Source organism: Pseudomonas sp. MDT1-17, from assembly GCF_054898105.1.
In genome coordinates this window covers 3,033,735-3,089,653 of record NZ_JBUBVM010000001.1, presented here as the reverse complement: position 1 = coordinate 3,089,653, position 55,919 = coordinate 3,033,735, and the positions used below count along the sequence as shown (strand labels likewise).

At 55.3% G+C, this 55,919-nt stretch carries 54 protein-coding genes and 5 pseudogenes (2 of these 59 cut by a window edge); 23 read left to right on the top strand and 36 right to left on the bottom strand.

Annotation, left to right across the window (positions count from 1 at the left end; genetic code table 11):
* The 3 genes and pseudogenes from ACYZTX_RS14330 to ACYZTX_RS14320 form a co-directional block, all read right to left on the bottom strand.
* A protein-coding gene (locus ACYZTX_RS14330; protein ID WP_462034597.1) for an amidohydrolase family protein crosses the window boundary here: on the bottom strand, positions 1-722 show its 5' portion. It extends 172 nt beyond the left edge of the window; only the first 722 of its 894 coding nucleotides appear in the window; its start codon is at positions 720-722; its stop codon lies off the left edge, out of view.
* A gap of 489 nt (positions 723-1,211) precedes the next feature.
* Positions 1,212-1,475, bottom strand: a pseudogene (locus ACYZTX_RS14325) (transposase); the annotation flags it as partial.
* 34 nt (positions 1,476-1,509) lie between these two features.
* Positions 1,510-2,379, bottom strand: coding sequence for a LysR substrate-binding domain-containing protein (locus tag ACYZTX_RS14320; RefSeq protein ID WP_462034596.1), 870 nt, complete (start codon positions 2,377-2,379; stop codon positions 1,510-1,512).
* A 99-nt stretch (positions 2,380-2,478) separates the two neighbouring features.
* On the opposite strand from ACYZTX_RS14320, the gene ACYZTX_RS14315 reads away from it, so the two are divergent.
* A complete protein-coding gene (locus tag ACYZTX_RS14315; RefSeq protein WP_462034595.1) occupies positions 2,479-3,414 on the top strand; it encodes a DMT family transporter in 936 nt (311 codons plus the stop codon).
* Here the strand turns inward: ACYZTX_RS14315 and ACYZTX_RS14310 are convergent.
* From ACYZTX_RS14310 to ACYZTX_RS14300, 3 genes and pseudogenes are all read right to left on the bottom strand, one after another.
* Positions 3,409-3,564, bottom strand: a complete 156-nt coding sequence (locus ACYZTX_RS14310) for a hypothetical protein (protein WP_462034594.1) — start codon at positions 3,562-3,564, stop codon at positions 3,409-3,411. The two genes, ACYZTX_RS14315 and ACYZTX_RS14310, sit on opposite strands and share 6 nt — an antisense overlap.
* Positions 3,565-3,658: 94 nt before the next feature.
* A complete protein-coding gene (locus ACYZTX_RS14305; RefSeq protein WP_462034593.1) occupies positions 3,659-3,892 on the bottom strand; it encodes a hypothetical protein in 234 nt (77 codons plus the stop codon).
* Between the two features lie 230 nt (positions 3,893-4,122).
* Positions 4,123-4,260: pseudogene (locus tag ACYZTX_RS14300) on the bottom strand (aldehyde dehydrogenase); the annotation flags it as partial.
* A gap of 347 nt (positions 4,261-4,607) precedes the next feature.
* On the opposite strand from ACYZTX_RS14300, the pseudogene ACYZTX_RS14295 reads away from it, so the two are divergent.
* A pseudogene (locus ACYZTX_RS14295) lies at positions 4,608-4,760 on the top strand (arginine deiminase family protein); the annotation flags it as partial.
* A gap of 26 nt (positions 4,761-4,786) precedes the next feature.
* Here ACYZTX_RS14295 and ACYZTX_RS14290 read toward each other — a convergent pair.
* Positions 4,787-5,035, bottom strand: a complete 249-nt coding sequence (locus ACYZTX_RS14290; RefSeq protein WP_462034592.1) for a hypothetical protein — start codon at positions 5,033-5,035, stop codon at positions 4,787-4,789.
* A gap of 256 nt (positions 5,036-5,291) precedes the next feature.
* Here ACYZTX_RS14290 and ACYZTX_RS14285 point away from each other — a divergent pair, with 256 nt between their 5' ends.
* The 4 genes from ACYZTX_RS14285 to ACYZTX_RS14270 are packed head-to-tail and all read left to right on the top strand — an operon-like array spanning position 5,292 to position 9,388.
* Positions 5,292-5,726, top strand: coding sequence for a hypothetical protein (locus ACYZTX_RS14285; protein WP_462034591.1), 435 nt, complete (start codon positions 5,292-5,294; stop codon positions 5,724-5,726).
* Positions 5,723-7,207 carry an ATPase domain-containing protein gene (locus tag ACYZTX_RS14280; RefSeq protein WP_462034590.1) on the top strand — a complete coding sequence of 495 codons (1,485 nt, stop codon included), beginning with the start codon at positions 5,723-5,725 and terminating at the stop codon, positions 7,205-7,207. Before ACYZTX_RS14285 ends, ACYZTX_RS14280 begins: the two co-directional genes overlap by 4 nt.
* A gap of 9 nt (positions 7,208-7,216) precedes the next feature.
* Positions 7,217-8,236, top strand: a complete 1,020-nt coding sequence (locus tag ACYZTX_RS14275; RefSeq protein WP_462034589.1) for a sensor histidine kinase — start codon at positions 7,217-7,219, stop codon at positions 8,234-8,236.
* Positions 8,237-8,251: 15 nt separating this feature from the next.
* Positions 8,252-9,388 (top strand): ATP-binding protein, encoded by a 1,137-nt coding sequence (locus tag ACYZTX_RS14270; protein WP_462034588.1) that lies wholly within the window; start codon positions 8,252-8,254, stop codon positions 9,386-9,388.
* A 134-nt stretch (positions 9,389-9,522) separates the two neighbouring features.
* On the opposite strand, the gene ACYZTX_RS14265 is transcribed toward ACYZTX_RS14270, so the two are convergent.
* Positions 9,523-10,677, bottom strand: a complete 1,155-nt coding sequence (locus tag ACYZTX_RS14265) for a carboxylate-amine ligase (RefSeq protein ID WP_462034587.1) — start codon at positions 10,675-10,677, stop codon at positions 9,523-9,525.
* 237 nt (positions 10,678-10,914) lie between these two features.
* Here ACYZTX_RS14265 and ACYZTX_RS14260 point away from each other — a divergent pair, with 237 nt between their 5' ends.
* Entirely contained in the window at positions 10,915-11,154 is a 240-nt protein-coding gene (locus ACYZTX_RS14260) for a hypothetical protein (protein ID WP_462034586.1), read from the top strand.
* Positions 11,155-11,230: 76 nt separating this feature from the next.
* On the opposite strand, the gene ACYZTX_RS14255 is transcribed toward ACYZTX_RS14260, so the two are convergent.
* The 4 genes from ACYZTX_RS14255 to ACYZTX_RS14240 form a co-directional block, all read right to left on the bottom strand.
* Positions 11,231-12,055, bottom strand: a complete 825-nt coding sequence (locus tag ACYZTX_RS14255) for a DUF3618 domain-containing protein (protein WP_462034585.1) — start codon at positions 12,053-12,055, stop codon at positions 11,231-11,233.
* Positions 12,052-12,483, bottom strand: coding sequence for a phage holin family protein (locus ACYZTX_RS14250; protein WP_462034584.1), 432 nt, complete (start codon positions 12,481-12,483; stop codon positions 12,052-12,054). Before ACYZTX_RS14250 ends, ACYZTX_RS14255 begins: the two co-directional genes overlap by 4 nt.
* Positions 12,483-13,133, bottom strand: coding sequence for a hypothetical protein (locus tag ACYZTX_RS14245; RefSeq protein WP_462034583.1), 651 nt, complete (start codon positions 13,131-13,133; stop codon positions 12,483-12,485). Before ACYZTX_RS14245 ends, ACYZTX_RS14250 begins: the two co-directional genes overlap by 1 nt.
* A gap of 330 nt (positions 13,134-13,463) precedes the next feature.
* Positions 13,464-13,829, bottom strand: coding sequence for a histone-like nucleoid-structuring protein, MvaT/MvaU family (locus tag ACYZTX_RS14240; protein WP_462034582.1), 366 nt, complete (start codon positions 13,827-13,829; stop codon positions 13,464-13,466).
* A 439-nt stretch (positions 13,830-14,268) separates the two neighbouring features.
* Here ACYZTX_RS14240 and ACYZTX_RS14235 point away from each other — a divergent pair, with 439 nt between their 5' ends.
* From ACYZTX_RS14235 to ACYZTX_RS14220, 4 genes are all read left to right on the top strand, one after another.
* On the top strand, positions 14,269-14,670 hold the full coding sequence (locus ACYZTX_RS14235) for a GFA family protein (protein ID WP_462034581.1): 402 nt from the start codon (positions 14,269-14,271) through the stop codon (positions 14,668-14,670).
* 95 nt (positions 14,671-14,765) lie between these two features.
* The gene (locus tag ACYZTX_RS14230; protein WP_462034580.1) at positions 14,766-15,017 is read left to right on the top strand and encodes a hypothetical protein; all 252 of its coding nucleotides are present in this window, start codon (positions 14,766-14,768) and stop codon (positions 15,015-15,017) included.
* A 43-nt stretch (positions 15,018-15,060) separates the two neighbouring features.
* Entirely contained in the window at positions 15,061-15,567 is a 507-nt protein-coding gene (msrA, locus tag ACYZTX_RS14225) for a peptide-methionine (S)-S-oxide reductase MsrA (protein WP_462034579.1), read from the top strand.
* 230 nt (positions 15,568-15,797) lie between these two features.
* Positions 15,798-16,217, top strand: a complete 420-nt coding sequence (locus tag ACYZTX_RS14220; protein ID WP_462034578.1) for an organic hydroperoxide resistance protein — start codon at positions 15,798-15,800, stop codon at positions 16,215-16,217.
* Positions 16,218-16,278: 61 nt separating this feature from the next.
* Here the strand turns inward: ACYZTX_RS14220 and ACYZTX_RS14215 are convergent, their stop codons facing one another.
* The 4 genes from ACYZTX_RS14215 to ACYZTX_RS14200 all read right to left on the bottom strand — a co-directional run bounded on the left by ACYZTX_RS14215 (position 16,279) and on the right by ACYZTX_RS14200 (position 22,178).
* Complete coding sequence (locus ACYZTX_RS14215; RefSeq protein WP_462034577.1) at positions 16,279-17,787, bottom strand: tripartite tricarboxylate transporter permease; 1,509 nt, start codon at positions 17,785-17,787, stop codon at positions 16,279-16,281.
* 463 nt (positions 17,788-18,250) lie between these two features.
* Positions 18,251-19,831: an aldehyde dehydrogenase (NADP(+)) gene (locus ACYZTX_RS14210; RefSeq protein ID WP_462034576.1), complete on the bottom strand. Its 1,581-nt coding sequence runs from the start codon at positions 19,829-19,831 to the stop codon at positions 18,251-18,253.
* 10 nt (positions 19,832-19,841) lie between these two features.
* Positions 19,842-20,834 carry an AraD1 family protein gene (gene araD1, locus ACYZTX_RS14205; RefSeq protein ID WP_462034575.1) on the bottom strand — a complete coding sequence of 331 codons (993 nt, stop codon included), beginning with the start codon at positions 20,832-20,834 and terminating at the stop codon, positions 19,842-19,844.
* 21 nt (positions 20,835-20,855) lie between these two features.
* Positions 20,856-22,178, bottom strand: a complete 1,323-nt coding sequence (locus ACYZTX_RS14200; protein WP_462034574.1) for an MFS transporter — start codon at positions 22,176-22,178, stop codon at positions 20,856-20,858.
* A 193-nt stretch (positions 22,179-22,371) separates the two neighbouring features.
* On the opposite strand from ACYZTX_RS14200, the gene ACYZTX_RS14195 reads away from it, so the two are divergent.
* The gene (locus tag ACYZTX_RS14195; protein WP_462034573.1) at positions 22,372-24,108 is read left to right on the top strand and encodes an IlvD/Edd family dehydratase; all 1,737 of its coding nucleotides are present in this window, start codon (positions 22,372-22,374) and stop codon (positions 24,106-24,108) included.
* Between the two features lie 165 nt (positions 24,109-24,273).
* Here the strand turns inward: ACYZTX_RS14195 and ACYZTX_RS14190 are convergent, their stop codons facing one another.
* On the bottom strand, positions 24,274-24,768 hold the full coding sequence (locus tag ACYZTX_RS14190; RefSeq protein WP_462034572.1) for a tripartite tricarboxylate transporter TctB family protein: 495 nt from the start codon (positions 24,766-24,768) through the stop codon (positions 24,274-24,276).
* Positions 24,765-25,736, bottom strand: coding sequence for a tripartite tricarboxylate transporter substrate binding protein (locus ACYZTX_RS14185; RefSeq protein ID WP_462034571.1), 972 nt, complete (start codon positions 25,734-25,736; stop codon positions 24,765-24,767). Before ACYZTX_RS14185 ends, ACYZTX_RS14190 begins: the two co-directional genes overlap by 4 nt.
* Before the next feature lie 185 nt (positions 25,737-25,921).
* Between ACYZTX_RS14185 and chrA the strand changes: the two genes are divergently transcribed.
* The 3 genes from chrA to ACYZTX_RS14170 all read left to right on the top strand — a co-directional run bounded on the left by chrA (position 25,922) and on the right by ACYZTX_RS14170 (position 28,077).
* Positions 25,922-27,130, top strand: a complete 1,209-nt coding sequence (chrA, locus tag ACYZTX_RS14180) for a chromate efflux transporter (RefSeq protein ID WP_462034570.1) — start codon at positions 25,922-25,924, stop codon at positions 27,128-27,130.
* Positions 27,131-27,214: 84 nt separating this feature from the next.
* Complete coding sequence (locus ACYZTX_RS14175; RefSeq protein WP_462034569.1) at positions 27,215-27,565, top strand: DUF6152 family protein; 351 nt, start codon at positions 27,215-27,217, stop codon at positions 27,563-27,565.
* On the top strand, positions 27,565-28,077 hold the full coding sequence (locus ACYZTX_RS14170; protein WP_462034568.1) for a DUF6644 family protein: 513 nt from the start codon (positions 27,565-27,567) through the stop codon (positions 28,075-28,077). Before ACYZTX_RS14175 ends, ACYZTX_RS14170 begins: the two co-directional genes overlap by 1 nt.
* 3 nt (positions 28,078-28,080) lie before the next feature.
* Here ACYZTX_RS14170 and ACYZTX_RS14165 read toward each other — a convergent pair.
* Positions 28,081-28,968: pseudogene (locus ACYZTX_RS14165) on the bottom strand (extracellular solute-binding protein); the annotation flags it as partial.
* 141 nt (positions 28,969-29,109) lie between these two features.
* Here ACYZTX_RS14165 and ACYZTX_RS14160 point away from each other — a divergent pair.
* The gene (locus ACYZTX_RS14160) at positions 29,110-30,018 is read left to right on the top strand and encodes a LysR substrate-binding domain-containing protein (protein WP_462034567.1); all 909 of its coding nucleotides are present in this window, start codon (positions 29,110-29,112) and stop codon (positions 30,016-30,018) included.
* Here ACYZTX_RS14160 and ACYZTX_RS14155 read toward each other — a convergent pair.
* Positions 30,015-30,236 carry a hypothetical protein gene (locus ACYZTX_RS14155; RefSeq protein WP_462034566.1) on the bottom strand — a complete coding sequence of 74 codons (222 nt, stop codon included), beginning with the start codon at positions 30,234-30,236 and terminating at the stop codon, positions 30,015-30,017. The genes ACYZTX_RS14160 and ACYZTX_RS14155 overlap by 4 nt on opposite strands.
* Before the next feature lie 268 nt (positions 30,237-30,504).
* Here ACYZTX_RS14155 and ACYZTX_RS14150 point away from each other — a divergent pair.
* A pseudogene (locus ACYZTX_RS14150) lies at positions 30,505-30,913 on the top strand (alpha/beta fold hydrolase); the annotation flags it as partial.
* 129 nt (positions 30,914-31,042) lie between these two features.
* Positions 31,043-31,300, top strand: a complete 258-nt coding sequence (locus ACYZTX_RS14145; RefSeq protein ID WP_462034565.1) for a DUF2790 domain-containing protein — start codon at positions 31,043-31,045, stop codon at positions 31,298-31,300.
* 343 nt (positions 31,301-31,643) lie between these two features.
* Here ACYZTX_RS14145 and ACYZTX_RS14140 read toward each other — a convergent pair whose 3' ends face one another.
* Positions 31,644-31,775 (bottom strand): hypothetical protein, encoded by a 132-nt coding sequence (locus tag ACYZTX_RS14140; protein WP_462034564.1) that lies wholly within the window; start codon positions 31,773-31,775, stop codon positions 31,644-31,646.
* A gap of 76 nt (positions 31,776-31,851) precedes the next feature.
* On the opposite strand from ACYZTX_RS14140, the gene ACYZTX_RS14135 reads away from it, so the two are divergent.
* Positions 31,852-33,036, top strand: a complete 1,185-nt coding sequence (locus ACYZTX_RS14135) for an acetyl-CoA C-acyltransferase family protein (RefSeq protein ID WP_462034563.1) — start codon at positions 31,852-31,854, stop codon at positions 33,034-33,036.
* A gap of 487 nt (positions 33,037-33,523) precedes the next feature.
* Positions 33,524-34,948, top strand: coding sequence for an undecaprenyl-phosphate glucose phosphotransferase (locus ACYZTX_RS14130; RefSeq protein ID WP_462034562.1), 1,425 nt, complete (start codon positions 33,524-33,526; stop codon positions 34,946-34,948).
* Positions 34,949-35,006: 58 nt separating this feature from the next.
* Here the strand turns inward: ACYZTX_RS14130 and ACYZTX_RS14125 are convergent, their stop codons facing one another.
* The 13 genes from ACYZTX_RS14125 to ACYZTX_RS14065 all read right to left on the bottom strand — a co-directional run bounded on the left by ACYZTX_RS14125 (position 35,007) and on the right by ACYZTX_RS14065 (position 48,189).
* The gene (locus tag ACYZTX_RS14125; RefSeq protein ID WP_462034561.1) at positions 35,007-36,140 is read right to left on the bottom strand and encodes a glycosyltransferase 61 family protein; all 1,134 of its coding nucleotides are present in this window, start codon (positions 36,138-36,140) and stop codon (positions 35,007-35,009) included.
* A gap of 73 nt (positions 36,141-36,213) precedes the next feature.
* Positions 36,214-37,356, bottom strand: coding sequence for a hypothetical protein (locus tag ACYZTX_RS14120; protein ID WP_462034560.1), 1,143 nt, complete (start codon positions 37,354-37,356; stop codon positions 36,214-36,216).
* A 264-nt stretch (positions 37,357-37,620) separates the two neighbouring features.
* The gene (locus tag ACYZTX_RS14115) at positions 37,621-38,355 is read right to left on the bottom strand and encodes a WecB/TagA/CpsF family glycosyltransferase (protein ID WP_462034559.1); all 735 of its coding nucleotides are present in this window, start codon (positions 38,353-38,355) and stop codon (positions 37,621-37,623) included.
* Complete coding sequence (locus ACYZTX_RS14110) at positions 38,355-39,542, bottom strand: glycosyltransferase family 2 protein (protein ID WP_462034558.1); 1,188 nt, start codon at positions 39,540-39,542, stop codon at positions 38,355-38,357. The genes ACYZTX_RS14115 and ACYZTX_RS14110 overlap by 1 nt, the downstream gene beginning before the upstream one ends.
* Positions 39,539-40,741: a glycosyltransferase gene (locus ACYZTX_RS14105; protein ID WP_462034557.1), complete on the bottom strand. Its 1,203-nt coding sequence runs from the start codon at positions 40,739-40,741 to the stop codon at positions 39,539-39,541. Before ACYZTX_RS14105 ends, ACYZTX_RS14110 begins: the two co-directional genes overlap by 4 nt.
* Positions 40,742-40,816: 75 nt before the next feature.
* Positions 40,817-41,752, bottom strand: coding sequence for a DUF535 family protein (locus ACYZTX_RS14100; RefSeq protein WP_462034556.1), 936 nt, complete (start codon positions 41,750-41,752; stop codon positions 40,817-40,819).
* 7 nt (positions 41,753-41,759) lie between these two features.
* Positions 41,760-42,737, bottom strand: coding sequence for a glycosyltransferase (locus tag ACYZTX_RS14095; protein ID WP_462034555.1), 978 nt, complete (start codon positions 42,735-42,737; stop codon positions 41,760-41,762).
* A 43-nt stretch (positions 42,738-42,780) separates the two neighbouring features.
* Positions 42,781-43,305: a serine O-acetyltransferase gene (locus ACYZTX_RS14090; RefSeq protein ID WP_462034554.1), complete on the bottom strand. Its 525-nt coding sequence runs from the start codon at positions 43,303-43,305 to the stop codon at positions 42,781-42,783.
* An 8-nt stretch (positions 43,306-43,313) separates the two neighbouring features.
* Positions 43,314-44,270 carry a glycosyltransferase family 2 protein gene (locus ACYZTX_RS14085; RefSeq protein WP_462034553.1) on the bottom strand — a complete coding sequence of 319 codons (957 nt, stop codon included), beginning with the start codon at positions 44,268-44,270 and terminating at the stop codon, positions 43,314-43,316.
* Entirely contained in the window at positions 44,263-44,880 is a 618-nt protein-coding gene (locus tag ACYZTX_RS14080) for an acyltransferase (RefSeq protein ID WP_462034552.1), read from the bottom strand. The genes ACYZTX_RS14085 and ACYZTX_RS14080 overlap by 8 nt, the downstream gene beginning before the upstream one ends.
* Positions 44,881-45,013: 133 nt before the next feature.
* On the bottom strand, positions 45,014-46,480 hold the full coding sequence (locus tag ACYZTX_RS14075) for an FAD-dependent oxidoreductase (protein ID WP_462034551.1): 1,467 nt from the start codon (positions 46,478-46,480) through the stop codon (positions 45,014-45,016).
* On the bottom strand, positions 46,477-46,671 hold the full coding sequence (locus tag ACYZTX_RS14070; RefSeq protein ID WP_462034550.1) for a hypothetical protein: 195 nt from the start codon (positions 46,669-46,671) through the stop codon (positions 46,477-46,479). Before ACYZTX_RS14070 ends, ACYZTX_RS14075 begins: the two co-directional genes overlap by 4 nt.
* Before the next feature lie 141 nt (positions 46,672-46,812).
* Positions 46,813-48,189 (bottom strand): oligosaccharide flippase family protein, encoded by a 1,377-nt coding sequence (locus ACYZTX_RS14065; protein ID WP_462034549.1) that lies wholly within the window; start codon positions 48,187-48,189, stop codon positions 46,813-46,815.
* A gap of 95 nt (positions 48,190-48,284) precedes the next feature.
* On the opposite strand from ACYZTX_RS14065, the gene ACYZTX_RS14060 reads away from it, so the two are divergent.
* Complete coding sequence (locus ACYZTX_RS14060; RefSeq protein ID WP_462034548.1) at positions 48,285-49,808, top strand: O-antigen ligase family protein; 1,524 nt, start codon at positions 48,285-48,287, stop codon at positions 49,806-49,808.
* Between the two features lie 5 nt (positions 49,809-49,813).
* Positions 49,814-52,438 carry a glycosyl hydrolase family 5 gene (locus ACYZTX_RS14055; protein ID WP_462034547.1) on the top strand — a complete coding sequence of 875 codons (2,625 nt, stop codon included), beginning with the start codon at positions 49,814-49,816 and terminating at the stop codon, positions 52,436-52,438.
* A 17-nt stretch (positions 52,439-52,455) separates the two neighbouring features.
* Here the strand turns inward: ACYZTX_RS14055 and ACYZTX_RS14050 are convergent, their stop codons facing one another.
* Entirely contained in the window at positions 52,456-54,135 is a 1,680-nt protein-coding gene (locus ACYZTX_RS14050) for a phosphoethanolamine transferase (protein WP_462034546.1), read from the bottom strand.
* A gap of 194 nt (positions 54,136-54,329) precedes the next feature.
* Here ACYZTX_RS14050 and galE point away from each other — a divergent pair, with 194 nt between their 5' ends.
* Positions 54,330-55,307: a UDP-glucose 4-epimerase GalE gene (gene galE, locus ACYZTX_RS14045; protein ID WP_462034545.1), complete on the top strand. Its 978-nt coding sequence runs from the start codon at positions 54,330-54,332 to the stop codon at positions 55,305-55,307.
* A gap of 44 nt (positions 55,308-55,351) precedes the next feature.
* Here the strand turns inward: galE and ACYZTX_RS14040 are convergent, their stop codons facing one another.
* On the bottom strand, positions 55,352-55,919 hold the 3' portion of the coding sequence (locus ACYZTX_RS14040) for a CpsD/CapB family tyrosine-protein kinase (RefSeq protein WP_462037040.1). 164 nt of this gene lie beyond the right edge of the window; only the last 568 of its 732 coding nucleotides appear in the window; its start codon lies off the right edge, out of view; the stop codon is at positions 55,352-55,354.

Sequence of the window (55,919 nt, the reverse complement as noted above, 5' to 3'; positions counted from 1 at the left end):
GCTTCCAGCAGGATCTTGTCTGCGCCGACTGCGCATACAATCTGCGTCACGAAACGAGCTGTTTCCTCGGGATAGACGGAAGTGCGATAGCCAGGGCCTTTGAACCACACGTTGCCTCGTTCTCTCGCTTCAGTGAGTAGCCCGATGTAAGCCGGCTCAGTGATGTCACGCTCGCTGTGACAAGTGCCTAGGTGATCGATAATGACGCGCACATCGCGAGGGATCTGGCGCAATACGCGCAGATTCGTCTCGGCTTCTTTCGCGTAAATGTGCAGATGCTGGTGCGGTTGCAGACGGCCATAAAACGCCGACCACTGCCCATCACTGAACTGCGCATCAGAAATCGTTTCAGGCCTTGCATCGTGCAGAACGATTCGGGCGCCAACCACCTGCGGGTGCGAGAGACGTTCCTGGGTGGCGTAAGCAGGCTCTGCCTTGATCGTCCCCACCAATTTGACGTCCCCATAGCGCAGAGGGTTGGCTGCCTGGAGAATCTTGAGTTCGTCAAATGAAGCAAATACGTTTTCTGAATCGGGCAGGATACTTAAATGAACGTTATTGAGGATCGTCGGAGCAATTCCGGCATCGATCAATGTATCCAGATAAGCAGTCAGCGGATGCGGCTCAGGTAACGTATAGGGCAGCGAACCGGCCACTCGGCGGAGGTCTTGCGAAGTATAAAAATGAACGTGACTGTCTATTCTTTTGATCAACGGCAGCATGATTATTGTTTCCTGCTTTTGTGCGAAAACAATAATCGTCGTCAGTGCTTCGTCGCTCCCGCCAACTCGACGTGTAGTATCAAAATTTCGCCATGCGCGTTTTTGTGAGCAAGGAGGCTTTGGAAATCTCCGCGTGGATTTGCAGGGGCGAAGTAGCCCTTGGGATCCCTCTGTTGCACTGCTGGCCGGATTCTAGCGTGGTGAAAATGAAGCCCGGGGCGGTCGATGGGTAAGCGGTCCGTCAGGCGGATGGCGAAAAATTGATGGGGTTTGGACCGCCTATGGTTGCCTTCCCGGATCCCAACCATTTGGCGACGATTGAGCTTTGCTCCGCCCAAACATCCCCTTGGATATCCATAATTAGTTTCTCCGCTGATCATCGCGGCAGGGTATGGCTTGTACGCCTGACAAACGGTTCAAGTCGTTCGCTTCGCTCACTCGTCTCTCGCGAGGGTTTCAACGTCCGCGCGGGGTCGATTGCGGTCCTTCACGATAGGCAGCAATCGGGAGGCGGCGGCTCGACTGAATGCGGTTCAGATAGCCGTAGATGCAGATCTTCAGGAGGATCGCGGGGTAGTAAACCGGCCGGCCAGTATCTGCCGGTATGACGCCTTCAAAACCCAGATTGATTAGGTCGAGTTCGTCGACAAAAACGTCGACTACCACCGGATTGGTATCGCTGACGTAGTCGTCGAGGCTCTCGGGAAGTAAGGTGTTTTGATCTCGATGTTCACCTTGAATAAAGCGCTTCACGAGGCGATCCTCGATCGCTACTGATTCCGACGCGTTAACGCTCAAAGCCATGGCCGATCAATCCCACCAACACCTCCCCTGCCTCACTCAACTCCCCCGGGGCCAACATCAGTCGTAATTCATGCACGGGTAGTTCAGGAAACCCGTCAGCAACAGTCAGCACGCGCATGCTTTGACGCACTTGGGCACGGTCGACGATGCCGATGGCCAATCCGGCCTCAATGGCGGTTTCCAATGCGGTGACCCCGGCGCTCGTGATGACCGCCCGCCAGCGCCGACCTTGCTGGGTCAGCGCGTCAACAGCCACGCTTCGATACGGGCAACCCTTGCCGTGCAATGCAAGGGGGACCGGTTTGGTGAGGTCCTGTATGTAGTCGAGGGCGGCAACCCAGACGGGTTGGGTGATGCCGAAGGTCTTTACGCAGCGCATGTCCGGCGCAGCAACATCAACCGGCGCCACTAACAGTGCCATATCCAACTGTCCACGCAGAAGGCGGGTGTTCAAGCGGCCACTGGCACCGGTTTCTACCTCCAGTTCAATGTAAGGAAAATCCGCCGTCAAGTGCGGCAGCGTACAACCCAGTACCGCGCCGGCGTACTCCTCGGAAATGCCCAGTCTGACTCGACCACTGGCCTCCGGCACGGTAAAGCTGGCAAGCAGCCGGTCGTGGAGCCGTATCAGTTCGGCGCTTTGCAGCGCAAAGCGACGGCCCAGTGGAGTCAGGCTCACTGCCTGATTATCGCGCTCCAACAAGCGTCCCCCTGCCAATGCTTCCAGGCGACGAACATGCAGACTGACCGCCGATGGGCTTTTGTTCAAAAAGCTTGCAGCAGCCAGAAATTGTCCAAAGCGCACAATCGCATGAAAAGTTCGCAGCAGTTCAATATCAAGCGCTTCGGCCATGGTTTATAAATCCTGCATCAATGGTGCTGATCGTATCGATTGATTGCATCAGCGTATGACTCATACCATCGAATTCAGCCCCCTGTCAGGTGCCATTCGATGAACGTAATACAAACTCGCTTATCACGTTTGATGAGCGGCGCGTTGCTGTTGGCCATGGTCGTCAGCTGGAGCTCTGGTTTCATCGGTTACCGCTATGTCGCCGATCAGGGAAGCGTCTATCTCGCCTCTTTATGGCGCTTCATCCTGGCGGCGGCGGTGTTGCTGCCCTTCGCTTGGACGGGTTTGCGTGAATTGCGCGGCAGTGATGTAGCACATCAAGGACTACTGGGGCTTTTCGCGATTGGCGGTTACATCGGACCGATCGCCGGATCCATTCAACTGGGGGTCGCGCCGGGCACTGCCTCACTCATCGCCAATCTATTGCCACTGACGATTGTGGTATTGGCAGGTACCGTGCCCGGGCAGCGCACGCGCGGCTGGCAGTGGGTGGGCCTGGCGCTGTGTCTGACCGGCATGCTGGTGGCCAGCGGTGCTAGCGTCGAATGGGATGCCGCTGACCTCTGGGTTTACAGCTTGCCACTGCTGGCAGTCCTCTCCCTGGCGGCGGCCACGCTTTATCAGAAAGCTTCGCCAGGTGCATCGATGCCGGCCCCGACCGCGCTGTTCATTCAGGTATGTGCAGTGATCCCGGTGTTTACGGTGCTGGCCTGCCTCGAAGGGGAAATACGACCGCCGACCAGCGCAGGCTTTGCAGGGGGTGTTTTGTGGCTAGTGGTCTTTGCGACCTTGGGTGGCTATGGATTTTATTGGCTGTGCCTGCAACGTTTCAGCATTCAACGCATCAGTGGTGCACTTTTTCTGACACCACCGGTGACCATGATGTGGGCATGGCTGCAGTTCGGCGACCCATTGACCGTCAATGCAATAGTGGGCGTCGGATTGACCCTGCTGGGGTTGCTATTGCTGGGGATGAGCCCTGGGGACGGGCTTCGTTCCAGCAAAGCCAGCCGGCGCGAACGTTGCTCTTTATAAACACGGGGGGCGTGCGCCGACGATTAATGGAATCACGTTCCCCACCTGTTTGCCCATCAGAAAACTGGCGACCAACAGCTTGAACATCCCCTCTTCATTCGCCTCATTGAGGCTGTTGTGCAGATCCTGCGCGCTGATGATTTTGGGCATTAGGCGCCTCTCTACAAACTCGGAACACCGCGATCAGCAAAGCCGCTGCATGCATAACCCGACCTTACTCATATAGGCCTCAGACTTCGACCGCTCAAGGCACCAGCAGCGCTTCATGGATCTCGATAGAAGGAATAGCGCGTTCTATGCGCTGGCTATCCAGCCATCCTCTGGTTTTGGCAACATCGAAAATCTGGCCCTGATCCATCAGGGCCAGAATGAGCTCGTCAGAAACTCGGTAGCGTCCGCAGTCCGGACAATCTCGCTCTTCCCATGGGCCGTGGCACTGAATGCGCTGGGCGGCACCGACACAAATCAGACAATTCATCGTGATCACCCTTTTTATGTTTGTACCCGATCCCTCATGGGTCGGTTGCGACGGCCTCCACACAGACACGTAATCACCCGTGCTGATGAAGCTGATATTGGGTCGACTGAGCAGATCGAAAGAAAGTTCGGAGCAATGACGCTTTCAGTACAAATAGGTCGTATCTACCTTTCCACGATTGAAAACCACGCCGACTCTCGGAGACGGCGAAGGCAGCAGATTCCATCGACTCAAGCAGCCGGTTTGAGCACAACCTTTGTCCACCCATTGTCACGCGCATCAAAATGTTTATAGGCGTCAGGCCCGTCAGCGAGCTTCAGTCGATGAGAGATGATTTGCGCTGGGGCGGCACGACCGTGATGGATGACCATTAAAAAATTTGCCAGGCCGATGGTGAGGGCGGCCAGCACAATATGAAAGCTGATGGTAATCGCGAACTGGGCACGCGCCGCCATTAGCGCCGAATCAACTGCGTCACGATCAGTTGCGCTCAACAGAAAACAGCCACAAAAATGGTTTTCAGTAGAGCAAAACTACGGGAGCACTGGTCAATAGTTTGAGCTGCGTCATCTTCTCAGCGGACAGCTGGCTTTCAGTCATACAAGTGGTCAACGGCGCGCCCACGTTCGTCGTGACTTCTCGACAAATCGCCAGAGTGAATCCGGTTCGCGATAGCTGGCTGACTTCTGCCGATTGGGTAAAAACCACTTTCTCGGTGATTGGATATGACCGAAACACTTACACCAACACGTTGTTGCGAAAGGCCGGCGTGGAAGTCATTACCATTAGCGCCGGCGAACTCGTTCGCGGACGTGGCGGCGGCCATTGCATGACCTGCCCGATCATTCGAGACCCTGTCGACTATTAACTTTCTCACCCAACCGGGTATGCCTCTCAGTGATAATCCTCTCCAGCAATTGCACGCAAATAAGCCTGATCTGCCTCTATCCGTAGATCTCTCCATTCCTCCCAATTGACGATGCCGAGGCGATCCATCTCGTCCGCTTGCGTCAAAAGGTCTTCATGGTAGTCATCGGGACACTCCATCCGCAGCGCGCAGTTCTCCAGAGTCCGGTGCCAGGTATCCAGCGCGAGCAGTCTTTGTTCCTGAGCCTGCGTCAGCAGATTTCTAAAGGAGTTCATGGATGCGCAATCCAGAGCTGTTTCTGAATGGAGCAAGAAGATTCGTCATAAATTCATGAAAGCTGACAGGAGGTGGTAAAGCGCTTCTACACACTCTGGGCCAGTGGCGGACATCAGGCGGTCCCAAATGGCGATTTTTACAACTAATCGTCTATGCCGATTGTCTATGTGTTCATGTGATATGCGCTTGCGAAAAACCCCTTTAACCCCTGGGTTCGTGAAAAATCCACTGACACATATCGGAAATCTATGAGCCATGTCTACGGAAAGCGAAGAGGGCCGCCGGATCGTTGCGTCTCTGGCGCTCCGGGTGAAGCACGTCGCAGACATTGACCAAGTCGCCGATGTGATTATTACGATGCTTCGAGATACAGACGCATCTCTTGTTCCAATCATCGGGCCGAAAGGCGTCGCTGCGCTCTATCGCCGTAGTCTTCATTTGAGTACGTCTCTGCATCCTTGCCTGTTAGACACCTACATACCCCTGGCAGACCCTCTAGATCTGATAGATCTCAACGCCATACTCATCCTGCAAAATCGAAACGACGCCATATTTTTTTGCCAGGAATTGTTGAAAGCACTCTACGAGTTGCTGGCCACGCTGATTGGTTCATCGCTCTCCCGACGTCTGCTACTCGACGTATGGGACAACGACTTGAGCGCCCCACCTTCGCAGGAAACTTCGCCATGAACACCAAAGTGACAATAAACCGTCTGGCTACCGGCGTACCTGGGTTGGACGAGGTGCTGGGCGGCGGGTTGCCGGAGTTCTCCTTCAACCTCATTGCCGGCCCGCCTGGCTGCGGCAAAACTACCCTGGCGCATCAAATGATGTTCGCCTTGGCGACACCGGAGCGTCCCGCCTTGTTTTTTACCGTGCTGGGCGAACCACCGCTGAAGATGCTCCGTTATCAACAGCAATTTGACTTTTTCGACAGCGAGGCGATCAACAAGTCTGTTCGCTACATCAACCTGGCGGACGACACCCTGGCGGGTGATCTGGACGAAGTGCTGCGCCGTATCGTTATCGAGGTTGAAAAACATACACCGGCCCTCGTATTTGTCGACTCGTTCCGCTCCGTCGTCCTGGCTAGCCAAACCCAGGTCAATCCCAATAACAATCTGCCGCAGTTTGTTCAGCAACTGGGTATGTTGATGACGACTTGGCAAGCGACCACGTTCTTGATTGGCGAATATTTCACCGAAACTGATACGAACCCCATTTTCACAGTGGCGGATGGCTTGATCTGGCTGCGCCAGAGCGTTCAGCGCAACTCCATGGTGCGTAAAATAGAAATCATGAAGATGCGGGGCCAGCCTACTTTGCCGGGGCTACATACCTTCCGCATTGCCAGTTCCGGGATGGAGGTCTTCCCGCCTGCGAGCGCGAGTGCCTTAGAAGGCCTGAAGCCATCAACTAACAAACTATCTGTACGAATGAAAATGGGCGCGCCGGGGCTTGATGAAATGCTCGGCGGAGGCCTGCCCAAGGGTTACTCGCTGCTGGTGGCTGGGCCCTCCGGATCAGGAAAAAGCATTTTGGCGTCGACGTTCCTCGCCGAAGGTGCCCGTAACGGTGAAACCGGAGTTATCGCGGTATTCGAGCAACGCCCCAATCGCTTGCGCAATGCCGACCTCACAGCGTTAATTCTTGATGGCAAGGTCGGACTGGTAGAGAGCCACGCACCAGATCTTTCTATCGATGAGATCGTCCATCTGCTGCTCACAGAGATCCGCCGCTTGGGAGCCACCAGGGTGGTCATCGATTCGCTCTCGGGTTTCGAAATGGCGGTGGCACCAACGTTTCGCGAAGACTACCGTGAGTCGCTGTCGCGCCTGGTCACCGCGTTGACGGGTATAGGTGTTACTGTGCTAATGACATCAGAACTCGAAGACCGTTACACCGATCTACGGTTTAGCCCCTACGGTACAGCGTTCCTGACCGATGCAATCATCGTTCAGCGCTACATCGAAGTAGACAGCCGCCTGCAGCGCATCATGGGCGTTGTCAAGGTTCGGGCCAGCGCTCACTCGGATGAACTGCGCCTGTACCATATTGACAATAACGGCTTGCAGGTTGGGGAAATGCTTCACGGCCAGGAAGGTTTACTGGGTGGTCGACCCAAAAAAAGCAGGTCTGATGACGCACACCTTGGAGATGACAATGGTTGAGTGCCACTTATGAGCGATACCGATAGCGAGAACGAACGTGGAGTGGCAAATGCCGCTCGCGAACTCTTACTGTTGGGTAAAAAAATCGTCCAATCTCGAGAACTCCTGGTGTCGCTGGAAAAAGATCTAATCGGAGTAGAGGGTGACCTGAGAGATAAAAGGAAAATAGAACTTCTGATTGAGGCCAATCAACAATTGGTGTTGAAGCTGCTGGATGAACCATCAGACTCAACAGCGCCTCCAGATGCAGGATTTCCTGATCAATGTCAGGAAACGCTTGAAGCCAACGAGCAGCTTGTTTTAGCCGCCTTCAACGCCCAAGACATGCAATCCAAAGCTGAGCAGGCATTGGCAGAGCAAAAAAGTGTTCTAGCGAAGGTGGCCCACGAGCTGCGTAATCCGTTGACTCCGATCAGCATGATTGCGGAACGCATGGTCAGCATGCCCAGCGTGGAACTTCCCCGAATGCGGGCGCTGATTGAGGGCCAGGTTCAGCATTTATCCCGCATTGTTGATGACTTATTGGATGTGTCTCGCGTCAGCAGCGGCAAGCTGCGCCTCAATCGCGTCGATGTCGACATTTTCCAAATTATCGGTGCTGCCGTTGAGGCGTGTCGCCCAATGATGGTGGCCAAAAAACTGGATTTCAGCACCCGTTATCCTCTAGAAACGCTTGTAATGAATGGCGACCCAGTGCGCCTCACTCAGGTTCTGCATAACCTTCTCAGCAACGCGGTCAAGTACACCCCAGATGAAGGCAGCGTCGAGTTATCCGTTTCCTTTGAGCATGACGTATTGAAGTTAAGCGTTTCCGACAACGGCATCGGCATCGCCGCACAAACGCTTCCGTTCATCTTCGATCCCTATGTGCGGGACGCTAACGCCGTAGGCTTTTGCGTGTCAGGATTGGGGATTGGTCTAACCGTGGTACGTGAGTTAGTTGAAGCGCATGGCGGAAAAATTATTGGCCGAAGCGCAGGTGAAGGCAAAGGTAGTGAATTTATTGTGACATTTCCGATCGCTTCCTAAATTTGGAATACCGGCATGCGACTATCAGAATTCATCACCAACAACCTTGAGCCAATTCTGCAGGCTTGGGAAGATTTCGCACGTACGATTGACACACCCGGTGCGCCGCTGGATACCGAGGCACTACGGGATCATGCGGAACAAATGCTTCATGCCATCGTGCTCGATTTACGTACAAAACAATCGGTGCAAGAGCAAATTGCAAAGGCACAGGGCAATGCCCCGACGACCGATACGGAAACGCCTGCGGAGACCCATGCGGTTACAAGATTGATGGCAGGTTTCACCATTGATCAGATGGTGTCGGAGTATCGCGCTCTCAGGACAAGTGTCCTCAGTCAGTGGTTGAAGCAAATCAAAACTGGCACTCCACTTGATGTGGATGATATGACTCGATTTCATGAAGCAATTGACCAAGCGCTTGCAGAATCCATCGCGAGCTACTCGCGCGCAGTTGAGGCATCACGTAACGTGTTTCTCGGCATTCTGGGCCATGATTTACGAACACCGTTGGGCGCTATCTTGCTCGGCGCTGACGTATTGAGGCGATCGGAGGGACTAGGCGTAAGGGCGACCAAAATCTCCTCTCAAATTTACACCAGCGTTAAGCGCGCCAGTCAGATTGTCGGTGATCTGCTGGATCTCACAAGGTGTCAGATGGGCCCAGGAATACCCGTCAAAAAAGAGGGCTTGGATCTGTTGCCCCTGTGCGAGCACATCGTAGATGAGATCCGGGCCTTTCATCCCGGTACTGATATTCTTTTCGAGAAGAAAGCGTCGGTTGAGGGAGAATTTGATGGTGCGCGAATGGAGCAGGTCTTCTCCAATATTATTAGCAACGCGGTACAGCACGGGGACAATCAGCATCCTATAGAGGTGACGCTGGACGTCGTGGAGGACAGCGTTATTTTCTCTGTTCACAATAGCGGTGAGCCAATTCCAGACGATGTCTTGCCCTTCATTTTTAATCCAATGGGCCGATTTTCCCAGCACTCGATCATCGACCACGGCCCTAGTGACGGATTAGGCTTGGGGTTATTCATCGCTTCAGAAATCGTCGCATCTCACGGCGGCGTAATCGAAGTGATATCGAATCAGGGACACGGCACTACCTTCCTTGTCAAAGTACCTAAGCTTCATATCAATGAATGACCATCCTTTGATTTCACCCGTTCTATGGCTGAGCCTATGAACGCGTTTCCCCACGACCATAACCTCATCACTGCAGGCCGTTGGGACAAATATCGAAATCATCCGATCTCCTAGCGCGATTGAGCGCATTTACCCTATGTGAACGGTTGACCATTACCATCCACAGGAGCTTTCGCTGTCTCCATTAGCAGATGATCAACTACGTGTGAGAGTGCTTCATGGACACTCCGTCCACTGCCTATGGCTTCTTCGTAGACATGACGTTGCCGCTCGGCACTTATGCCTTCACGGATAATTCGTCTAAGCTGAGAAAAAACGTTCTCTACACCCAGTGCTCGAGCTGTTTCTCCCAAAATCTGCTCGGCCATGAAAAGCCATTGTTCAAGCGTAAATGGCCGGTCGTACCCCTCAACGATGAACGCTGTGTGCACTCCATATCTTTTAGCTCTCCACCGATTCTCCATCAGTATCCATCTGGATTTTTGCGAGTAGTCCGATCCTGGACGAGGTTGCTCAATAGCGTAGGCGATCAACAATCGGAAAAAAGAGGCAATACACAAAGCGTCATCCAAACGCGGACAGGCGTCAGTCATTCGCAATTCCAGCGTCGGGTACCTGGCAGAGGGCCGCACCCCCCACCAGCAATCATTTGGCAGTTTCATCGAGCCGGTTGAAATCAAAAATGCGACGTACGCGTCATAGGCGAGATGATCCTCAAGGAACTCCGGTACGCCCATCCGAGGCCATTCATCACAGGCTGTCTGGCGATAGCTTGCAAAACCGCTGTCGCCTCCATCCCAAAAGGGTGAGGAGCTACTTAAGGCCAGTAGCAAAGGTATCCACGGAAGCACTTCGTTCATCACCTGAATTCGATCCAAGTGATTCGGAATTTCCACATGCACGTGCAAACCCGATAGCAGACTGCGACGAGCTACGCGTTGGTAATCGTTGAACAGCTGCTGAAAATGTCTCTCGTCTGTGGAGTGTTGCATGCGCCAGTCCGCCAACGGATGACTGCCGGCACAAAGCAGACCTAATCCAAAAGGTTGGAGAGAGTGCCGCAATGTGCCGCGCGCGTAAGCAAGATAATCCGCTGCTTGCGCAAGACTCGTGAAAATAGGCGAAGCTACTTCGATCTGTGCCTGGAACATCTCGAATGCGAAGCTTTGGCCCAGGACAGCTTTGCACTTGTCGCTCACCGCGCGGGAAAGTTTCCCTGGCATCTGCCGGGTGACCAGGTCGGTTATGAAATACTCTTCTTCTATACCGAACTTCAGCTGTCCGTTCATTGCTCCTCCCTACCTCCTGTACGAGGTTCAGTTCAGCCGACAGAGCCGACGTTTCACTCATCGTCTTCTGAATGGAGTTGAAGAGTCGGTGACAGGTTCATGAAGGCCGACAGGGGGTGTTTTTCCTCGATTGGTGTACGGACCGGGGACATCGTTACAGGTGAATCTCAACCGCAATCACAACGAACTCCATCCACACAGCTTGATCCAATGTGTACGCCAATGGAGGTAAACAACATGAACAATGATGACCGCGATAACGACCTCGAATCAGAATCGACGTCAAACGACCCGCCCACGGATACGTCCGGCAAACCCGTGAATGTGGTCGAACGAAATCTGCGACATGCGGACAGAGACACCAAAGGTGTCGATGAAACCATTACACCCTCTTCTACCCGAACCAAAGAGCAGGAAGTTGAGGAGCTCAATCGAAAAACAGCGGAGATAGAACGCAAGGTCGCGGATGGTAATTAACCACAAGCGGCAGTATGTTTTGCCGGTGAACAGCGGGAGGTCAGCATTGAACCTCCCGCCTTTCATACCACCCTTTTTATGACGTTCCCAATCCTCGAGAAAGATCAGCAGACGTATCGGATGCCGTGCGGATCTCCCCTTCCGGCTTCACGCCCACGTCCGAATGATCAGTCGTTTTGGTCACCGTATCGCGCACCGCTTCAAATCCCTCCCGTGCTTGCTGTTTTACTTTGTCGGCCAGGCCTGCGCTGGTCTTGCCCAGGTAGCGTTGCTCTGTGGCTGTGGAAGGCAAGGCTGCCCCCAACATCGCCCCTAACGCGATCCCGGCAGCGGCTACCATCAGAGGCTGCTCCTTAAGTAAATGGCTGAATTGATTGCTCATCACTTGGGTACTACGCACCAAACGGTCGCTGGCGTCTTGAACGACATGGCTGATATTTTCGGTGGCAGCCCCCAGGTTATCACCCAGGTTCGCCGCTTTGCCTTTGACGCTCTGGTAGCCCTCCTTGAGCGTGTCGGCGGTCTGGTGCAAATGATCACGTGCACTGTCGATGCCATCAGCAAGGCCATCGGCCCACTCACCAACCCTGTTCTGATCGGGACCGACTTGATAACCGGGGCGTGGGGTCGGCGGACGATTCTGACTCATCATCAACCACAACAACCCGACCGACGTCAGTACAGCGGGAACGGGGTTATTACGAACGCTGGTGCCCAGGTTGGCCAGGAACGTCGAGCCATTGCTCTGCATGAAGGACAACGCCTGATCAAACACCTGCCCTGGCGTAAATTTGCTTTCCAATGCATCAACGATGTTACCGATACTCGCCCGCTGCGCGTCGATTTCACGTTCGATGGCTTCAGGGCTTTTCTGCGACTCGGTTTCGAATTCACTATTCATGAGACTTTCCTCCGCAGCGCTTCCTGATCTTTGTTCAAGGCATCCAGCGTGCGATCAGGCTTGAAGTTGGACGGTTCGAATTGTTTTTTTCCTGACTGCAGCATGGCGAACCCAACGATCATCACCACGACACCGACAATCAGCGCTGCCAGCCAAGGCGCCATGATGATGCTCAGGCCGTAGACGGCGGACATCAATAAGATGATGAACCCCGCCAGCAGCACAATCGCACCACCCGCGACACCAGCAATGCCGGCCTTAAGCGTCGTGAGGCTGGCCTGAAGCTCGGCTTTGGCCAAAGCGAGTTCCTTGGTAAACAGCGCTGGCACTTCGCGGGATAGCTGCCGTATCAGCCCGACAACCGAAGCGTCGGGATCAGGCACGGGCACTGGCCTTGAGCCCGGAAAATCTGAATCTTCTCTGTTCATCACAGTGTTCCTTTGAAGGTGGTTGAACCGGGTGTCAAGTTTGTTGCGAAGTCCGAAGGAGGGTCTTGCTCACTCGGCGAGGCCGGCGTGATGCCAGTGGCCAGGCCGGGGCCTTGATCGGCGCGTGACGCAACTGAAGTTTCATAGGGTCTTTGCGCGCCGAAACCGCCTGATGGAGGCATTGAGTTGCCTGCTGCCGGGTTGCTGGTATCGGTGAATGTCGCCGCTGGCGAGCTACCGGCCTTGAGAAAGCGCGACAGGCCAAAGCCCAACGCAATACTGCCGGCGATGAACAATGCCGGGTTGTTACGAGCAAGATCCGCCCCGTCATGAAGCAATTGTTCGGCACTCTTTCCACGCAGATTCCCGGCCAAGCCGCTCATGGACTCCGCCATATCCGCGAGGTAGTCGGACATGCCTAGCGTGTCCTTGCTTTCAATCTCGGAAACGAAGGATTTCGCCCCCTGAGCCAGAGCCTCGATCTGGTCCGCTGCCGTATCGCGGTATTGCCCAAACTGCGCATCCGCCTGCTGCCTTGCGCCGCCAAGCGCCTCTGTTACGTTTTCTTTCAAATGTTGAAAGTTCTGCTCTGGCCCTCCGGAGTTGGGTTTATCTGGCTGACTCCCAGTGGTGCTGTCTGAAGTATTCATGTCGTCCCTCGCCTTCTGAGTGAAAAAAGCGTTATCAGGGTTCGCCACGAATTACCCGCAGCCCCCCTCATTCCAGATGACGGAGCAGCGTTATGGGAGTTCCAATAAAATGATGAGCGATGCAGTGCGGAAGGTTAAACGGACGGCCCCATCGATCTATACGCCTTTACGTCAGCTCGATGGAACATTGTTTACGGCCCGTCCTCTATCGCAACAGCCAAGAAACTGAGGACGTTCCCGTGATCGATTCCTTAACCGGTATGGGACAGCGAGAGGTTGCACCCCTAAACAAAAAAAGGGCCCTGAGGGCCCTTTGTACTCAAACCAATATCACTGGGTGAGCCAGGACTCTACCGTGTCCGAACCGTATTTCGCTTTCCACTCTTTCAGTTTTTTGTGGTTGCCACCCTTGGTTTCAACTACTTCGCCAGATTCAGGATTTTTATAGACCTTCGTCTGGCGAGGCTTGCGAGAGCTGCTCTTCGACTCGGTCGTGGGTGCACGACGACCGGCCTGTTGATCAAGAAGGCTAATCACATCTTTCAAGCTGTAGCCATACTTCGCAAGCAGATCGCGAAGCTTCTTTTCGAATTCGATTTCCTGCTTGAGGCCAGCATCATCTTTCATGGTTTCGAGCGCTTGGAGCTGTTCTGCCAAGTGTTTTTCAAGCTGACGAAATTCTGCGAGCTTAGACATGGGCAATCTCTATGTGATCAATCCCCTAACGTTACACCAAAAACAGCGATGTGCATGAAACGGCGACGAGAGAATGTTTGAAAGATCACAAACAAGAAATTTTGCTGCGATAGCGCCGTCTTTGAGCCTGATGTGTGGAACGGAATTGCATGCGAAGGTGTCGTTTGTATTAGACACCTTGGTGTCGAAATCCTATTCAGATAGAGGGGTGGTTTTCATGAACAGCATTATCTACATCGTCGGGGCAGTTGTGATCGTCCTCGTTATTCTGTCGTTTGTCGGCCTTGTTTAGACTTCACTGCTGAGCACGTCACTGACTCATGCGCAGATAGCGCTCAGTCAAGATGCGCGAGTCCAGCGAAGCCTCTGTGCCCTTGGGTTTCATTCAACTCGGCAGCCCGCTACAGTGGCGCGACCCACAGCGGAGAAGACATTGAACATGGATGGAGTCCACCAAGGAAGTTGCCTCTGCGGCGCAGTAAAATATTGTGTGGCCGCCGAGCTGAAAGCGGTTACCCATTGCCACTGCAGCCAATGTCGCAAGGGCCACGGGGCAGCGTTCGCGACGTATGCAAGCGCGCCCGGAGCTGCGATTACGATCATTACGGGCGTCGAGACGCTGAAAACCTATCATTCGTCTGAAGGCGTCGCCCGACAGTTCTGCAACGACTGCGGCTCTTCGCTGTTCTGGTCTGATGCCAAGGGTGCATTTTCGGAGTGGATGTCAGTGGCGATAGGCACGCTGGATACGCCGTTTCTGAGTGAGAAACAGAAACACGTATGCGTCGATTCCAAAGCGTCGTGGTTCGCAATCGAAGATCAGTGGCCGCAGACGGGATGATAGCTTTCGGCCAAAAGGCGAATCCATTTGAGGTACATTGATATCGGATCCACCGAACCAGACAACAGCCCTCAATCTCTCCTGGGATAAACACCGTGAACGCCAATCAGAAGCGGCGGACTTTCGACTTGATACTTGAGGCCGTGTTACCGGAGTACCGCGACCGGGTCGCCGAGTACCTGCAGCTCTACGAGGAAGCGCTACACGACGATAATGCTCGCTCAGACAAACTGCATGCATCGGCAAATCAGCTCAGGGGTTATCTGCGGGGCCTCAACACGACCAGGGTGTTGGGCATGGCTGATTGGGAAGAGCTGGACCAACGTGTTGCCGAGTCGTGGTTATGATTGATGCGATGAAGCTAAATTCACTCATGGGAGCGACCGTATTATGACGACGCGAACTGAAACGGCCATCCTGGCCGGTGGCTGCTTTTGGGGCATGCAGGATTTGCTGAGACGCTACCCCGGCGTGCTGTCCACGCGGGTAGGCTACTCGGGCGGCGATGTGCCCAATGCGACTTACCGCAATCATGGCACGCACGCGGAAGCGATCGAGATCGTGTTCGATCCGGACCAGATCAGCTATCGCCAGATCCTCGAGTTTTTCTTCCAGATCCACGACCCGACGACGACGAATCGTCAGGGCAACGATGTGGGTATGAGCTACCGCTCGGCACTCTTTTATCTCAGCGATGAACAGAAGCAGATGGCCGAGGATACGGTGGCCGACGCTGATGCATCTGGCTTGTGGTCCGACAAGGTCGTCACTGAAATCGTGCCCGCCGGCCCATTCTGGGAGGCAGAGCCGGAACATCAGGACTACCTCGAACACTATCCCAACGGCTACACCTGCCATTTCATTCGCCCAGACTGGAAACTGCCCAAACGAGGGTGATGGTGAGACCAAAAAACGGTCCCAGCCGGTGGCTGTCGGCGAGACCGTTTCTGCCCCGGGGGATTTGTATCGGTCTGTATTTTCGCTGGCGATCTTACACAGCGATACACAACCCCCGGATCAGGACACATACGCAGTACATGAAGGTGAAAAAGTGGGTGGCGTCGCAAACCTGGTGTTCTCCGATGAACCCAGACTAAAGAGCCCAACACCCCAGCAGGAGCCACCTCATGATCAATGAAATCGATACCGTGCTTTATACCGGCAAGACCCACACGACCGGAGGCCGTAACGGCGAGGCGCGAAGCGACGATGGACGTTTGGACGTCAAGCTTTCCGCCCCTGGCTCGTCAGGGAGTGGCACCAATCCCGAACAGCTGCTGGCCGCAGGCTGGTCAGCCTGCTTCATCGGTGCAATGGGTAAGGCGGCTGCCGCTTTGAAGGTAACCCTGCCGACCGACGTCGCCGTCGATGCCGAAGTAGACCTGGGCAAGACCGAAGACGCCTTTTTCCTGCAGGCTCGCCTTAATGTGAGCCTTCCGGGCCTGGACCCTGCTGTCGCGCGGGCGGTGGTGGATGGCGCACACCTAAGGTGCCCGTACTCCAAAGCGACCCGTGGCAACATCGACGTCACGATCAATCTGGTTTAACCGAAGCGCCCCGTGCGGCCTGCCTTCCCGGCAGGCTGTGCTGGCAATCACTGCAAGCCGCTCAATCGTCTTCATGCAACTTGATGCCGCGGGCGTGAAGCAGATGCGGGACCAGCAGCACCAGCAGCGTGAGCGCGAGGAACGAGGCTGCAATGGGTTGCGTCACAAACACCAGCCAGTCTCCTTCGCTGATGGACAAGGCATTACGCAGCTGCTTTTCAGCCATCGGCCCGAGCAGCATGCCGACGATCACGGGCGCGACGGGAAAATCGAAACGGCGCATCAACACCCCTCCCCAACCAATCGCCAACATCAGCAACAGGTCGAAGGAAGAATGGCGCATGCCGTACACGCCGATGGTGGCAAACACCAGAATGCCGGCGTTCAGGTACGGCCGGGGAATCTGCAGGAGCTTGACCCAAAGGCCCACCAACGGGAGGTTCAGAATCAACAGGATCACGTTGCCGACATACAGCGAGGCCACCAGGGTCCAAACCAACTCCCCCGACGTCTGGAAGAGCAACGGCCCCGGTTGCAGGTTGTAGTTTTGAAACGCGGCCAACAAAATCGCCGCGGTGGCGGACGTCGGTATGCCGAGCGTCAGCAGGGGCACCAAAGAACCCGTCGCGCTCGCGTTGTTGGCCGCTTCGGGACCCGCAACCCCCTCAATCGCGCCCTCACCCTTGCTGCCAGCAAACTCTTTCGGGTACTTGCTCAGTTTGCGTTCCGCCGAATAGGACAGGAACGTCGGAATTTCAGCGCCACCGGCCGGAATAGACCCAAATGGAAAACCGATCAGCGTACCCCGCAGCCAGGCGGGGACCGAGCGTTTCCAGTCAGAGCGCGTCATCCACAACGAGGTCAAGCGGTGCCGACCGGACGCTTCTTCCTTTTGATAAAGCAGGCTGTACAAGGCCTCGCCTACGGCAAACAACCCGACCGCCACGAGCACGACTTCGATACCATCAACCAACTCCGGCACCCCCAAGGTGTAGCGGGCAATGCCTGAGGTCGAGTCCAGGCCGATCAAGCCGATGGTCAGTCCAATACCGAGTGAGGCGAAACCGCGCAGCATTGAAGCGCCGAGTACCGCGGACACCGTCGTGAAGGACAGCACCAGAATCGCAAAATACTCCGCAGGACCAAACTTGAGCGCCAGCGTGGCAACGATGGGGGCAAACAGGGTCAGAAACACCGTCGCGATGGTGCCGGCCACAAATGAGCCGATCGCGGCCGTTGCCAAGGCCGGTCCTGCCCGACCGTTGCGGGCCATGAGATTGCCTTCCAGGGCCGTGACCATGGAGGACGATTCACCGGGCGTATTGAGCAGGATAGAGGTGGTCGAGCCGCCGAACTGCGCGCCGTAATAGATACCGGCAAACATGATCAAGGCGCCCGTAGGATCGACCTTGGCGGTAATCGGCAGCAGCAGCGCAACGGTCAGTGCCGGGCCGATACCCGGCAAGACACCAATGGCGGTGCCGAGCAAACAGCCGATAAAGCCCCACATCAGGTTGATCGGTGTTAGCGCAGCGGAAAAACCAATGGCCAGGTTCGCGAGAGTTTCCACCTTGTTTACCTCCTTCGGCCCGAGTCAGATCCAGTCATTGATAAGGGGCGCAATGGAAACCCCGAGCACGGCGTTAAACTAAATCCCCTTGCCAAGCATGCGAATAGAAGAGCAGCAGCCAACAAATCGACGGACTGAAGTGAACATGAGCTTCTCCCGTTACTTGTTTTTTTGGTGCCGGTTGAATGTAGATTAGGACACTCACCCTGTTTTTGTTTTTGGAAAAGCGACAAACGTCGTTCTGTCGGCAGCCTCTATTGGTGGCTTTAAGGCGGCAACGGCTTCACAAACTGCCGCAGGAACGGGCCTTAAAGAAAACTCATGCGCTGTTTTGAAGTCTGCGATGCTCCGTAAAATTGCAACGTGTTGGTTGGAGGCAGGCAGAGCAAGGGGGAACGAGGCGAGCAAGTTCCCCCTTTAGTTGTTACGAGACACCAATGACGCCAAGCATGGGAATGATCAGTTACAGGGCTTCGCGGGACGGCTGGCCATTCACCAGGCGTTGGATGCGCAACGGATTAGCGTTCTTCAACGGTTCCGGTAACAGGCTGTCGGGGTAGTTCTGGAAGCACACCGGGCGCAGGAACCGATCGATGGCCAGGGTGCCGACCGACGTGCCCCGAGCATCGGAAGTTGCCGGATACGGCCCGCCATGGACCATCGAATCGCAGACTTCGACACCGGTCGGATAACCGTTGAGCAGGATCCGCCCGACCTTCTGCTCCAGCAACGCCGTCAGCTCAGCGAATTGCGCAAAGTCCGCCGGCTCACCAATGATCGTCGCCGTCAGTTGCCCGTGCAGGCCGTTCAACGCCGCGCTGAGTTGCGCCTGATCCGCCACTTCGATAAATACAGTGGTCGGACCAAACACTTCCTCTTGCAGCACTTCATCGCCGTCGATCAGCAGGCTGACATCGGCCTTGAACAGTTGCGGCTGGGCTTGAGTACCCTGTTGCGCAGCGCCGGCCAAATGCTCGATACCAGGATGCGCCAGGAGTTTTTGCAAGCCTTGGCCATAGCTGCTCAACGTCCCGGCATTGAGCATGGTTTGCGCCGGTTGATCACCGATAAAGCCCGCCACCTGCTGCACGAATGCGCTGAACTGTAGCGAACGAATACCGATCACCAGACCCGGATTGGTGCAGAACTGACCACAGCCCTGAACCACCGAAGCCGTCAGCTCACGGGCGACGCTTTCTGCCCGAGCGGTCAGCGCCTGCGGCAAGACGATCACCGGGTTGATGCTCGACATCTCGGCGAATACCGGGATCGGCTGTGGACGTGCCGCCGCCATGTCGCACAGCGCGCGGCCACCCTTGAGCGAACCGGTGAAACCCACTGCCTGAATCGCCGGGTGCTTGACCAACGCTTCGCCGACCCCGCCGCCGTAGATCATGTTGAACACACCGGCCGGCATGCCGGTTTTTTCGGCGGCGCGAATGATTGCATCCGCGACGAGTTCAGCCGTGGCCATGTGGCCGCTGTGGGCCTTGAACACCACTGGGCATCCTGCGGCCAACGCCGACGCGGTGTCGCCGCCAGCCGTAGAGAACGCTAAAGGAAAGTTACTGGCGCCAAACACGGCAACCGGCCCGAGGCCGATGCGGTACTGGCGCAAGTCCGGACGCGGCAACGGTTTGCGCTCGGGCAACGCCAGATCAATCCGCGCACCGTAGAAATCACCGCGACGCAGCACCTTGGCGAACAGGCGCATCTGGCCGCTGGTGCGGCCGCGCTCGCCTTGAATCCGCGCGGCGGGAAGCGCGGTTTCGCGGCAGACCAGCGCGACAAAGTCATCGCCGAGGGCGTCCAGTTCATCGGCAACCGCATCGAGAAATTGCGCACGACGTTCGGCGCTCAAGCTGCGATACGTCGGATAAGCCGCGGCGGCAGCCTTGGCGGCGGCATCGACTTCTTCAGGGGTCGCCTGGGAGAAATCGTACGGCAACGCTTCGCCCGTGCTGGCGTCGACGCTCTGTAGTTTGAGCTGGCCGGCCGCACTGCGCTGGCCGCCGATGTAGTTGTGACCAAGAATCCGGGTCATGCAAGTCTCCTTAAAGGGTGCCGACGGTGCCGGGCTCGAACGCCGCTTCAACCGGTGCAATACCGTTGATCAACGGTGCACCGAACTCGGCCTGACTGATCTCGAACACGTCACCCGGTTGGGTGCGAATGCCGTCGGCAAAGGACAGGGTCGCGGTGCCGAAAAAGTGAATGTGCACATCGCCTGGACGCAGGAACTGGCTGTACTTGAAATGGTGGTACTCGAGGTTTTCCAGGCTGTGGCACATGTTGGCCTCACCGCTGAGAAACTCGTTCTGCCACAGCACCTCACCGTCACGCAGGATGCGGCTGGTGCCTGCCAGATGTTGAGGCAGTTCACCGACCCGAAGTTCCGGGCCATAACTGCAACTGCGCAATTTAGAGTGCGCCAGGTACAGGTAATTTTTGCGCTCCATCACGTGGTCGGAGAACTCGTTACCCACCGCGAAACCGAGGCGATACGGCTTGCCGTCGTGGCCGATGACGTAGAGGCCGCTCAACTCTGGTTCTTCACCGGCGTCTTCGGCGAACGGTGGCAACGGGAACGGTTGACCCGGACGCACGACGATGCTGCCATCACCCTTGTAGAACCATTCCGGTTGCACGCCGGCCTGCCCCGCTGCCGGTTTACCGCCCTCCACGCCCCATTTGAAGATGCGCATGGTGTCGGTCATCGCGGCTTCGTCGCCGACTTGCTGATGCATCTTGTCCCGCGCCGACGCACTGCCCAAATGGGTCAGGCCGGTACCACTGACCAGCATGTGCGCCGGGTCCGGGTGATCCAGCGGCGGCAGGATACGCAGCTTGGCCAGCAGATCAGCGTAGTCGTGGCTGATGCCCAGGCCCAGGTTTTGCACCTGTTGCTCAAGGCTGGCGCCCGCCTCGATCGCCGCCAACGCCAGGTCGCGAACCGCGCGCGCGTCCTGCACTTCGCGTACTAAACCGTCCTCGACCACGCCAACCCGGCGCTCGCCGTTACTCAATTCGAACTGAACTAAACGCATGAACCTTCTCCTGTTTGCAGATTAAGTGCGGGTCGCGCCACGCGCACTGGCGGCGAATTGGTCGGCCGGCAGCACATGCTTGCGTTCCAGCAGGCGATAGACCACGCCGGTCAACATCAGCCCGAACACCATCACACCCGAAAGGAAATACAGGCCTGAGGCCAGGCTGCCGGTGTACTCCTTGAGCGCGCCGATCACGAACGGGCCGATATAGCCGCCGAGGTTGCCTACCGAGTTGATCAAGGCGATTCCGGCCGCCGCGCTGGCACCGGCAAAGAAACGACCCGGCAAGGTCCAGAACACCGCGGTGCAGGAAAACAGCGCGAATGCCACCAGGCACAAGGCCGCCAGTTGCAGCACTGGCACCGTCATCCAGGCGCTGAGGAACAGGCCGATGGCACCCAACACGTAAAGCACCGCCAAGTGGCCGTAACGATCATTCAAGCGGTCGGAACTGCGCGGAATGATCAGTAGGCCGATGATCCCGAAGATGTACGGCACCGAGGACACGAAGCCAGTCACCAGGTCGGTGCCACCGAACTGCTTGATCAGGGTCGGCAGCCACAAGCCCAGGCCGTAAATGCTCAGGGTCACCGGCAGATAGAACAGCGCCAACAGCAACACGCGTTTGTCCTTGAGGGCGTGCAACGGGTTGCCGTGGCGAGTCTGGCCGTAGGCTTCCAGGTCCTTTTTCAGCTCACCGGCCAGCCAGTCTTTCTCTGCCTGGTCCATCCATTTCACTTGTTGGGGACCATCAGGCAGCCAACGCAGCACCGGCCAGGTCAACAGGATCGCCGGGGTGCCGATGACAATGAACAGCCACTGCCAACCGTGCAGACCAAGGATGCCGTCCATGCCGAGCAAGCCGCCGGACACCGGACCTGTGATCATCATCGCGATGGGTTGGGAGAGGATGAACAACCCCAGGATCTTGCCGCGATGGCGAATCGGAAACCATTGGGTGATGTAGTACAGAACGCCCGGGAAGAACCCGGCTTCTGCCGCACCGAGCAAAAAGCGCATCACATAGAAACTGTGCGGGCCCTGGACGAAGGCCATGCCGATGGTGATGGCGCCCCAAGTGACCATGATCCGCGCAAACCAGCGTCGCGCGCCGAAGCGATCAAGCATCAGGTTGCTGGGGATTTCCAACAGGAAGTAGCCAATGAAAAACAGCCCGGCACCCAGCCCGTAAGCTGCGTCACCGATGCCGATATCGGCGCCCATGTGCAGCTTGGCGAAACCTACGGCGGAGCGATCCACATAGGCGATCAGGTACAGCAGAATGAGGAAGGGAATCAGTTTCAGCGTGATGCGACGAATAAGCCGCAATTCCTGGCTCATGAGATCGGTCTCCGATTGTTGTTGTTATAGAACCTCGGGGGACGCCTCTCGCGGAAAACCGCCAGGGCCATCCCTTCGCTGGAACGGACTATATAGTAATACTATTTACGCAACAACACTTCCAAACTACCGAATTTGAGCCTATGTTACGCCTCACAACGAACAATATAGTCTTACAATAAGAGAGCCGATCATGTCTGATAAGAAACCCACCCTGCGCTCCGCCCAATGGTTTGGCACTGCCGACAAGAACGGCTTCATGTACCGCAGCTGGATGAAGAATCAGGGCATCGCCGACCACCAGTTCCACGGCAAGCCGATCATCGGCATCTGCAACACCTGGTCGGAATTGACCCCGTGCAACGCGCATTTCCGCCAGATTGCGGAGCACGTCAAACGTGGGGTGATCGAGGCAGGTGGCTGGCCGGTGGAATTCCCGGTGTTCTCCAACGGCGAATCCAACCTGCGCCCGACCGCCATGTTCACCCGCAACCTGACAAGCATGGACGTCGAAGAAGCGATTCGCGGTAACCCTATTGACGGTGTTGTGCTGCTGACCGGTTGCGACAAAACCACCCCGGCGCTGCTGATGGGGGCGGCCAGTTGCGACGTGCCGGCGATCGTCGTCACTGGCGGACCGATGCTCAACGGCAAGCACAAAGGCCAGGACATTGGTTCGGGTACCGTGGTCTGGCAGCTCAGTGAGCAGGTCAAGGCCGGCACCATCACCCTCGACGACTTCCTTGCGGCCGAGGGCGGCATGTCCCGCTCGGCCGGTACGTGCAACACCATGGGAACCGCGTCGACCATGGCTTGCATGGCCGAAGCCCTCGGCACATCCCTGCCGCACAACGCGGCAATTCCGGCGGTCGATGCACGTCGTTATGTTCTGGCGCACATGTCCGGCATGCGCGCGGTGGAGATGGTTCGTGAAGATTTGAAGCTGTCGAAAATCCTCACCAAAGAAGCCTTTGAAAACGCCATCCGCGTGAACGCCGCCATTGGCGGTTCGACCAACGCCGTGATCCACTTGAAAGCCATTGCCGGGCGCATCGGCGTGGATCTGGAACTGGATGACTGGACCCGCATCGGTCGCGGCATGCCGACCATCGTCGACCTGCAACCGTCCGGACGCTTCCTGATGGAAGAGTTCTACTACGCCGGTGGCTTGCCAGCGGTATTGCGCCGCCTCGGCGAAGCCAACCTGATCCCGCATCCGAACGCCTTGACCGTCAACGGCAAGACCCTCGGCGAGAACACCAAGGACGCGCCGATCTACGGCCAGGACGAAGTGATCCGCACCCTCGACAACCCGATCCGCGCCGACGGTGGCATCTGCGTATTGCGCGGCAACCTGGCACCACTGGGTGCCGTGCTGAAACCGTCCGCCGCCAGCGCCGAACTAATGCAGCACCGCGGCCGTGCAGTGGTGTTCGAGAATTTCGACATGTACAAGGCGCGGATCAACGATCCGGAACTGGACGTCGACGCCAACTCGATTCTGGTGATGAAAAACTGCGGTCCGAAGGGTTATCCGGGTATGGCCGAAGTCGGCAACATGGGCTTGCCAGCCAAACTGCTCGCTCAAGGGGTGACGGACATGGTGCGCATTTCCGATGCGCGCATGAGCGGCACGGCGTATGGCACGGTGGTGTTGCATGTGGCACCGGAAGCGGCGGCCGGCGGTCCTCTGGCGACCGTGAAGGAAGGCGACTGGATCGAACTCGATTGCGCCAGCGGGCGTCTGCACCTGGACATTCCGGACGCGGAACTGGCGGCGCGCATGGCGGATCTACAACCGCCGCAAAACCTGATCGTGGGCGGTTATCGTCAGCTCTACATCGACCACGTGCTGCAGGCGGATCAGGGTTGTGACTTCGACTTCCTGGTCGGCTGCCGCGGCTCTGAAGTCCCCCGCCACTCGCACTGACTCCCCCCTGTCGATCGTTCCCACGCTGTGAACTGCCCCCACAAAGTTGGACGATTTTCTATCTATGCCTGAGCGGCCTGAGTTCTGTATTCAACAGGGCTCATGCCGTTTAGCTTCAGTCTGATACGCGAGAGTTTCCACCTTGTTTACTGTCTTCGGCCCGGGTCAGATCCAGGCGTTGACAAGGGGTGGCAGGGAAACCCCTAACCCGGCGTTGAACAGCCAGTAAATCGGCAGGGTCAAGGCAATGCCGATGGCGAGGTCGCGCACCGGACGGCGACTGCCAAACCCCCGTGCCGAACAGGCAAACAGCAGCGCGGCCGCCAAGACGAACCCGATGAGGTTAATCAGCACGGCCACCCCCACAAGTCCTGCGGTCACCCAGGCTGCGCCGAGTTTGCCGCCGGGCAGCGCTTTGGCAGCTTCGTCATCGTGAGCCGCCAACTCGCGGAATCCACCGGTGACTGCCTGATAACACAGCAACAGACCGACAACCCCCAGGAACACCGCGACGGCATACGGATAGACGTGGGCTCCCAGGATGACGAACCCCATTTCAGGCGGAAACCGAAACGCGCCGAACGCCAACACGGCGCTGATGGCAATCACTCCGATGCCAATCGCCAGTTGTACCGGCACTATTGCGCGAGGCTGGGTCATTTCGCAATCAGCCCGACTTCGACCAGCATCGCACGCAGCCGCACGTGCTCTTCGTCGACAAATTTGCCGAACTCATCGCCGGTCAGGACGTTAGGTGACCATTTATTGGTATCGATATTTTCTTTCCAGACTTTGCTGTTGGCGGCGGCCACGACGGCGTCGGTGACTGCTTTGCGCTGCTCAGGCGTGAGATTCGCGGCACCGTAAACACCACGCCAGTTGCCGATGGTCACGTCGTAGCCTTTCTCCTTGAGGGTCGGTGCATCGATGCCTTCAATGCGTTCCGGCGCGCCGATGGCGAGTACACGGAACTGGCCGTTTCGGATGTATTGGCCCAGCTCGGCATAACCACCGGTGATCACCTTGATCTGCCCGCCCAATGCCTGAGCAACGACTTCACCCCCACCCGCGAAGGCGACGTAATTCACCTTGTTGACTGGCACACCCATTTTCGCGGCCAACTCGGCAATGCCGATGTGATCGATCGACCCCTTGGAGCCACCGCCCCAGGAGATACTGGTCGGCTTGTCCTTGAAGACTTTCAGCAAGTCCTCCAGGGTTTTGAACTCAGACTCCTTGCGGACGGCAATCACGTTGTATTCGGTAAAAAGCCGGGCAATCGGCGTTACGTCCTTCAAGGTAATTTGCGGCTTGTTCTGTTCTATGGCAGCGACCATGATCGCGCCGACAACGAGCAGCGCATCCGGATCGCCCTTGGTGCTGTTGGCGAACTGCGCCAGCCCCAACGTCCCCCCTGCTCCGCCCTTGTTCTCGAAGGTAGTGGATTTGGCCGCGTTGGCCTCGATCAAGGCTTTGCCCAGGACCCTGGCTGTCTGGTCATAACCGCCACCCACAGAACCTGGGGCCATGAACTTGACGGAGTCCAGCGCAAAGGCCGGTGTCGCGAGCGCGGCAGCGGTAATGGCCGTAGCGATGCAGCGGCTGAATCGACGGAACAAAACGGACATAAGTTGTCTCCCGATTGCATTGTTTTTATAGGTGCCGGGTGAACGTCGAGCAGGGAGAAAACCCTGCTCAATGAACATTGGCCTGCGGATAAGCGTAGGCCATGGTTAGGGAGACGGCATTCAACGAATTCGCTATCGTCACTCGACTATAGAACCGGACCCGCTCGAACCAGGAAGTTAACTACATGGCCAATCCTCATGCCGATGACCGCAGCAGCGCGTGGTCGGTGTTTCTCATCTTCCTGCGCCTGGGGCTGACCTCATTCGGCGGGCCCATTGCGCACCTGGGCTACTTCCGCGATGAGTTCGTCACACGACGGCGCTGGCTGACTGAGCGCAGTTATGCGGATCTGGTCGCGCTGTGCCAATTTCTGCCGGGGCCGGCCAGCAGTCAGGTCGGCATCGCGCTGGGCCTGTCTCGGGCCGGATACCGCGGGGCGCTGGCTGCCTGGGCGGGTTTCACGCTGCCTTCGGCCATTGTCCTGATCCTGTTTGCACTGGGCATTTCCCAGTACGGCACTGCCCTCTCGCCCGGCGCACTGCATGGCCTCAAAGTGGTGGCCGTCGCAGTGGTTGCGCAAGCGGTCTGGGGCATGGCGCGAACCCTGTGCACGGACGTGCTGCGAGTCTCCATCATGGTGATGGCGGCCTGCGTCGCGCTGCTTGAACCGTCCGCCTGGGGACAGGTCAGCGTGATTTCCGCCGCGGGCTTCGCCGGCCTTCTGTTGTTCAAACCCGACCAGAATACCGAGCACGATCCACTGCCGATCACGATCAGCCCACGGGCCGGGGCGATCTGGCTGTCGTTGTTTCTGGCATTGCTGTTGAGCTTGCCGCTCCTGACCCAGCTGTTGCCCAATCAAACCGTGGCGATGGTGGATGCCTTCTACCGGTCCGGCTCACTGGTGTTCGGCGGCGGTCACGTCGTTCTGCCACTGCTGCAAGCCGAGGTGGTGCCTTCCGGCTGGGTCAGCAACGAAACCTTCCTGGCCGGGTATGGCGCCGCACAGGCCGTACCCGGCCCCTTGTTCACGTTCGCCGCGTTCCTCGGCGCGTCGATGAACCTCGCCCCGTCGGGCTGGATCGGCGGCATGATTTGCTTGCTGGCGATCTTCACGCCGTCCTTTCTGTTAATCGTGGGCGCCTTGCCTTTTTGGGAACGCTTGCGCCGCAGTTTGCGCACACGGGCCGCACTGGCCGGCGTGAATGCAGCGGTGGTCGGCCTGCTGTTGGCCGCGCTGTATCAGCCTGTCTGGACCAGCGCCATTTTCAAGGCGCAAGACTTCGGTTTGGCCCTGGTCGCCCTGGTTGCGCTGATGTTCTGGAAACTCCCGCCGTGGCTGGTGGTTGTCGGCTGCGGGGTCGCGGGGTGGCTGTTGAGTGTCCTGTTGTGAGGAACGAGCTATTCTAAAAACCCTCTGTGGTTAAAAGTACGTCAGGACTCACGTTGATCAACGATCTGCAACAGGAGACTTGCCATGAAAGGCATGCTCGGCAGCATTGGATTGTCACTATTGCTGTCTGCAACGGCCGCGTTTGCTCACCACGGCTGGAGTGAATACGATTCCAGCAATACCTTGCAGCTGAACGGCACGATAGAAGAATCCGGTTACTCCCATCCTCACGGATCCGTGCGCCTGAAAACACAAGACAAAACCTGGAACGTCGTCTTGGCACCGCCCTCGCGCATGGAGAACCGCGGCCTCTCCCAGGACATGCTGAAAGTGGGGAACACGGTCACCGTGGTCGGCTATCAGAATCGCAACAAACCCGATGAACTGCGTGCAGAACGCATCACGGTCGGCGACAAAACCACAGAGTTGCGCTGATGCAGGCCATCAATACCAGCGTTGGTTCGGGATCGTATAGCTGGTTGGACTGGGTGGGCGACTCGCAGCTTGGGGCGGCCATGCGCGGCGACCTGTGGCTGTATCCGATGGTCGAGGTGGTTCACATCATTGGATTTGTGGTGCTTGTCGGCTCTGTCGTGATGTTCGATCTGCGGGTGCTCGGGCTGTCGAAAGAGATTGCGGTGACGGCCCTGGCTCGCCACCTCCTCACCTGGTCCATCCTGGCCCTGCTGTTGATCGTGCCCGCCGGGCTGATGATGTTTTCAGCCCATCCCCATGACTTCGCCTCCAACGGCGTTTTTATCTTGAAGCTGTGCCTGATCGCTACTGCGGGGGTCAACGCTGCTCTTTTCCACGTCGGGATATACCGCTCGGTCACCCAGTGGAACACTGGCGTTGCGGCGCCTGGCATCGCAAAAATCCAGGCGCTGCTGTCGATTGCGGTATGGGTCAGCGTCATTTTCTGCGGTCGACTGTTGGCGTACACCTGATCATCAGGTATTGGTTTTCAACTTGGTCCACAGGCGAGTCGTCAATCGGGCGATCGCTGCGGGGAGTTCCTCAACGGTGAACAACTTGTCGAGCACACGTGTCGGCGGGTAAATCGCCAGGTCCTGCTTCACGGCCGGAGTCACATACTGATCCGCCGCAAGGTTAGGGTTGGCGTAATGGATGCTGTTGCTGATGTTGGCGATGACTTGAGGCGTCAGCAGGTAGTTCATGTAGGCGTAGCCATTCTTCTCGTGCGGCGCGCTCTTTGGCATGACCACCATGTCAAACCACAGGGTGGAACCTTCGTCAGGTATCGAATAGGCGATGTCGATACCGTTGTTGGCTTCCTTGGCGCTGGCCGCCGCTTGCACAACGTCGCCATTGAAACCAATCACCGCGCAGACATTGCCGTTCGCCAAATCGCTGATGTACTTGGAGGCGTGGAAATACTGAACGTAAGGCCTGATCTTGAGTAACGCCTGCTCGGCTTTCTTATAGTCCGCAGGCTCATGGCTGTGGGGAGGCAGGCCCAGGTAATTGAGGGTGATCGGCAGGATCTGCGTAGGGTTATCGATAATCGCCACACCGCACTGGCTCAGCTTTTTAATGTTGTTTTCATCAAAAAACAGATCCCAGGAATGGGTGACATCGGTGTTGCCGAAGATCGCCTTGATCTTCTCGACGTTGTAGCCAATACCCGCCGTGCCCCACATGTACGGATAACCGTATTGGTTGCCCGGGTCATTGACCTCGAGTTTTTTCATCAACGCCGGGTCCAGGTTTTTCCAGTTGGGCAGCTGGCTTTTATCGAGCTTTTGGACAGCCCCGGCTTTTATCAATCGGGACAGAAAATGGTTCGAAGGGCTCACCACGTCATAGCCGGTGTTACCTCATTCGACTGTCGTTCTGCAAGCACCGCACATGACCTCATCGCATGAGTATTTCCGGCTGGCGCTGGCTAGAGCTAGAATCTATAAGGCCTGTAGAGATACAACCAACGTTATAAAATCATCGAGCTATTCAAAAAACGCATGGATAAAATTCATCACGTCCCCTCTCTCAAGGCCTTGCAGGCGTTGGTCGAGGTCGCAGGCTCGGGCAGCTTCACGCAAGCTGCGCAAAAGCTGTGCCTGACCCAAAGCGCCGTGAGCCGAAAAATCCAGCAGTTGGAGAGCCACTTCGACCTGCCGATGTTCGTGAGGAATAGCCGCAGTGTTCGACTGACTCCGGAAGGCGAACAGGTGCTTGCGACCGCGCGAAGTATTCTGGCGCAACTGAAAGCACTTGAAGATCGCCTGGCACCGCAGAAACGCCCTTTTCGGATACGTATGCATGTGTCGCTGGCGGTTCGATGGTTACTGCCAAAGTTGAGCGAGTTCTATCGAAGTCATCCGCAGGTTTCGCTGTCGATCGAAACCGTGGCCACGGAAGTGGTGGAGCCAGCCATCGACAGCGACGCCTACATCCTCTATCTGCCTGAACCGTCCCGCGATCCTGACTGCCTGACCTTGTTCGAGGAAGCCTTGGTGCCGGTGTGTGCCCCCGGCCTGGTTAGCACGACCCAGCCGTTGGAGTCAGTGGCAGACCTCGTTCGTTTCCCGCTACTGCATCGCTCGGCGGATAAACATGACTGGGGCCAGTGGCTGCAAGCCAACGGTGGCAAGCCGCTGGAGGACTACCGCCACATCCCTTTCAACCTCGACGAGTTGGCACTCGATGCCGCGGCGCGAGGGCTGGGCGTCGCCATGACTGACCTGACCCTGGCGGGCGAGTCAATCGAACGGGGCGTGCTCGTCGTTCCGTTCGGCAACCCCTTGAAGACCCGAGGCATCTACGCCTTGAACCTGCAACCTTGCGCCGCCTCTCATCCAGCCTGTTCGCTGATCATGCAATGGTTTGCCGAACAGGCCGAACAGCAAGCAGGCGAGTTTGACCACTAGGTACCGCGCTCCAACCCTTCCGTCGCATTGGCAAAAGCCGCGCTCGCCGCTTGAACCAGCTTGCGCCATTCAACGCTGTTGATGAGTCCGGTGCGCTCCATCTCATCAGCGGCCTTTAGCAGTTCGTCGTACTGCTCTTCACAATCCATCCGTACCTCGGGCTCTTTCAGGAGCTGATACCAGGCCGCCAGGGCTTGCCTCTTTTGCTCATCACTCATGCTCAAACTCCCAGGGATAGTCTTCGTTTAGAAGTGTTCCATGGGTAGCCGTTCCTCGCTCCCGACATACGGCAGTCATGCAAACACGCGAGCCGTGCATTACAAACTTGTCATTGAGTTGTCAGCGTAGCCAGCACCCTCACTTCATACAGTGGCGTCGTCAGTCACCCACAGCGGGTGACACACCTCCCACTGATGATGAAAAGGGTCCACACCATGAAAGCAATGAGCAAACTCTGCCTGATCGCCGCCAGCCTGTTGATGCTGGGCACCGGACGCTGGCGAGGACTTCGTCGCACTGTCGGCCAAATACCCGACCATGCCCGTACGTGCTGACAGAGGAACACGACGGTTTCATCAGCCTCAAGCAAGACGCCTTCCTCAAGTACTTCGCCAGTGACGTGCCCCACGACAAGGCGATGGAACTGTTCGCCGTCCAACAACCGATCGCCAAAACCCTGTTCACCGACCGCACCACCGCCGCGGCCTGGCACACCAAGCCGTCCTGGTACGCGGTCTCCAGCCTCGACCAGACCATCAACCCGGACCTGGAACGCTTCCTCGCCAAGCGCATGGGCGCGACCACCATCGAGCTGCCGTCGAGCCACCTGTCCCTGGTCTCCCACTCCAAGGAAATCGCTGACCTGATCCTCGAAGCCGCCGGTCGCCAACCGTAACGTCGGCGCTGTTTCATTACAAAATTGTCATTGAACTGTGGGTCGGCTGTCCGGATCGCCTGGTTAACCTGAATTCACTGCCAGGCAACCCATCGGCAGCCAACCCGCCCCTGAATAGAGGGAATCATCATGAAACTGTTAACCCTTGGTTTTGCCGCTCTCCTCGCCACGGGTTCGGCGTTTGCCGATACTCAGACCGCTGAACCTGTCATCCACGACAAGGACGGTTTCTTCGTCCACCTGGATATCGCCAAAGACCTGTCCAGCAATATCATCACGCAAGAATGCGGCATCGTCCCCGCGCAGCTGATTTACCTGGACCATCAGGGTCGCAAACACGTGCTGGATTACCAGGTCCAGGGCATGGGTTGCCTTGGTGAGAATTGATCCACTGCGCAGAACCTCCACTCGGCCTCTCGATGGGGCGCGCACCGCGAAAGCCAAAGCGAGGCGGCCTGCCGGCCGGCCTGGCTTCAAGTTGACGCATTTCCCTTTAGGAGCTGTCGAGCGAAGCGAGGCTGCGATCTTTTGATCTTGCTTTGGCTTTGGCTTTTGATCTGCCCCGTCGGAAGGCCGAGCGCAGGTTCTGCGCAGTGGGCACCGCGGCAGGGATGCCGCGGTAGCCGCCCCCGGCCATGGAGCCGATGGCGGCGGGCCCACGGCGCAGGACCGGAGCGAGGGCATGCCGAGCCACAGCGAGGCACCGTACCTCAGGGGCAAGAGCGTTTGGTTACTTGGGGTTGGGCTTTTTTGTTTTCTTTTCTGCGCTTTTGACCGGATCAGACTGATCCAAAAGCGACTTCACTTGAAATGGCAAAAAACGCCACCCCCCTTGAGCAGTTTTGGCATTTGCCAAAATCATCGCTGTCTCTAGACTCACCCCCCAAATAACAGTGCTAATGCACACTTGAATCCAGGACTGTCCCAGGGGAATCCGCATGAACCCATCCGATATTTTTGTTATCAGCGCCGTCCGCTCGGCCATCGGCAGCTTTGGCGGTTCGCTCAAAGATGTACCGCCCATTCAATTGGCGACTGACGTTTGCCGTGCCGCCATTGAACGTTCAGGCCTGGCACCTGAACACATCGGTCACGCGGTGATGGGCCATGTGATCCCGACGGAAGCACGTGACGCCTACATCTCGCGCGCGGTGGCGATGAATGCCGGCCTGTCGAAAGAGACGCCTGCCTTCAACGTCAACCGCCTCTGCGGCTCTGGCTTGCAGGCGATTGTCAGCGCCGCGCAAAGTTTGATGTTGGGCGATGCAGGTGCTGCGTTGGCCGGTGGCGTCGAGTCCATGAGCCGCGGCCCGTACCTGTTGCCGCAGGCACGCTGGGGCGCACGGATGGGCGACATGCAAGCCATCGACTACATGCTCGGCGTGCTGCAAGACCCGTTTGGCGGTTTCCACATGGGCATCACCGCGGAAAACATCGCCGAACGCTACGGCATCACCCGTCAGGCCCAGGATGAACTGGCGCTGGTCAGCCAACAACGGGCTGCCCGGGCGATTGCTGAAGGCCGGTTTGCCGGGCAAATCGTGCCGATCGAAGTGGCGACCCGCAAAGGTACCGTGACATTTGCCACGGACGAGCATGTTCGGGCAGACGTCAGTGCAGAGCAATTGGGCAAGATGAAACCTGCGTTCAAAAAAGACGGCAGCGTCACCGCCGGCAACGCGTCCGGCCTCAACGATGGTGCCGGAGCACTTATCCTGGCCACAGGTCAGATGGTTCGCGAGCAAGGCCTCAAGCCCATCGCCCGGCTGGTCGGTTACGCCCATGCCGGTGTTGAGCCGGAACTGATGGGACTGGGTCCGATTCCGGCCACCCGGCTGGTACTCAAACGCGCAGGTCTGACGGTTGCCGATCTGGATGTCATCGAGTCCAACGAAGCATTCGCTGCCCAGGCGTGTGCCGTGGCGCAGGAACTTGGGTTCGACCCTGAGAAGGTCAATCCGAACGGTTCGGGGATTTCGCTGGGTCACCCGGTCGGCGCGACCGGCGCGATCATTGCCACCAAAGCCATTCATGAACTGCAGCGTGTTCAGGGCCGTTATGCCCTGGCAACCATGTGCATCGGCGGCGGCCAAGGCATCGCCGTGTTGTTCGAACGCGTTTGATCGACTCAAACGCTGACGGCGCCCATTGCGGGCGCCGTCTCGTTTTACCGCGATGGAATCAGTGCGCGATGCACACCGATTTCAGCTCGGTGTAAGCCTCATCACCACACGCCCAGTGATCGCTTAGCGTCCAGCCTCTCCCCGAACAATCCCGACTACTGACAGAGCACTGACGGCAAACGCCGCGGTGGGCCTTGCCATTGCCATTTCAAGCGTTAGCAACGGTCTTGAACTCAGGCGGCAAGCCCCATCAGCTCGACGTTGCGCAGACGGTTGACTGAAACCGTTTCGATTGAGTGAATGATTGCGCAGCGGTGCTAAAGTGATAGCACGTCAGCAGATTCTCCCAAGTCTGCTAATTTCGATGGTGAAGGGACTTAGCACGAGTATGAGTAGCTTGCCGGTGACGCTAACGGTATCAAGCGTGGGCAATTTGAACTGATTCTCGTCATCATTGAGCGCGAGGGAAAGCAAATGAGGTCTGAAAATGATTTTTGAGCCCAACAGTACCCGTTCCGTACTCCAGCGAAGAAGCAGTACCAGTATCGTTGTTCAGGCAGGTCTCGATTGCGTTGCGGTTACCGGTGTTGCTTGGTTTTTGATCAATTATCATATCGGCTTTATCTCGCAGGACTACGTCATCCTGCTCCTGTTGCTGCTTGGGGCGCTGGCTGTCGTGTACGACCACTATGCTATTTACCGCAGTAATGTCGGATTTACCGTCAAAGCCTTCAAGCTTTTAAAGGCGTGGACTGCCACGTTTGGCTTTCTCGTTGCCATGGCCTTTCTTACCAAAACAAGCGAACGGTACTCGCGTTTGTTGGTTGGGGAGTTATTTGTTATTGGGTATTTTGCTCAGTTGCTTTTGCACCTTGCTACACGCGAAATGCAGAAGAAGTTTTTGGCCCATCCGACGCAGTTGGAAAACTCTCTTATTATTGGCTCGGGCGAACTGGCCAACTATCTTCACAAGAAAATCAGCAATAATCCCTGGCTGGGTGAACGTATCGTCGGGTGTGTGTTGATTGGCGCGAACGATGATCGGGGAAAGGACGTTTTGGAAGGCGCACAACGCCTGTCGATACTGGGTGATATCTCCGACCTTGATGAGTTAGTCGTTAAGCACGCCATTCGTACCGTCTATTTCGTAACGCCTCTGGGTGGCTCAGAGGTTATCCAGGATGTTTATTTAAGGCTGTTCGATAAACACATCTCTGTTAACTGGGTGCCTGACATTTTCTCTTTGCGTCTGATCAACCACAGTGTTCGCGAAATTGCCGGCATTCCCGTACTGACCTTATCTGAAACTCCGCTAATGGGGATGCGTCTGTTTCTGAAGAATCTTGAGGACAAAGTCCTGGCTTTTCTCATCTTGCTTTTTGCGGCACCCGTGCTGGCGATTGTTGCCATTGCGATTAAGATCGATAGCCCCGGCCCCGTGTTCTTTCGTCAGCAGCGCATGGGGTGGAGTGGAGAAGCTTTCCGTATCTGGAAGTTCAGGAGCATGGTCGTCCATCAGCCGTCAGACGGCATCGTCAAGCAGGCACAAAAGAATGATCCGCGCTTGACCAGGGTGGGAGCCTTTATTCGGCGAACCAGCCTCGATGAGCTACCGCAGTTATTCAACGTTTTGATGGGGGAAATGTCGCTGGTGGGGCCTCGCCCGCACGCTATTCAACACGATGTGCAGTACTCGCCTGACGTCTCGGGCTACTTTGCGCGCCACAACATTAAACCGGGCATCACAGGCCTGGCTCAAGTACGTGGCTATCGTGGTGAAACGAGGGATATAGACCAGATGATCCGGCGTGTTGACTCGGACATTGAATACATCAACAACTGGTCGCTGTGGCTCGATTTCGTCATTCTTTTACGGACTGTGTTTGCCTTCTCCGGCAAGCATGCTTATTAGCCCTACATTACTCAGAACACCGGGGTGGCATGCTGCTCCGGTATGAACTCAAGAGCTGTCATGACGGAAACAGATCTAGCGTACGCTCAACTTCATCAGGGTCGATACTAAAGCCATTGCCCTCAGGCGTACCGACCACAAAACCAAAATTTTGCTGATCGCGATCCGTTAGATATTTGAAAAAACAGAGGAACCGATCAGGGGGCTGCAACACCAGCAGCGAATCACCTGGCTGGAGCACATTAACGCCGTGTATAAGATGACTCCCCTCAATCCCTACCACGGTCCTTGCGCCGGCACAGGCCGCCACTATCGTCGGAACATCGGACTTAGCAGGATCGATAATACGAAAGCCTCTGCGGTCACGCAGACGTTCTGCAAGTTCCATTTCATTGCGTAACAATCGCAATTCACCCGTGCCACCTCGCAAAATGAACACGCCAGGGTGATCGCAAACTTTTACGTGTGAGAGCAACTTTTCACCCATCGCACGAAAACGCAGGTGCTTATGTCTATTTTGACTTAGATCGTCAAAGATCACGAGTTCACGAAAAAATGCATCACGTAACCGAACCGGCGTCATACCAAGCCAGTCCTCATAACCGGGGGTGTGAAGTATGCCGGTCGTCACGGTGGAAACAAGGTTGGCAGACGCTGCCGTCGTCACCGGAACGCCTTCGTTGCAGGCTATTGGATAGGTAATACAATCATCCATTAACCACGAGCCAAACCATTTGTTCCCTCCCGCCGTACAAAACATCGCACCGCGATCAATTTCGTTTTCTACGCGAATCTTTGGTAACCATCCAGATCTGGGCGACAACGAAGATTTTGCATTACCTTTGTAAAGAGCGCCGTCAATTAACCAGACATCTTTAAGCAGGTAGCCTCGAGTTGGCCCATGTTCAACACTACCGACTCCTTCCATTGTGCGACGGGGGTGCTCGTAAGGATAAAAAAGCTCCCCTGCCCATCCCGTCACACGTTCGAGTTGGCCAGGAAGGAAAAAAGCGGGCGGAGCCATCGAGATTTCGCCTGGAGCAATTTCCCAGGTTTTCACGGCTAGACTTTGCAGCGTTAACGGCGGCTTCCGTATAAGTCGTGTTTTAAGAAGGTGCTTGTACGCAGCAAGGCTCCACTTTGATTGGCCGGCACTCGTTAATGCATTAAATCCCGACATATGCACCCCCATCGCAATGTGGTTATACAGAAACAGTGTTCATGGCCAAACACGTAAACCGTACATCTTTAAATCAGCAACCTGTTCAGGTGGATACAATAGTTTCCAGTACAGGGGGTAATGTCAGATGCGTGTAACGGCTGCGCAAGGTGTCGAGAAGCGCCTCCTGCGGTTGTTTGGAACAATGAAGATATATTTTGAACAGTCCACCAAAACCCATTTCACGGTATCGACCCGCGACCTCCTCATCACTCGGACCGTCCGGCAAGCCAAGATGAAGTGTCAGCTTTTTGCCTTCAACAGCAAATAAAGGCGTCTCCCAAAGAAATTGGGCTGCGCCTACCTTGGGCAGTCGAACAAATAAATAGCCGTAGTTTCCAAGCGTATCGATATCACCGCCACGCCGTCTTTTCCACTCAAGAAGTCCATCGTCCGGGCGTGCCAGGCACGTTCCGATATCATAATAGTCAAAACCATTTTCTATCGCCCATTCAAGTGCCATGAACGTGGTAATCGAGTTAACTTCACGTAACTTCTTGGCATCTGAAAATACAGCATCGGGATAGCCAAAACGGACCGTGCTCCAGTAGCGTTTTCCTGCCCGGGTAATTACGCACCCAAGATGGCATGCAACAATTTCATCCTCCAACAATACTAGATCGAGCCGCCCGGCACTTTTTGCCACCCTTTGAACCTCATGCGATTCAATTTGAGAGGCGGCTGCTCCATGCCTTGCTCTGGCGTAGGGCTTAAGCATTTCCCGATCTGCGATTTCAATTTCGTCATCGTTCAAGGCCTGTTTCATACGATAGCGCAGCCGGTTCTTGCGCAGATTTCGACGTAACTCGGTATTGTATCTGGCCGTAATATCCTCAATTGACCTGCTCAGAGGAACAACAGCACTCAAATATTGAGGCACGTACAATGCACCCAAGGTCGGCATTTCACTGACCCACACTGTCCGGTCTGACTTCTCCAACTTCAACTGGCTATCAACCGTTTGAAATTCAGAGCCCAGTAGAACCTTCACAAATTCCCGCTGTGTTTTCCTGCCCACATAGAGAATGTCATAGGTGCTGTTTTCCCGCAGCTTGAATCTGGCAATTTCCCAGCGCCAAAAACATGCCCTACCCAGTATATCTCGCAGCCAGGCAATGGCTTTCCTTAGCTCAAATCGCATTGAAGGAGATATAAACTTACGTATTAATGTTTTAATGTATTTTTTCATTTGGTTATTAGCACAATTCAAGGAAGGGCCATTTGAGTTTACAAATCAATAACCTAACTACTCGACATGAATGCTCTACAGCTGAGTACATTTTCAAGGTTGCTCAACAACATTTTGTTGACGCCAATCTTAACGAGGAAAATAACCCCGAACACACCCGTCAAGTCGATAATTTCAACCTGAGTAAAGGTGCTGCACCTAAGTTTCGCAAGATATTTCAGCCGTGTTTTTTATGGCGCCAGCCAGGCGTCAAAAACTGTGACGTCAGGAATCCCTGTAGATCAATGTGCGCAACAAGAACGTCGGATTACCCACCACATAGCGACTGAATAATCGCTTTGGCTCACCTATCAACCTGAACACCCACTCACAACCGAGACGGCGCACCCATAGCGGAGCACGAGTCACCTTGCCGCCGAGAAAATCCAGGATCGCCCCTCCGCACACGACCAGACATGGCACGCCGCTGACGGCTAATCTGGCGGCAACGGCTTCTTGCTTGGGCATGCCCATCCCCAGCACGACCAATTCTGGCTGCGACTGCCGGGCAAGGTTGAGGTAGATATCTACCTCAGCAAATCCATGGTGAGCAGAGACGACATTTACCGCATATATCGCTTCGCTACGCTGCACCGCATTGGCGAGAAAGGGCTCTTCAGTACCCCAGAAAGCCACGCGTCGGCCCTTGAACGCTGCCAATAATTTAGGGATAAAATCTGTGCCATTCAAATTCAGCCCCGGCTCCAAGCCGAGTCGGCGAAACAGGATGGCCATGCCGGAGCCATCCCGTAATAACACGTCAGCAGCCGACAGCGCGTTATAGTAATCAGTGTTGCCCGCCACCAGGTTCATGGCATGGGCATTGACGAATCCAAGCACCGTCGTCGACTCAGTCCTGGATAAAGCATCAATCAATTCTTGTTCATCGCCCAGATCACTGACCACCCTGAGTTTCTGGATAATCGTTTGCCAGTTGTGCAGCCAGGATAAAGCGCGCATCAGGTGTCATCTCGCTTCGAACGCACCCATTCAACTTGGCGCTTAAGCAAGAATCTGAGATACAGGGGGATTTTCTTCACCGCGTAGAACGGCGCATACAACAAGGCTGAAAATGAAATAATCCCACGCCCAAATTGGCTCCATGCCAGCAAGATAGTCACCCCCAATATTGCTACTCCGGAAGAAGCTATCAATGCTGGCGCCAAAGCTCCGGACAGCATAAATACCAACCATGACATTCCAAATGCCGCCCCCAAGGCCAACGTCAATAAGGCCAACGGAGGGACCAGCAAATCCAGCGTCATAGCTAGCAGACTCCAGTTACCCTGGCCAATCGACTCCACAAACAACTTTGGCGTATCCCCAAGAATCACCCCTAGATGACCATGTTCCCAGCGCGTACGCTGGGTAGCTAAGCCTTCATCGCTGCGTGGAAAATAGCTGGTCACCAGAGCATCGGGACAAAACAAAGGCGGCTTGCCGCTTCGACAGAAATCCAGGCCCATCTTCAAATCTTCAACGATGTGGCCACTGGCTAAATCGATCAAAGTCAGATCCCGCCAGACGAAAGCCATTCCCGTGCCCATTAACTGACAGGGCAAACCAAGCCGGGTCCAACCCCGCGGCCGTACCCGATTCTTCACGCACCAGGCAAACTCGGCAAGCCGCACTTTTAGCCCGGAACCTGCTGGAGCACGCATTAAATTCAGGGCTTGCGCTGGCCGCCCTGAGTCGATGCAACAGATTGCCAAACGCTCAATAGAACCCTCAGCCACCTGGCAATCCGCATCAATAACAACCATGACGTCCGGCGCATCGCTCGCCAAATGACGCACCCCACAGTCCAGCGCATAACCCTTGCCGCGCTGCTGTTCATTGCTGCGCTCCACCACCTCGGCGCCCGCCGTGCGGGCCAGCGCGGCAGTCTCGTCAGAACAGTTATCCGCCACCACCAATAGGCGATCACCCAAAAGCAACTGCGGCCGAATGCTGTTTAATGTCGCGACGATGATCGAGGATTCATTGTGTGCCGGTATCAACACCGCCACCCGCGGTCGCGATCCTTTTGCCGACGAGCGCGACCGTGCAGGCAGACAGGCCATCAGCACCTGCACAAACAGCACCAACACTGGCAGGAGGATGAGGATCAGCAGTGAGCTGAACAGCCAACCAATTAACGTGATCATGCTTGCGCCCTGAACAAATGAGCCAACTTGGCTGCTTCGGTATCGATATCGTGTCGCTCCAGCACTCTCTGATAAGCGGCCTCGCCCATCCGCTGCAGCACCTCGACAGGTTGCGCGAGGCAGTCCGCCAGCGCCGCCGCCAACTCATCCACCGCTCCAGCGGGAAACAACCAACCGTTCTCACCCTGTCGCACTAACTCGGGAATGCCCGCCACATAGCTCGTCAGCACGGGTCGGCGCAACGCCATGGCTTCCATGATGACCACCGGCAAGCCCTCGGCGAAGCTCGGCAACACCAAGGCCCGCGCCGCAAGAATTTCCGCCCGCACCTGTTCGCTGCTGATCCAGCCGGTAATTCGCACCCGCGCCTGCAAGCCATGCCGTGCAATCAGGGCTTCGATTTGCGCACGCATTTCCCCATCGCCGGCCAGCACTATCTCGAACTCCACGTTTTGCGCTGCCAGGATGCGGGCGGCCTCAAGCAACAACAGTTGACCCTTCTGCTCACACAAACGACCTACGCAAACCAACCGCGGCGCGGATGGCACGGCAACGGCCGGCACATCGTGAAACGCCCGCTCCAGCCCACAGTGCACCACCTTTACCCTTGGCCAATGCGCATGAGCCACCCAGCGAAACAGCTGGCTGCGCCCATAAGAACTGATCGCCGCGACAAAAGCCGCGCGCCGGACTTTCTCGCCCAAATGAATAAACTGCGGTTTGTCGAACTCTTCCGGGCCGTGCACGGTAAAGCTGTACGCCGGCCCGCCGAGTGCATTGGCCAGCATCACCACCTCGGTTGAGTTAGTGCCGAAATGCGCGTGCACATGCTCGGCGCCGAACGCCTGCAACCAAGACAGCACGCGACATGCCTCAAACAAATAGACCAAATGGTACGGCCAGGGGCGATCGGCACGACGACCCATGCGTAGCGCCAGCCACAGCGCCGAAAAAAAACGTCGCGGCTGGGCGCGCAGCACCTGCAGCACGGGCACTAACAGGCCTTTGACTCCGCCCTGCAGCACATAACTCGTTTTACTGCGTTCGGACACGTCCTCGGCATCCACCAACTCGGCATCCCAGCCACGCAGAGCTATGCGCTGCACCACAAAGCCCTGACGCTCTAACGCCAAAATCTCGCGACGAATGAAGCTATGGCTGACCTTGGGGTATTGATTGATGAAATAAGCGATACGCATAGGAACCAAGCTTAGTTGTCGTTGCGGTGGATTATTACTGCAGGCAATCCCGCAGCCGTACAGGGACCAGGAACATCAACTCGCAACACGGTGGCTGCTATAACTGCCGACCAACACGCTGTCTATTTTTGTAAACGTATCATCCAGAAGTTCGTAACGCCTGCGGTACATGGCGCGTTTTTTTGAAGGAATACTGTCAAGCGCCTTCTTGGACGGGACCATGGGAATCTCAAAAAAGTCTTCGCGCTCTGACGCAGTGGCTCCATGCTCCAGCCAGATCAAATCATAATTTGCCGCAAGTTCCTTAGCTTTTTCAGCGCCGAAGTACGGATGGCGATGATGACGATACCCATCCCCTACCGCATAAATCTTCCCAACACCAATATTGACTGCAATATATTTAATCACTTCAATCAGAAAGCTTCTTGGTCGAAGACCTTCAAAATCTTTTGTCAGGTCCCTATAAATACTCAAAGACCGATCACTCTCCACGCCTTTATGTATGCCTTGAACTGCACCGATAAAAATACATAACTCAGTGTCCGTGCGACACAAGGTGAAGGCTATGGATGCAATACGCAAATCGCCCTGAAACAGGTTCAGCACCAGCTCCCCTTCACGCATAAACCATACTGGACGATCCAGAACCAGGGAACAACCCGCCGCGAACGCCGATAAATCACTCAACATCAAACGGTCGTTGCGCCCCAACAGCAACAGCTCCGGACAGCTTTTGGCGACAACTTCGTAATGCGAGGCTAATACGCTAAGTTTATTCTGAGAACTCCAGCTTCTACTGATGTATGGCCAATGAACAACACCCACACAATCTCCGCCCAACTTTTCAACTCCGGTCTTACCCAGAGCGTTCGACATGCGCCAAAAAAACAATTTTAGCTCGGACCAGTTTTTTACAACTAAAACCAGCATTTTAAACTTATTATTCAACGCTCTTAACGAATACCCTGCATGTAAAAACAACACGCTTTTTAATATCACCCAATTATTCATGGAAGTCTCACTTGTATTCGATCAACGCCGTCTTGCCGGCGCCGAATCTGTTCAAAAGAAACTTGACTTGCCCGAGCATCTCGGGAAATTTCCCCAAGACAAGAAAGAAAGCCCGCAGCCAGTTTTCACGCGTGGATCTATCGCCCCTGCGGGCCAAGCGCACGACCTGCAATGGATAGACCAGCAGCAGAAGCAGCCCAAACCACCCCAACATCAAACTCGCGATAACAGTCGCCAGCGGGACGCCCAATCCCCAGAACCAGGCACGGCGCGACTCACGCAACCAATGCTGCTCAGGTGCGGCCCCATGCAAAAATGCGCCCTCGGCAAAGGCATAACCACCGCGCAGGGTACGCTGCCACCATTGGCCGAACCGGGTCAGGGTGGCATCGTGCAAGGTCATTTCCTCACCCAGACGCCAGACCTTCCATCCATTTCCACGAAGACGCACACACAATTCAGGCTCTTCCCCGGCAATAAGATCCGGTCGAAATCCGGACACCTCGGCGAAGGCATCGGTCCGCATCAGCGCATCGCCACCACATGCCTTGGCCTCACCTACCGGCGTATCCCATTCGAGATCACACAGTAAGTTGTAAACCGAGTGTTGCGGAAAACGTTCACGGCGCCGTCCACAGACCACCGCAACATCAGGGTGTGTATCAAGAAAGGCCTGGGCCTGGGGCAGCCAGCCACCGACCACCTCGCAATCACCATCGACAAACTGCACATAACGCATCGACGGCAATAAGCGTTGCACGCAGGCGAATCCTTCATTGCGCGCGCGCGCAGCCGTAAACGGAATCGTCATATCCAACTCGACCACCTCGACCCCAAGCGTCAAGGCCAACTGCACTGAACCATCCGTTGATCCAGAGTCGACATAAACAACCTTCTGCGCTGCACCGATCAGTGAAGCCAGGCAACGCTCCAGTCGCGGGCCTTCATTGCGACCGATTACAACGACACCCATATCCGTAGCCATGGCGTTCACTCAGCGACGCAATTGAAGTAATCCATCGGGTGGTTCATGAGCGTTCCCTCGCTTCTGCGTACTTCCTTTTCTTGATAGTCGCAGGCACGCCTACTGCCACCGAGTCGTCCGGTACATCGGTCAGCACCACGGCATTGGCACCAATCACGACATTGTTACCAATACGGATATTGCCCAGCACCTTGGCCCCTGCACCGATATCTACATTGTTGCCCATCACCGGGGCAATCGGCTCATTCACATTCTTAAGGCCCACGACGACGCCATTGCGAATACGGCAATCATCGCCAAACTGCGCATAGCCACTGATCACGATTCCACCGAAATGATCGATGACAAAGTTGCGTCCGATCACTACCTCACACGGCAACTCGATACCCGTGACGATCTGCACCAGTTTGAAGAGCACTTTGTATATAAAGGAGAGCAATTTACGTAACAGCGCTGGGCGCACACCGTAGCGCCAGCGCCCAAAGCGATAAACGACCATCACCCAAAACCCCTGAGCCCCCCAATCTCCCGCGTAGGCACGCAAGTCAGCACGTATGTTTTCGAACATAAATTGTTCTACCGTGTGGGTTGGCTAGCGAATTGGGTATCACGCAACAACGCCCAGGTCACACGAGCATGCTGCCAACAAGCCCCTATAGCGGCCCAGTCGCGGCCTTTCAACAGCGCCTTGAGCGCCAAAATCAGATCACCCAGACTCACCAACACCATATGTAAGGCCAAACCCAGCAGACCGTGGTGCTTGCGGAAGTACAAAAGCTCACTTTCGATTTGCAAGGTGGGTAGCTGGTGACAAATCGCATTGAGTTTGGCAACAGACTTGGCACTTTCACCGCCGATATGCACCACTGTGGTATCCGGGTAGTAAACCACCTTCCAACCCGCCTGTTTAACGCGCTTGCAGTGATCTACCTCCTCGAAATAAAGGAAGTAGCGCGGATCGAACAAGCCAACCTGGTCGATGACTTCACGGCGGATCAGGTAATAGCACCCGGGCACCCAGTCGCACTCACGCACCGAAGCATGATCCCAAGCCATGTCGTCGACTCTCTTCACCACAGGGAAAAAACGTTCAAGCCCTGTGCGCGAGAGGAAGACATTCAACGGCGTCGGAAAATAGCGGCAGGAGGGTTGCAAATCTCCCTCTCGTCCAACCAGCCGAACGCCGAGGACACCGCAATCAGGATGAGCCTCCATGTAGTCAAGGGTCTTGCTCAGCGTATCCGCAGCAACGAAGGCATCGGTATTGAGGAGCAACGCATACTTGCCCTGTAAGTGTTCAACTAATTGATTGTTGGCACGCCCAAAGCCAACATTATTTTCATTGGCCAGTTGCAACGCCTCTGGACAAACAGTTGCCAGACACTCCAGCGAATTATCAGCAGAGGCATTGTCCACCACCAAATAGCGCGTGCGACCCACACTAGTGGACTGGCGTAACGCATTAAACATCGGTTGCAACAGAGCCGCGGTATTGTAATTAACGACCAACACATCAAGAGGGGCACTAACCATTGGGCTGCTCGCCAAAAAAATACTGCACTCTCATTGCTTTAAGTTTCGGTTCAAGTTCCGGATCGAATAGTCCGCTGCGTTGCCTGATGAGGTCAATCCACGGGTAGGTGGCGCAACGTTCTTCGACTTTCGCCAACAGATCTTCCAGCGTACAAATAACCTTGGCTGGATTACCCCCAACCACGACCCCAGGCGGAACATCTTTCACCACTACTGCACCGGCTGCAACAATCGAATCCGGACCAATAGTCACACGTGGCATGATGATTGCGCCATAACCGATAAAACAATTATCACGTATATCAATAGGGCCGACAGAGTCAAGTTTTGTACCAAAGCGTGCATCGAGCAAGCCGACTATGCCATCGTGGCCGAACAGTGTGCAGTCAGATAAAGCTATATTATTTCCGAGTCGTACTAGCGTAGGGTCAGTTATGTTGCACCCAAGATTGATCCATACGTTTTTACCGACGGAGTGCAGAGATCCCCATCGAGTCAGGTGTTTAGCCCATTCATACCCGTCCGGTTTACAGAATTTTTTATAGAGCGAGGTTCCACGCCCGGTTGTTTTGGCAATATGAGCAATAGTGCGCTTTAGTAGACCAATCATCCTGTCAGCCTCAATAATTCAGCGATATACATCTGTGCCAGGGTTCGATACACCCTGATTCTTGATTACCACTACCCTAAGCGTAGACGCCTCCCTAAAATTCAACACTCAAAAAATCCACAAATGCTCCCACTCATGAATACCTGCCCACCCCGGGCCCCATTTGATCGTTAAGATGATCCGCCAGCCTTAAAGCAAGCTGCAAAAGAGGCATCGTGGGGTTAGAGGCACCGCCTGTAGCGAAAACACTGCTGCCCGCAGCGTAAAGATTCTCGACACCGAATACTTTGCAGTTCTCGTCGACAACGCCAAACTCAGGCGACGTTGCCATCCGTGTGGTCCCCATATGATGAGCATGGGGATTGGCCTTCAGTGGCAAATCGACTTCATAAACGCACTCTTCCAACTTGACAAAGCCCAGCCCTGTGTCGGCAAAACACTTTGCCACTTCGAGCCCTATGGATTTGACGGTATTTCTGTCTGCAGGGGTCAGTTCCCAATGAACGCTTGCCTTCCTCATCCCCAACGCATCTCGCTCGTCGAGCAATGAGAGGCGGCTATTGGGGTTGGGAAACTGCTCGATCAGCGTGCCGAGCACCCCATCCCCAGGGCAATCGAACTTGGTAATAAATTCAATCTTGTGCTCCGCACCCACCTCGCAGATGAGGTTCTCGAGAAAGCTTTTGATGGCAGCCATTCGCCCATAGGTTTTCACTTCAGCTACAAGCGAGGCCGTCACATTCCCTTTACCCGACCCGTGCTCCATCACGAATGCATCGGTCGTGAAGTACTGTCGAGCATCTGTACCCTGCCCGTCTTTCAGGATGAAGGTACCCAGATCGACGTTAAGGTGCTCCATGAAGCATCTTCCGACGTAACCATCTTTGCTAACAATACCGCCAGCTGCCAGGGACTCACTGTTGAGCAGTTGCCTGGCATTCTCGATCGCGCCCGTCGCCAAAATGAATAGTTTTGCCGTGACTCGTTCTCGATGTAATTCGTAGTCCGAGACGACTATCGTCGCTATGCGGCCGGTCTTGCTGTCAAATTCAAGATCGACGCAGTTGCAGTTGATGAAGACATCAAGGCCCTCGGTCTCATCAAGCTCCTTGGCATATTTTTGTGCAAAACGCGTGGGAGGGCTGAGCAAGAAACGATCAGCTTCAAATTCGGCGTCGTCCAAAGAAGCGTTGATGGCCTTGAATCCAGAATGCGGCGGAAGATCTACAATGGCCATGGCCGCTGGCAAATTACGCTCCATCTCGGAAAACGCGATGGGCCAACCGGGTAAACCCACCGGAGGGCCCACGGTAAAGTCGGACTTCTCAAAGGGACGGCATCGCCCGGCCCAGTGATTGGAGGTGCCGCCAAGATAGCGCAGGCGTGTTTCCTCAGCGTAAACATCGAGGCCAGACGATGGACACTTGTAGAGGCTTTGCGAGGCCCTTGAATACTCGCGCCCACCGCCCTCGACAAGCACCACACGCCGACCATTACCGGCTAAACGCAAAGCCAGCGTAATGCCGGCTGGCCCCCCACCTATGATGCAGACGTCGTAGTGGTCGTGGAGTTCTTTCTGCGATTGGTAGTCTTTGATCATGCTTGTGTTTGCCGAAAATGCTGGGCAGGCAGCACCCATCCGTTGATGACAACAAACTCGGATTTAGCAGCAGAAGGCCGAGCAACGGCTTTGGAAAATCCGAACATCGACCCCCCAATACTTAACAGGGCAAAAGCCAGGAGGAAGCCTCTGCGACCCATCACAGAGGTATTCAAATCAGTTTCTCTCATGATTCAAAGCTCCACGACATCGAGATTACGTTGGAAATTTCAACTGCACATCAAGGTCACATTTTTTTGGCGACCGCCATCAACACCGCAATGGCGACGCCTGTGCCACAGCATTGGAAACATCAAGAGAAATAGATCAAATCAAAGCCATTCAGCAATACTCGTCAACAACTCTCCACACAAAGCCCCCACCACCAGCATTGGCAGCACCACCAGTTCACGCTTGAGATTGAACATCCCTAGACGACAATTGACATAAAAAACCAGGATAAGCGTAGGAAACGTATAAAGCGCGGCACCCCAAATTGCATATTCGACCCCGCCAATCGCCAGCAGCAGAGGCAGCAGCACCCACAACGAGACCACGCGAATAATGTTATCCATGGCCTGGTATTTTGTGTGCCCCAAGGCAATCCAGACCTGATGCGCCAGCATGTAGCGCATTGTGAAAAAAGAGAGTGAAAGAATGGCCATCATGTTGCCGGCCTGGGCATAACGCTCATCGTACAAAACGCTGATGACCAGTGGACTCCCGGTAAAGAACAGTCCACATAAAAAAAGACAGGAAAGATCGAACATCAATTTCAAACGGTAGTACAAAGCCTGGAGCCGTACGGGGTCATTAGTTCTTGAGGCCTCACTGAAGGCCGGCAAGGCCACGGCCCCGAATATCTTCTGCATCCCAAGCTGAAGAGCTCCCAAAATCAGCACGGCAATGGAGTAAACGCCCAGTTCGCTGGTCGTCATGCTGCCGCCGAACCAGATACGATCACCGTACATGGCCAATACGCCCACTGCCGACGACAACAATATCCAACGGCCGAAGCCGACTAATTCCGTGAGCGCAGAACGCTCCCACTGCAGACGGTTAGGCGGGCCCTCAAACCAGACATGCCCCAGCAGCGTGCTGACCATCGCTGAGACCAGACCCGCGGCCACCAGTGACCAGATGGATCTGGTGAAGTAACCGATGGCCAGCATCACCAACAGCCCGACGAGCTGGGACGCAAACTCGGTGAGTACCACTTTCTTTTGCTGGAAAGCGCGCACTGCCAGGTCGATTTTCGTCGACTGAAATCCAGTGATGATTGCCGAGAAACTGGTCACGGCCAACACCAGCGGCAACTCGGGTGCCGCGTAGGTGGAATTGATCGACCACAGATTGAGAGTCTGTGCAAACCAGGCGAGGGCCGCGAGGAGAAGTGTCAAAGCAAAAAGGATAAAGCCGCGCAAGATCTGCACAGTCCAGATGGTATTGAGAAATACCGGGTCGTCGCCGCGCGGGCTCTGAATAATGTTCTGGCGCAAGCCGACATCGGAAAGCAAGTGCAGAACCAGCGAAACGGTGATGGCGATCATCATGATGCCGAACATCTCCGGCATCAGCAGGCGGGCCATTATCAGGTTGCCACCCAAACGAAAGGCTTGGGACGTAACCAGCGCCCCGAGATTCCATGCCCCAGCGGAGATTGCTCGCCTGCGAAGGCTCAACGATGGCGATAGATCAGCTAACGACATAACATCATCCCCGGACTCAATGGCTCAAAAGGTACTATAGTCGCAATTTGCCATTCCAATAGCCGTCGCTCATCAATCAATAAGTCCAATTATCTATGCCTGAGCACCTTCGCGCGTTAATCGTCATTCTGGTCCTTGCTGGCATCGTTTTTGCGATGGCACGACGACCAGCAGCAGACCTGATTCCCGACCGCAATTTCACTCGTCGGCGCAATCTGTGGTTCGTATTGACGCTACTGGCCTTTTTTTCGCACAGTTTCTGGGTGTACGCGGGCATTGCCGCGATCGTTCTGACCTTCGCACGAAAAAGCGAACGCAATCCCGTGGCGCTATTTTTCCTTTTGCTGTTTCTCATCCCGCCGGCCCCGGCGGAGATTCCGGGCTTCGGCCTGATCAATTATTTTTTTGCCCTGAACCATGTTCGTCTGCTGGCATTGTGTGTGTTGCTCCCGGCTTTTTTTGCTCTACGCAGGCGAGCAGACACGGTCCCTTTCGGGCGCACATGGCCTGACAAGCTGTTAGCTGCCCACCTCCTGCTGACGAGTCTGCTTTTCCTGCGCGAAACCACGGTCACCGACACCTTGCGCCAAATACTTTACCTGTTCATCGAAGTTTTTTTGCCTTACTACGTTGCCAGCCGGGCGCTGAAGAACCTCAGCGACTTCAAGGACGCTCTGTTCGGTTTTGTACTCGCCGCCATGGTGCTGTCGCTTATAGGTCTCTTCGAATTTTCCAAGCACTGGCAGCTGTACAGGGCGGTTGTCAACGCCATGGGCATGCAATGGGAGTCCGGCTACTTGAGCCGTGGTGGTTCATTACGCGCCAGCGCCACTACCGGCCAAGCCATTGCGCTGGGCTTCGTCATCAGCGTGGCCATCGGCCTTTATCTGTACTTGCAAGAGGATGTACGCAGTCGATTGCAGAGAACCCTCGGCGCACTCTTGCTCGCCGGTGGTCTGTTCGCACCGCTGTCGCGTGGACCCTGGATCGGTGCAGCCGTCATGATCGTCGTGTTCATAGGCACCGGCCGTAAAGCGATCAAACGCCTGATGCTGCTGGCGGCCGCCGGAGTGCTCGCCCTTCCCCTGCTGGCCATTGTGCCGGGCGGGCAAAAAGTGCTTGATCTGCTACCGTTCATCGGCACGGTGGAAGTAGAGAACATCACCTACCGGCAGCGCTTGATTGATAACGCCGTGATCGTTATCCAGCGCAACCCTTTGCTGGGTTCTTTCGATTTCCGCAGCACACCGGAAATGCAGTCCTTGACTCAGGGCCAGGGGATCATCGATATCGTGAACACCTATATCGGCGTAGCGCTGTCGTTCGGTTTGATTGGATTGACGCTTTTCGTGGTTTTTTTCGTCAGTGTTTTGCTGGGCATCCGCAAGGGGATGCGTTCGTTCCCCAACGAAGACGATGAGGCACGCCGACTCGGTCGCGCACTTCTGGCGACACTGGCCGGGATCCTGATCACCATCGTTACCGTTAGCAGTATCACGGTAATCCCCGTGGTGTATTGGTCGGTGGCTGGTGTGGGCGTCGCCTATGCTCAGATGGCGCGCAGGCTCAAGCACACCTCTACGGCTGTCACAGCGAGTGCCCATCTCCAACTCAGGTAGAACCCATGATCCAGTTGTTTCGCCGCCCCCAGATACTGATCCTGCTACTGCTGTTTTTTGCTATTTGGCCGTTTCGTACCTGGGCGTCGGACTGGGTCGTCAGTGTGGATGAGCGCAACGGCCTGCCAATGCTGGTGCGTGGCGGCAGCCCGGTAATGGCTACGACATTCTCGTTCTTTGGGAGAAACTGGGACTGGACGTATTTGCAGACCGAATTCAAGGTAAACACCCCTTATCGATACTCCCTTGCAGGCAAAAACAAAGCGCTGGATTTCGACTTGACTGCGCAGATTCAGAAGCAAGACGAGCAAAAGCTGACCTGGAACTTTGTCCTGGATGCACACAGCATGAAGTCGGGCGTGTCAGGTGGCGGCATCGTCTTCACGTTCGACCCCGCCCTTTTCGCTGGAGAAATGGGCGAGCCCACTTTGCTACCCGACAACCGTGGCTGGTCCTGGGGCAATGCCCAAGGGCGACGCATCGAAATGCGCTTCGAGCCCGCACTGGCGAGTGTGTACTTTGAACCGGGCGGTAAATCCGAGGTGCGTGCTTTTATCTACAAGAATACGATCAAACCTGGCCGCCAGGATTTCACAGCCACTTTGAGCGTTTCTGGCGATGTGGCGGTCGGCCCGACCAATACCGAGCGCTTCGGGCTGTCGGACCCAAAGAGCTGGCCGACTGACAAGCTCGACTGGAAAACCTCGCCGGTCGACCTGTCCTTTCTCAACGCTCAGGAAAAGCCTGCAGGCAAGCGCGGCTTCCTCAAAGCCTCCGGCGAGCAATTGCTATTTGCGGACAACACTACGGCGCGTTTCTGGGGCACCAACCTGTCAGCCTATTCGCTGTTCAGCACGCCAGACGATGCAATCAAGCTGCAGGCCAAACGCCTGTCGGCACTGGGCTTCAATCTCGTAAGACTGCACCACCATGACTCGCCATGGGTCTTCCCGAACATCTTTGGCGACCTTAGGGTCACGCGTAACACCCAGCAACTGAGCCCGGAATCGCTGAAAAAAATCGACTGGTGGATCAAGTGCCTGAAAGACGAAGGCATTTACGTGTGGCTCGATATGCACGTCCAGCGAGTCTTTACTGAAAAAGACAACATTTATGGCTTCGATGAATTGCCAAAAGAAGACCAAAATTATACTTATCTCAAGGGCTATGCCTATGTGAATCTCACCATTCAGAAAGCCATGAAGCGCTTTACCGAAGCCTACATGACCCATGTAAACAGCTATACCGGTCTCGCCTACAAAGACGACCCGGCGATCGCCGCCGTACTGATTACCAACGAAAACGACATCACCCGCCACTTTGGCAACGCCCTGTTACCAGACAAGAACGTACCAAAGCACAACAAGATCTACATGGCCGAGGCCGCGGCCTTTGCCAAGCTGCACAATCTATCTGCAGACCAGACCTGGCGCGCCTGGGAGCCAGGCCCCTCCAAGCTGTTCCTTAACGATCTGGAGCGACGTTTCAACGTTGACATGATTCAACACCTGCGTGAAATAGGCGTGAAGGTCCCCATCGCCACGACCAGTAGCTGGGGCGGCGATAGCCTGAACTCCCTGCCGGCCCTTACCGCCGGCGACGTAATCGATGTCCATAGCTACGGGGGCTCGGGACAGATAGAGAAAAACCCGCTCTACAGCGACGGCATAGTGAATTGGATTGCCGCCGGCCAGGTCACCGGCAAACCCTTGACCGTCACCGAGTGGAACAATGAGCCCTTCCCGACACCAGACCGTCACTCGCTGCCACTCTATATCGCCGGTATCGCCAGCCACCAAGGCTGGGATGCACTGATGCAATATGCCTACAGCCAGGAACCACTGGGGGGCGAAGGGATGAGTGCCGGCAACTGGCACGCCTATAACGACCCTGCAATGCTGGCCACTCTGCCCGCCGCGGCCTTGCTTTATCGCCGTGCAGACGTCCGCGGAGCAACAACGACCTACGTCTTCGCGCCGACGCCAAGCACCCTGTTCAATCAAATGATCACACCGGCCAACTCTGCTCTACTGCGCACAGCCATGGAGAAAGGCAAGCTGGAAATCGCGATGCCACAGACGCCGGAATTGCCCTGGTTGCAACAGGGCGTTATCCCAAGCAATGCACAGGAATTTCATGACCCTGGTCAGTCGCTTCTGGACACTAATGCCAGCGAATCCACGACCGATACAGGCGAGCTCAAGCGCAACTGGAAACAAGGCATCTACACAATCAATACACCGCGTACCCAAGCCGCTACCGGCTGGATCGGTGGCGAGTCGATCAGCCTTGGCAACATTAAAGTTCAAGTGAAGACCGCCAACGCCAGTGTGGTGGTGCAAAGCCTGGACGACGCGCCTTTGGGCCGATCCCAGGATTTACTGATTTCGTTAAGCGCCCGCGCCATCCCCCAAGACGACGAAAAAATACCTTTTTACGTCGAGCCCCTCGAGGGCACGCTAACAATCCAGGCGCCGCAAGGCTTGACACTGTTCACCCACGGCATCCTGGGGCAAATGAAGAAGCTGCCCGCGACCTACCTTGATGGCCGCTATACAATCAAGTTCGACGGCTTGCAGGCGTCGAACTGGTTGTTTTTGAAAAAAGGCGTCACGCAAGCACAACCTTAGGCGCGGCGAGCCAATAATCAACGCCTTGCGGCGTTGTTCAGCAAGGGCTGTTTAATGGGGTCAAAATCAAACGATGGAACATAGCCTGCGCCGAGCATATGTGGACATTTCGACGATACAAAATCATCACTTAATAAATCATCCGAACTTTTATACTTATTCGTGAAAACCCCTGTGATATTTAAAAGAGTATGTGGCAACGATGATATGCTGATTTTCTGACTTTCTCTTTCCCTCAGCTTTAAAAGCTTGATTGATTGCTGGCTTGAAACATTATCGGATGCCCAGATAAATGCCGACACCGGGAGGTCATATTCATTGCCAATTCCATGACCCAAGAGTCCTCGACTGTCATCCATCATGTTTTCACCATGATCCGATGAATAAAATAAGACAGAGGGTTTATTGCTTGACTTCAATTGATCAATAATTGTACTTAACAGCCAGTCCGTATATAAAATAGTATTATCATACTCTGCGGTAATTTTGTCTTTGAAGCTGTTTGTTGCCGGCTTGAATTTATCGAAATGTTCTGGGTATCGGCGTGAGTACTCGAAATGGCTACCCTTGACATGAATAAATATGGCTTTCTTTTCTGAATCGCTCTTCTTTAGTATTTTTTCATATTCTGAAATCAATGCCCCATCATAGCTTCTCTCAAAATATTGACGGTATTGTGCCTCTGCAGCTATTTGTGGAATTATTCCGCCAAAACTATCAACTTCCTGTACCGACAACCAATAGGTCATGTACCCGGCTGCGCGATAGATGCTCACCAATGATTTCGTTGAGGCAATGGCGTCCCAATCCCATATAGGCTCAAGGCTCAGCATTGAAGGAACCGCGAACGAGGTATATGGGGCTGTCGTGCAGATGTTATTAAACTTGAAAATCCCCGCCTGCTTACCGAGATTCGGGGTCGTTTCCTTGTTATAACCGTAGAGGGACCAGTTGTGCGGCCGTGATGACTCACCGATCACAAAAACAATGGTTTCTATATTTGATTGATTCGACAGGCTGGTTATTTTTACATCAGATTCTCGACGGCGTTTGATAAGTTCCTCCGTCCCCATATACAAGTCTGCAGTAAGGCCAATTTGTGATAAATAGCCTATAGGCGTGCTTTGATCTTTTGCAAGGAGATCCATGACTGCAGATTTTCCGAAAGAATTAATTTTCACCGTCTTATAAAAATACGCCCCATACCCCAATAGCAAGGCGCTAAAAGCCAGAACAAAAATTCCTTTGTTTTTATATAATTCGCGCTTATGCAGGCCTATTAATCCAGCCCCATAGCAAAATATGAAAATCACCAGAACGATACTGATGGACCGCCAGTAGGTCGGTAGAAACTCGCTTGCCTCCTTATGGTTTGTCAAGCCAATAAATATATAGGCAGCTGTTAATCTCGAGTTGAAATTCAAAACCAAAAAGAGATCAGCAGTTGCTGCCAAATAAAAGGGCAGTAGAATGATGTGAACTTTGAATTGATAAGACGAAATAAATCTAATTGCCAAAAGCCACAACACCGACATGCCAATGGTGTAAAAGACCAATAAATCAATTTTTGAATATTGATAGTTTGTTAGCAACCTAACAATCAACGGCGATAGCAGATAAGACCACAAAACTAAATTTGGCCATTCAGCTTTGAATATTTTTGATGAGTAATCGATAATTTTGGCGGAGTTTTTCATTTGATAATTATTCCCGCAAGATACCCTTTTTCAAGGGTAGCTCTAATGGGCGCGCTCGCTGTATCTTGTTCCAAATATTCTTTCCTTTGACGTTCCAAACGTAGCGAGTCTCGGTTATTAATGGTCAGGCGGATCGCACTGACGTTGCACTCTGTGCTTGCACAGCAATAGTGTCCAGGAAATCGGAGCTCAGGATGAAATTTTTGGTGGTGGGTGGCGCAGGCTATATCGGCTCGCACATGGTTAAGCAGTTACTGCGTGCAGGTCACGAAGTGGTGGTGGCAGACAATTTTTCCACAGGCCATCGCAGCGCCTTGGCGGGCGGAAAATTGGTCGAACTAGACATAGCCGATGCGCAAGCCCTGGACGTCTTGTTTGCCTCACAACACTTTGATGCCGTGTTTCACTTCGCCTCCTTTATACAGGTAGGCGAATCCGTGACTGAACCTGCCAAGTATTACCAAAACAACTTGGCCGCCACCCTGACGTTGCTACAAGCCATGGTTCGTGCGGGAGTCAAGAACTTCATTTTTTCCTCGACCGCCGCCGTCTACGGTGACCCGGTGTATGTACCGATCGACGAGGAGCATCCCAAGGCCGCGATCAACCCTTATGGGCGCAGCAAGTGGATGGTGGAGCAGATGCTTGAAGATTTCGACCGCGCCTACGGGCTGAAATCGGTCTGCCTGCGCTACTTCAACGCCGCCGGAGCAGACCCTGAAGGACAGTTAGGTGAACGCCATGAACCGGAAACCCACTTGCTGCCCCTGATCCTGCAAGCAGCCTCCGGACGGCGCGCATCCATCACCGTCTACGGGCGTGATTACGACACGCCTGACGGAACCTGCATTCGAGACTACGTCCACGTTGTCGATCTTGTTGCCGCTCACGCACTTGCCGTGGATTATCTGCTGGGAGGGGGTTCCAGCACGGCGTTTAACCTCGGTAACGGTCAAGGGTTTTCAGTACAGGAAGTGATAGAGACCGCGCGCAAGGTGACCGGCCAGGATATCTCTGTCAGCGAAGCGCCACGTCGCGCGGGCGATCCACCACGCCTTGTGGCCGATCCGCGCAGGGCCAACACATTACTTGGCTGGCAGCCGCAATTTGGTTCGCTTGAAAAGATAGTGGCGCACGCCTGGAGCTGGGAGCAGAAATACCCTTGGCACTGAAAGTCGGCGCTGGCCAATAGCGCCGATCTCCTGAGGGTGATGCTCTAGTAGTAAGAGCGGTTTTCGGGCTCGGCTTTGTTTAACACCGTGCCAATCAGATTGGCTGTCCCAAGATGATGCAGGCTTTCCTCGATCTCTTTCTTGCTGTTCAATCCATTGGCGACCACGAGCAGGACGCAGTCGAATTTGGGCAAGACGTTAATCACATCATCCGAACTCAACAACGGCGGCAAGTCGAAAATCACGATGCGTGAGTTGTAGCGCTCGCGCAGATCAGCAATCAAATGGCTCACTGCGGGTGATGACAGCACCTCGGTGGAGAGAGGAATCGGCTCACGCGTCGGCAGGACCACAAAGCGCGGCAAGGTCGGATTGACCAGTACATCTTGCAGATCAGCTTCATCTGCCAACAATTCATTAAGCGATTTATCCATCGGCAGACCCAGATACTCACCCACCTTCGGACGACGCAAGTCAAAGTCCACCAGCAACGCCGTCTTGGTCGTGTGATGCGCGATACTCATTGCCAGGTTTATAGCCAACACCGTTTTACCTGCCTCCGGCGTCGGCGAGGTGATGGCGAGCGTGCGCCAGCCATTTTCTTCCATGATT

Excerpts from the sequence above, each read along its gene's own strand:
- ACYZTX_RS14190 (WP_462034572.1), bottom strand. The coding sequence starts at position 24,768 with ATGACCCAGCCTCGCGCAATAGTGCCGGTACAACTGGCGATTGGCATC.
- ACYZTX_RS14195 (WP_462034573.1), top strand. The coding sequence starts at position 22,372 with ATGTCTGATAAGAAACCCACCCTGCGCTCCGCCCAATGGTTTGGCACT.
- ACYZTX_RS14140 (WP_462034564.1), bottom strand. The coding sequence starts at position 31,775 with ATGATTTTGGCAAATGCCAAAACTGCTCAAGGGGGGTGGCGTTTTTTG.
- ACYZTX_RS14175 (WP_462034569.1), top strand. The coding sequence starts at position 27,215 with ATGAAAGGCATGCTCGGCAGCATTGGATTGTCACTATTGCTGTCTGCA.
- ACYZTX_RS14235 (WP_462034581.1), top strand. The coding sequence starts at position 14,269 with ATGGATGGAGTCCACCAAGGAAGTTGCCTCTGCGGCGCAGTAAAATAT.
- ACYZTX_RS14115 (WP_462034559.1), bottom strand. The coding sequence starts at position 38,355 with ATGCGCGCTTTATCCTGGCTGCACAACTGGCAAACGATTATCCAGAAA.
- ACYZTX_RS14110 (WP_462034558.1), bottom strand. The coding sequence starts at position 39,542 with ATGATCACGTTAATTGGTTGGCTGTTCAGCTCACTGCTGATCCTCATC.
- ACYZTX_RS14095 (WP_462034555.1), bottom strand. The coding sequence starts at position 42,737 with ATGGCTACGGATATGGGTGTCGTTGTAATCGGTCGCAATGAAGGCCCG.
- ACYZTX_RS14290 (WP_462034592.1), bottom strand. The coding sequence starts at position 5,035 with ATGAACTCCTTTAGAAATCTGCTGACGCAGGCTCAGGAACAAAGACTG.
- ACYZTX_RS14185 (WP_462034571.1), bottom strand. The coding sequence starts at position 25,736 with ATGTCCGTTTTGTTCCGTCGATTCAGCCGCTGCATCGCTACGGCCATT.
- ACYZTX_RS14070 (WP_462034550.1), bottom strand. The coding sequence starts at position 46,671 with ATGAGAGAAACTGATTTGAATACCTCTGTGATGGGTCGCAGAGGCTTC.
- msrA (WP_462034579.1), top strand. The coding sequence starts at position 15,061 with ATGACGACGCGAACTGAAACGGCCATCCTGGCCGGTGGCTGCTTTTGG.
- ACYZTX_RS14260 (WP_462034586.1), top strand. The coding sequence starts at position 10,915 with ATGAACAATGATGACCGCGATAACGACCTCGAATCAGAATCGACGTCA.
- araD1 (WP_462034575.1), bottom strand. The coding sequence starts at position 20,834 with ATGCGTTTAGTTCAGTTCGAATTGAGTAACGGCGAGCGCCGGGTTGGC.
- ACYZTX_RS14310 (WP_462034594.1), bottom strand. The coding sequence starts at position 3,564 with ATGCCCAAAATCATCAGCGCGCAGGATCTGCACAACAGCCTCAATGAG.
- ACYZTX_RS14315 (WP_462034595.1), top strand. The coding sequence starts at position 2,479 with ATGAACGTAATACAAACTCGCTTATCACGTTTGATGAGCGGCGCGTTG.
- ACYZTX_RS14320 (WP_462034596.1), bottom strand. The coding sequence starts at position 2,379 with ATGGCCGAAGCGCTTGATATTGAACTGCTGCGAACTTTTCATGCGATT.
- ACYZTX_RS14250 (WP_462034584.1), bottom strand. The coding sequence starts at position 12,483 with ATGAACAGAGAAGATTCAGATTTTCCGGGCTCAAGGCCAGTGCCCGTG.
- ACYZTX_RS14280 (WP_462034590.1), top strand. The coding sequence starts at position 5,723 with ATGAACACCAAAGTGACAATAAACCGTCTGGCTACCGGCGTACCTGGG.
- ACYZTX_RS14105 (WP_462034557.1), bottom strand. The coding sequence starts at position 40,741 with ATGCGTATCGCTTATTTCATCAATCAATACCCCAAGGTCAGCCATAGC.
- ACYZTX_RS14265 (WP_462034587.1), bottom strand. The coding sequence starts at position 10,677 with ATGAACGGACAGCTGAAGTTCGGTATAGAAGAAGAGTATTTCATAACC.
- ACYZTX_RS14160 (WP_462034567.1), top strand. The coding sequence starts at position 29,110 with ATGGATAAAATTCATCACGTCCCCTCTCTCAAGGCCTTGCAGGCGTTG.
- ACYZTX_RS14120 (WP_462034560.1), bottom strand. The coding sequence starts at position 37,356 with ATGAAAAAATACATTAAAACATTAATACGTAAGTTTATATCTCCTTCA.
- ACYZTX_RS14270 (WP_462034588.1), top strand. The coding sequence starts at position 8,252 with ATGCGACTATCAGAATTCATCACCAACAACCTTGAGCCAATTCTGCAG.
- ACYZTX_RS14090 (WP_462034554.1), bottom strand. The coding sequence starts at position 43,305 with ATGTTCGAAAACATACGTGCTGACTTGCGTGCCTACGCGGGAGATTGG.
- ACYZTX_RS14155 (WP_462034566.1), bottom strand. The coding sequence starts at position 30,236 with ATGAGTGATGAGCAAAAGAGGCAAGCCCTGGCGGCCTGGTATCAGCTC.
- ACYZTX_RS14275 (WP_462034589.1), top strand. The coding sequence starts at position 7,217 with ATGAGCGATACCGATAGCGAGAACGAACGTGGAGTGGCAAATGCCGCT.
- ACYZTX_RS14125 (WP_462034561.1), bottom strand. The coding sequence starts at position 36,140 with ATGGGGGTGCATATGTCGGGATTTAATGCATTAACGAGTGCCGGCCAA.
- ACYZTX_RS14170 (WP_462034568.1), top strand. The coding sequence starts at position 27,565 with ATGCAGGCCATCAATACCAGCGTTGGTTCGGGATCGTATAGCTGGTTG.
- ACYZTX_RS14080 (WP_462034552.1), bottom strand. The coding sequence starts at position 44,880 with ATGATTGGTCTACTAAAGCGCACTATTGCTCATATTGCCAAAACAACC.
- ACYZTX_RS14220 (WP_462034578.1), top strand. The coding sequence starts at position 15,798 with ATGATCAATGAAATCGATACCGTGCTTTATACCGGCAAGACCCACACG.
- ACYZTX_RS14050 (WP_462034546.1), bottom strand. The coding sequence starts at position 54,135 with ATGAAAAACTCCGCCAAAATTATCGATTACTCATCAAAAATATTCAAA.
- ACYZTX_RS14085 (WP_462034553.1), bottom strand. The coding sequence starts at position 44,270 with ATGGTTAGTGCCCCTCTTGATGTGTTGGTCGTTAATTACAATACCGCG.
- ACYZTX_RS14255 (WP_462034585.1), bottom strand. The coding sequence starts at position 12,055 with ATGAATAGTGAATTCGAAACCGAGTCGCAGAAAAGCCCTGAAGCCATC.
- ACYZTX_RS14145 (WP_462034565.1), top strand. The coding sequence starts at position 31,043 with ATGAAACTGTTAACCCTTGGTTTTGCCGCTCTCCTCGCCACGGGTTCG.
- ACYZTX_RS14285 (WP_462034591.1), top strand. The coding sequence starts at position 5,292 with ATGTCTACGGAAAGCGAAGAGGGCCGCCGGATCGTTGCGTCTCTGGCG.
- ACYZTX_RS14130 (WP_462034562.1), top strand. The coding sequence starts at position 33,524 with ATGATTTTTGAGCCCAACAGTACCCGTTCCGTACTCCAGCGAAGAAGC.
- ACYZTX_RS14065 (WP_462034549.1), bottom strand. The coding sequence starts at position 48,189 with ATGTCGTTAGCTGATCTATCGCCATCGTTGAGCCTTCGCAGGCGAGCA.
- chrA (WP_462034570.1), top strand. The coding sequence starts at position 25,922 with ATGGCCAATCCTCATGCCGATGACCGCAGCAGCGCGTGGTCGGTGTTT.
- ACYZTX_RS14305 (WP_462034593.1), bottom strand. The coding sequence starts at position 3,892 with ATGAATTGTCTGATTTGTGTCGGTGCCGCCCAGCGCATTCAGTGCCAC.
- ACYZTX_RS14100 (WP_462034556.1), bottom strand. The coding sequence starts at position 41,752 with ATGAATAATTGGGTGATATTAAAAAGCGTGTTGTTTTTACATGCAGGG.
- ACYZTX_RS14210 (WP_462034576.1), bottom strand. The coding sequence starts at position 19,831 with ATGACCCGGATTCTTGGTCACAACTACATCGGCGGCCAGCGCAGTGCG.
- ACYZTX_RS14060 (WP_462034548.1), top strand. The coding sequence starts at position 48,285 with ATGCCTGAGCACCTTCGCGCGTTAATCGTCATTCTGGTCCTTGCTGGC.
- ACYZTX_RS14075 (WP_462034551.1), bottom strand. The coding sequence starts at position 46,480 with ATGATCAAAGACTACCAATCGCAGAAAGAACTCCACGACCACTACGAC.
- galE (WP_462034545.1), top strand. The coding sequence starts at position 54,330 with ATGAAATTTTTGGTGGTGGGTGGCGCAGGCTATATCGGCTCGCACATG.
- ACYZTX_RS14055 (WP_462034547.1), top strand. The coding sequence starts at position 49,814 with ATGATCCAGTTGTTTCGCCGCCCCCAGATACTGATCCTGCTACTGCTG.
- ACYZTX_RS14240 (WP_462034582.1), bottom strand. The coding sequence starts at position 13,829 with ATGTCTAAGCTCGCAGAATTTCGTCAGCTTGAAAAACACTTGGCAGAA.
- ACYZTX_RS14135 (WP_462034563.1), top strand. The coding sequence starts at position 31,852 with ATGAACCCATCCGATATTTTTGTTATCAGCGCCGTCCGCTCGGCCATC.
- ACYZTX_RS14200 (WP_462034574.1), bottom strand. The coding sequence starts at position 22,178 with ATGAGCCAGGAATTGCGGCTTATTCGTCGCATCACGCTGAAACTGATT.
- ACYZTX_RS14245 (WP_462034583.1), bottom strand. The coding sequence starts at position 13,133 with ATGAATACTTCAGACAGCACCACTGGGAGTCAGCCAGATAAACCCAAC.